The organism is Paracoccus alkanivorans (genome assembly GCF_003697785.1).
Taxonomy (GTDB): Bacteria; Pseudomonadota; Alphaproteobacteria; order Rhodobacterales; family Rhodobacteraceae; genus Paracoccus; species Paracoccus alkanivorans.
Genome location: NZ_QOKZ01000001.1, coordinates 452,165 through 506,408, shown reverse-complemented (window position 1 = coordinate 506,408; position 54,244 = coordinate 452,165). Strand labels below are relative to the sequence as shown.

At 63.1% G+C, this 54,244-nt stretch carries 59 protein-coding genes, 1 tRNA gene and 1 riboswitch (2 of these 61 cut by a window edge); of the genes, 39 read left to right on the top strand and 21 right to left on the bottom strand.

Annotation, left to right across the window (positions count from 1 at the left end):
- From lpxA to lpxB, 3 genes are all read left to right on the top strand, one after another.
- Nucleotides 1-684 carry the 3' portion of an acyl-ACP--UDP-N-acetylglucosamine O-acyltransferase gene (lpxA, locus tag C9E81_RS02555; protein ID WP_122110733.1) on the top strand. The gene continues 102 nt to the left of window position 1, outside the view, so 684 of the gene's 786 nt are visible here — the last part of the coding sequence; the start codon falls outside the window, past its left edge; its stop codon occupies nucleotides 682-684.
- Nucleotides 681-1,481 (top strand): LpxI family protein, encoded by an 801-nt coding sequence (locus C9E81_RS02550; RefSeq protein WP_122110732.1) that lies wholly within the window; start codon nucleotides 681-683, stop codon nucleotides 1,479-1,481. Before lpxA ends, C9E81_RS02550 begins: the two co-directional genes overlap by 4 nt.
- Before the next feature lie 81 nt (nucleotides 1,482-1,562).
- Nucleotides 1,563-2,723 (top strand): lipid-A-disaccharide synthase, encoded by a 1,161-nt coding sequence (gene lpxB, locus C9E81_RS02545; protein WP_122110731.1) that lies wholly within the window; start codon nucleotides 1,563-1,565, stop codon nucleotides 2,721-2,723.
- Here the strand turns inward: lpxB and C9E81_RS02540 are convergent.
- Both C9E81_RS02540 and C9E81_RS02535 read right to left on the bottom strand, forming a co-directional pair.
- Nucleotides 2,701-3,048, bottom strand: a complete 348-nt coding sequence (locus C9E81_RS02540; protein ID WP_122110730.1) for a RidA family protein — start codon at nucleotides 3,046-3,048, stop codon at nucleotides 2,701-2,703. The genes lpxB and C9E81_RS02540 overlap by 23 nt on opposite strands.
- Nucleotides 3,049-3,050: 2 nt before the next feature.
- Complete coding sequence (locus C9E81_RS02535) at nucleotides 3,051-3,806, bottom strand: sulfite exporter TauE/SafE family protein (protein WP_122110729.1); 756 nt, start codon at nucleotides 3,804-3,806, stop codon at nucleotides 3,051-3,053.
- A gap of 229 nt (nucleotides 3,807-4,035) precedes the next feature.
- On the opposite strand from C9E81_RS02535, the gene tig reads away from it, so the two are divergent.
- From tig to rfbA, 7 genes are all read left to right on the top strand, one after another.
- Nucleotides 4,036-5,370 carry a trigger factor gene (gene tig, locus C9E81_RS02530; protein ID WP_122111131.1) on the top strand — a complete coding sequence of 445 codons (1,335 nt, stop codon included), beginning with the start codon at nucleotides 4,036-4,038 and terminating at the stop codon, nucleotides 5,368-5,370.
- Between the two features lie 118 nt (nucleotides 5,371-5,488).
- Nucleotides 5,489-5,911, top strand: a complete 423-nt coding sequence (locus tag C9E81_RS02525; protein WP_122110728.1) for a DUF1489 family protein — start codon at nucleotides 5,489-5,491, stop codon at nucleotides 5,909-5,911.
- 46 nt (nucleotides 5,912-5,957) lie between these two features.
- A tRNA-Gly gene (locus tag C9E81_RS02520) sits at nucleotides 5,958-6,031 on the top strand.
- Nucleotides 6,032-6,285: 254 nt separating this feature from the next.
- The gene (gene rfbC / locus C9E81_RS02515) at nucleotides 6,286-6,849 is read left to right on the top strand and encodes a dTDP-4-dehydrorhamnose 3,5-epimerase (protein WP_122110727.1); all 564 of its coding nucleotides are present in this window, start codon (nucleotides 6,286-6,288) and stop codon (nucleotides 6,847-6,849) included.
- Nucleotides 6,846-7,886 (top strand): dTDP-glucose 4,6-dehydratase, encoded by a 1,041-nt coding sequence (gene rfbB, locus C9E81_RS02510; protein ID WP_122110726.1) that lies wholly within the window; start codon nucleotides 6,846-6,848, stop codon nucleotides 7,884-7,886. The genes rfbC and rfbB overlap by 4 nt, the downstream gene beginning before the upstream one ends.
- The gene (rfbD, locus tag C9E81_RS02505; protein ID WP_122110725.1) at nucleotides 7,883-8,740 is read left to right on the top strand and encodes a dTDP-4-dehydrorhamnose reductase; all 858 of its coding nucleotides are present in this window, start codon (nucleotides 7,883-7,885) and stop codon (nucleotides 8,738-8,740) included. The genes rfbB and rfbD overlap by 4 nt, the downstream gene beginning before the upstream one ends.
- The gene (gene rfbA, locus C9E81_RS02500; RefSeq protein WP_122110724.1) at nucleotides 8,737-9,609 is read left to right on the top strand and encodes a glucose-1-phosphate thymidylyltransferase RfbA; all 873 of its coding nucleotides are present in this window, start codon (nucleotides 8,737-8,739) and stop codon (nucleotides 9,607-9,609) included. Before rfbD ends, rfbA begins: the two co-directional genes overlap by 4 nt.
- A gap of 29 nt (nucleotides 9,610-9,638) precedes the next feature.
- On the opposite strand, the gene C9E81_RS02495 is transcribed toward rfbA, so the two are convergent.
- Nucleotides 9,639-10,751 carry an ROK family transcriptional regulator gene (locus C9E81_RS02495; RefSeq protein WP_122110723.1) on the bottom strand — a complete coding sequence of 371 codons (1,113 nt, stop codon included), beginning with the start codon at nucleotides 10,749-10,751 and terminating at the stop codon, nucleotides 9,639-9,641.
- 121 nt (nucleotides 10,752-10,872) lie between these two features.
- On the opposite strand from C9E81_RS02495, the gene C9E81_RS02490 reads away from it, so the two are divergent.
- The 3 genes from C9E81_RS02490 (at nucleotide 10,873) to C9E81_RS02480 (ending at nucleotide 13,851) form a co-directional block, all read left to right on the top strand.
- Entirely contained in the window at nucleotides 10,873-11,901 is a 1,029-nt protein-coding gene (locus C9E81_RS02490) for a sugar ABC transporter substrate-binding protein (protein ID WP_122110722.1), read from the top strand.
- 112 nt (nucleotides 11,902-12,013) lie between these two features.
- Complete coding sequence (locus C9E81_RS02485) at nucleotides 12,014-13,081, top strand: ABC transporter permease (protein ID WP_122110721.1); 1,068 nt, start codon at nucleotides 12,014-12,016, stop codon at nucleotides 13,079-13,081.
- Nucleotides 13,081-13,851, top strand: coding sequence for an ATP-binding cassette domain-containing protein (locus tag C9E81_RS02480; protein WP_122110720.1), 771 nt, complete (start codon nucleotides 13,081-13,083; stop codon nucleotides 13,849-13,851). Before C9E81_RS02485 ends, C9E81_RS02480 begins: the two co-directional genes overlap by 1 nt.
- A 118-nt stretch (nucleotides 13,852-13,969) precedes the next feature.
- Here C9E81_RS02480 and C9E81_RS02475 read toward each other — a convergent pair whose 3' ends face one another.
- The 6 genes from C9E81_RS02475 to C9E81_RS02450 form a co-directional block, all read right to left on the bottom strand.
- Complete coding sequence (locus C9E81_RS02475) at nucleotides 13,970-14,698, bottom strand: molecular chaperone DjiA (protein WP_122110719.1); 729 nt, start codon at nucleotides 14,696-14,698, stop codon at nucleotides 13,970-13,972.
- Between the two features lie 182 nt (nucleotides 14,699-14,880).
- Nucleotides 14,881-15,381, bottom strand: coding sequence for a GNAT family N-acetyltransferase (locus C9E81_RS02470; protein ID WP_122110718.1), 501 nt, complete (start codon nucleotides 15,379-15,381; stop codon nucleotides 14,881-14,883).
- A complete protein-coding gene (locus C9E81_RS02465; protein ID WP_122110717.1) occupies nucleotides 15,378-15,953 on the bottom strand; it encodes a VOC family protein in 576 nt (191 codons plus the stop codon). Before C9E81_RS02465 ends, C9E81_RS02470 begins: the two co-directional genes overlap by 4 nt.
- 6 nt (nucleotides 15,954-15,959) lie before the next feature.
- Complete coding sequence (gene trpA, locus C9E81_RS02460) at nucleotides 15,960-16,757, bottom strand: tryptophan synthase subunit alpha (RefSeq protein WP_122110716.1); 798 nt, start codon at nucleotides 16,755-16,757, stop codon at nucleotides 15,960-15,962.
- A 194-nt stretch (nucleotides 16,758-16,951) separates the two neighbouring features.
- Nucleotides 16,952-17,152: a hypothetical protein gene (locus tag C9E81_RS02455; RefSeq protein WP_122110715.1), complete on the bottom strand. Its 201-nt coding sequence runs from the start codon at nucleotides 17,150-17,152 to the stop codon at nucleotides 16,952-16,954.
- 149 nt (nucleotides 17,153-17,301) lie between these two features.
- The gene (locus C9E81_RS02450; RefSeq protein WP_122110714.1) at nucleotides 17,302-17,739 is read right to left on the bottom strand and encodes a VOC family protein; all 438 of its coding nucleotides are present in this window, start codon (nucleotides 17,737-17,739) and stop codon (nucleotides 17,302-17,304) included.
- 82 nt (nucleotides 17,740-17,821) lie between these two features.
- Between C9E81_RS02450 and ychF the strand changes: the two genes are divergently transcribed.
- From ychF to C9E81_RS02405, 9 genes are all read left to right on the top strand, one after another.
- Nucleotides 17,822-18,919 carry a redox-regulated ATPase YchF gene (ychF, locus tag C9E81_RS02445; protein ID WP_122110713.1) on the top strand — a complete coding sequence of 366 codons (1,098 nt, stop codon included), beginning with the start codon at nucleotides 17,822-17,824 and terminating at the stop codon, nucleotides 18,917-18,919.
- A gap of 17 nt (nucleotides 18,920-18,936) precedes the next feature.
- Entirely contained in the window at nucleotides 18,937-19,305 is a 369-nt protein-coding gene (locus C9E81_RS02440) for an SH3 domain-containing protein (RefSeq protein WP_122110712.1), read from the top strand.
- 74 nt (nucleotides 19,306-19,379) lie between these two features.
- Nucleotides 19,380-20,183 carry a GNAT family N-acetyltransferase gene (locus C9E81_RS02435; RefSeq protein WP_122110711.1) on the top strand — a complete coding sequence of 268 codons (804 nt, stop codon included), beginning with the start codon at nucleotides 19,380-19,382 and terminating at the stop codon, nucleotides 20,181-20,183.
- A 221-nt stretch (nucleotides 20,184-20,404) separates the two neighbouring features.
- Complete coding sequence (gene ihfB, locus C9E81_RS02430) at nucleotides 20,405-20,701, top strand: integration host factor subunit beta (protein WP_279432700.1); 297 nt, start codon at nucleotides 20,405-20,407, stop codon at nucleotides 20,699-20,701.
- Between the two features lie 61 nt (nucleotides 20,702-20,762).
- Nucleotides 20,763-21,182, top strand: a complete 420-nt coding sequence (locus tag C9E81_RS02425; RefSeq protein WP_122110709.1) for a LapA family protein — start codon at nucleotides 20,763-20,765, stop codon at nucleotides 21,180-21,182.
- 5 nt (nucleotides 21,183-21,187) lie between these two features.
- Nucleotides 21,188-21,829 carry a phosphoribosylanthranilate isomerase gene (locus C9E81_RS02420; protein ID WP_122110708.1) on the top strand — a complete coding sequence of 214 codons (642 nt, stop codon included), beginning with the start codon at nucleotides 21,188-21,190 and terminating at the stop codon, nucleotides 21,827-21,829.
- Complete coding sequence (locus tag C9E81_RS02415) at nucleotides 21,826-22,269, top strand: GNAT family N-acetyltransferase (RefSeq protein WP_122110707.1); 444 nt, start codon at nucleotides 21,826-21,828, stop codon at nucleotides 22,267-22,269. Before C9E81_RS02420 ends, C9E81_RS02415 begins: the two co-directional genes overlap by 4 nt.
- A 46-nt stretch (nucleotides 22,270-22,315) precedes the next feature.
- The gene (trpB, locus tag C9E81_RS02410; RefSeq protein ID WP_122110706.1) at nucleotides 22,316-23,542 is read left to right on the top strand and encodes a tryptophan synthase subunit beta; all 1,227 of its coding nucleotides are present in this window, start codon (nucleotides 22,316-22,318) and stop codon (nucleotides 23,540-23,542) included.
- 126 nt (nucleotides 23,543-23,668) lie between these two features.
- A complete protein-coding gene (locus C9E81_RS02405; protein ID WP_122110705.1) occupies nucleotides 23,669-24,472 on the top strand; it encodes a hypothetical protein in 804 nt (267 codons plus the stop codon).
- 61 nt (nucleotides 24,473-24,533) lie between these two features.
- On the opposite strand, the gene C9E81_RS02400 is transcribed toward C9E81_RS02405, so the two are convergent.
- From C9E81_RS02400 to pth, 4 genes are all read right to left on the bottom strand, one after another.
- A complete protein-coding gene (locus C9E81_RS02400) occupies nucleotides 24,534-25,058 on the bottom strand; it encodes a DUF4893 domain-containing protein (RefSeq protein ID WP_166461794.1) in 525 nt (174 codons plus the stop codon).
- Nucleotides 25,059-25,131: 73 nt separating this feature from the next.
- Nucleotides 25,132-25,506, bottom strand: a complete 375-nt coding sequence (locus tag C9E81_RS02395) for a DUF2237 family protein (RefSeq protein ID WP_122110703.1) — start codon at nucleotides 25,504-25,506, stop codon at nucleotides 25,132-25,134.
- Nucleotides 25,507-25,565: 59 nt separating this feature from the next.
- Nucleotides 25,566-26,645 (bottom strand): DUF2332 domain-containing protein, encoded by a 1,080-nt coding sequence (locus tag C9E81_RS02390; protein ID WP_122110702.1) that lies wholly within the window; start codon nucleotides 26,643-26,645, stop codon nucleotides 25,566-25,568.
- The gene (pth, locus tag C9E81_RS02385; RefSeq protein ID WP_122110701.1) at nucleotides 26,642-27,373 is read right to left on the bottom strand and encodes an aminoacyl-tRNA hydrolase; all 732 of its coding nucleotides are present in this window, start codon (nucleotides 27,371-27,373) and stop codon (nucleotides 26,642-26,644) included. The genes C9E81_RS02390 and pth overlap by 4 nt, the downstream gene beginning before the upstream one ends.
- Before the next feature lie 164 nt (nucleotides 27,374-27,537).
- On the opposite strand from pth, the gene C9E81_RS02380 reads away from it, so the two are divergent.
- Together C9E81_RS02380 and clpX are read left to right on the top strand one after the other, a co-directional pair.
- Nucleotides 27,538-28,170, top strand: coding sequence for an ATP-dependent Clp protease proteolytic subunit (locus tag C9E81_RS02380; protein WP_122110700.1), 633 nt, complete (start codon nucleotides 27,538-27,540; stop codon nucleotides 28,168-28,170).
- 167 nt (nucleotides 28,171-28,337) lie between these two features.
- Nucleotides 28,338-29,603, top strand: a complete 1,266-nt coding sequence (clpX, locus tag C9E81_RS02375) for an ATP-dependent Clp protease ATP-binding subunit ClpX (protein ID WP_122110699.1) — start codon at nucleotides 28,338-28,340, stop codon at nucleotides 29,601-29,603.
- Nucleotides 29,604-29,713: 110 nt separating this feature from the next.
- Here clpX and C9E81_RS02370 read toward each other — a convergent pair whose 3' ends face one another.
- Entirely contained in the window at nucleotides 29,714-30,781 is a 1,068-nt protein-coding gene (locus tag C9E81_RS02370) for an alkene reductase (RefSeq protein ID WP_122110698.1), read from the bottom strand.
- Nucleotides 30,782-30,923: 142 nt separating this feature from the next.
- Nucleotides 30,924-31,065, top strand: a riboswitch (TPP riboswitch).
- A 97-nt stretch (nucleotides 31,066-31,162) separates the two neighbouring features.
- Here C9E81_RS02370 and thiC point away from each other — a divergent pair.
- The 6 genes from thiC to C9E81_RS02340 are packed head-to-tail and all read left to right on the top strand — an operon-like array spanning nucleotide 31,163 to nucleotide 36,492.
- On the top strand, nucleotides 31,163-32,986 hold the full coding sequence (gene thiC, locus C9E81_RS02365; RefSeq protein WP_122110697.1) for a phosphomethylpyrimidine synthase ThiC: 1,824 nt from the start codon (nucleotides 31,163-31,165) through the stop codon (nucleotides 32,984-32,986).
- Between the two features lie 52 nt (nucleotides 32,987-33,038).
- A complete protein-coding gene (locus C9E81_RS02360) occupies nucleotides 33,039-33,968 on the top strand; it encodes an FAD-dependent oxidoreductase (RefSeq protein ID WP_122110696.1) in 930 nt (309 codons plus the stop codon).
- Nucleotides 33,958-34,155, top strand: coding sequence for a sulfur carrier protein ThiS (gene thiS, locus C9E81_RS02355; protein ID WP_122110695.1), 198 nt, complete (start codon nucleotides 33,958-33,960; stop codon nucleotides 34,153-34,155). The genes C9E81_RS02360 and thiS overlap by 11 nt, the downstream gene beginning before the upstream one ends.
- Before the next feature lie 3 nt (nucleotides 34,156-34,158).
- Entirely contained in the window at nucleotides 34,159-34,917 is a 759-nt protein-coding gene (locus tag C9E81_RS02350) for a thiazole synthase (RefSeq protein WP_122110694.1), read from the top strand.
- 2 nt (nucleotides 34,918-34,919) lie between these two features.
- The gene (locus C9E81_RS02345; protein WP_122111130.1) at nucleotides 34,920-35,531 is read left to right on the top strand and encodes a thiamine phosphate synthase; all 612 of its coding nucleotides are present in this window, start codon (nucleotides 34,920-34,922) and stop codon (nucleotides 35,529-35,531) included.
- Nucleotides 35,518-36,492, top strand: a complete 975-nt coding sequence (locus C9E81_RS02340) for a HesA/MoeB/ThiF family protein (protein ID WP_122110693.1) — start codon at nucleotides 35,518-35,520, stop codon at nucleotides 36,490-36,492. Before C9E81_RS02345 ends, C9E81_RS02340 begins: the two co-directional genes overlap by 14 nt.
- A 63-nt stretch (nucleotides 36,493-36,555) precedes the next feature.
- On the opposite strand, the gene C9E81_RS02335 is transcribed toward C9E81_RS02340, so the two are convergent.
- From C9E81_RS02335 to C9E81_RS02320, 4 genes are read right to left on the bottom strand one after another with little or no spacing between them, the layout of a single operon-like run.
- On the bottom strand, nucleotides 36,556-37,323 hold the full coding sequence (locus C9E81_RS02335) for an SDR family NAD(P)-dependent oxidoreductase (protein WP_122110692.1): 768 nt from the start codon (nucleotides 37,321-37,323) through the stop codon (nucleotides 36,556-36,558).
- A gap of 31 nt (nucleotides 37,324-37,354) precedes the next feature.
- Nucleotides 37,355-38,134: an enoyl-CoA hydratase-related protein gene (locus C9E81_RS02330; protein WP_122110691.1), complete on the bottom strand. Its 780-nt coding sequence runs from the start codon at nucleotides 38,132-38,134 to the stop codon at nucleotides 37,355-37,357.
- A complete protein-coding gene (locus tag C9E81_RS02325) occupies nucleotides 38,131-39,441 on the bottom strand; it encodes a 3-hydroxyacyl-CoA dehydrogenase (protein WP_243698463.1) in 1,311 nt (436 codons plus the stop codon). Before C9E81_RS02325 ends, C9E81_RS02330 begins: the two co-directional genes overlap by 4 nt.
- A gap of 35 nt (nucleotides 39,442-39,476) precedes the next feature.
- Nucleotides 39,477-41,213 (bottom strand): class I adenylate-forming enzyme family protein, encoded by a 1,737-nt coding sequence (locus C9E81_RS02320; protein WP_243698462.1) that lies wholly within the window; start codon nucleotides 41,211-41,213, stop codon nucleotides 39,477-39,479.
- Between the two features lie 401 nt (nucleotides 41,214-41,614).
- Between C9E81_RS02320 and C9E81_RS02315 the strand changes: the two genes are divergently transcribed.
- Entirely contained in the window at nucleotides 41,615-42,409 is a 795-nt protein-coding gene (locus tag C9E81_RS02315) for an enoyl-CoA hydratase (protein WP_122110690.1), read from the top strand.
- A gap of 24 nt (nucleotides 42,410-42,433) precedes the next feature.
- On the opposite strand, the gene C9E81_RS02310 is transcribed toward C9E81_RS02315, so the two are convergent.
- Nucleotides 42,434-42,904 (bottom strand): MaoC family dehydratase, encoded by a 471-nt coding sequence (locus C9E81_RS02310; RefSeq protein ID WP_122110689.1) that lies wholly within the window; start codon nucleotides 42,902-42,904, stop codon nucleotides 42,434-42,436.
- Nucleotides 42,905-42,915: 11 nt separating this feature from the next.
- The gene (locus C9E81_RS02305; protein WP_122110688.1) at nucleotides 42,916-43,923 is read right to left on the bottom strand and encodes an NADP-dependent oxidoreductase; all 1,008 of its coding nucleotides are present in this window, start codon (nucleotides 43,921-43,923) and stop codon (nucleotides 42,916-42,918) included.
- A gap of 47 nt (nucleotides 43,924-43,970) precedes the next feature.
- On the opposite strand from C9E81_RS02305, the gene C9E81_RS02300 reads away from it, so the two are divergent.
- On the top strand, nucleotides 43,971-44,627 hold the full coding sequence (locus C9E81_RS02300; protein ID WP_122110687.1) for a histidine phosphatase family protein: 657 nt from the start codon (nucleotides 43,971-43,973) through the stop codon (nucleotides 44,625-44,627).
- Here C9E81_RS02300 and C9E81_RS02295 read toward each other — a convergent pair whose 3' ends face one another.
- The gene (locus tag C9E81_RS02295) at nucleotides 44,628-45,623 is read right to left on the bottom strand and encodes an NADPH:quinone oxidoreductase family protein (protein ID WP_122110686.1); all 996 of its coding nucleotides are present in this window, start codon (nucleotides 45,621-45,623) and stop codon (nucleotides 44,628-44,630) included.
- 120 nt (nucleotides 45,624-45,743) lie between these two features.
- Here C9E81_RS02295 and C9E81_RS02290 point away from each other — a divergent pair, with 120 nt between their 5' ends.
- From C9E81_RS02290 to dctP, 7 genes are all read left to right on the top strand, one after another.
- Entirely contained in the window at nucleotides 45,744-46,922 is a 1,179-nt protein-coding gene (locus C9E81_RS02290) for an acyl-CoA dehydrogenase family protein (protein WP_122110685.1), read from the top strand.
- Between the two features lie 34 nt (nucleotides 46,923-46,956).
- Nucleotides 46,957-48,039 (top strand): acyl-CoA dehydrogenase family protein, encoded by a 1,083-nt coding sequence (locus C9E81_RS02285; RefSeq protein ID WP_122111127.1) that lies wholly within the window; start codon nucleotides 46,957-46,959, stop codon nucleotides 48,037-48,039.
- Between the two features lie 47 nt (nucleotides 48,040-48,086).
- Nucleotides 48,087-49,289, top strand: a complete 1,203-nt coding sequence (locus tag C9E81_RS02280) for an acetyl-CoA C-acyltransferase (RefSeq protein ID WP_122110684.1) — start codon at nucleotides 48,087-48,089, stop codon at nucleotides 49,287-49,289.
- A 48-nt stretch (nucleotides 49,290-49,337) separates the two neighbouring features.
- Nucleotides 49,338-49,994: a histidine phosphatase family protein gene (locus C9E81_RS02275; protein WP_122110683.1), complete on the top strand. Its 657-nt coding sequence runs from the start codon at nucleotides 49,338-49,340 to the stop codon at nucleotides 49,992-49,994.
- A gap of 166 nt (nucleotides 49,995-50,160) precedes the next feature.
- Nucleotides 50,161-51,354 carry a TAXI family TRAP transporter solute-binding subunit gene (locus C9E81_RS02270; protein ID WP_243698461.1) on the top strand — a complete coding sequence of 398 codons (1,194 nt, stop codon included), beginning with the start codon at nucleotides 50,161-50,163 and terminating at the stop codon, nucleotides 51,352-51,354.
- A gap of 69 nt (nucleotides 51,355-51,423) precedes the next feature.
- Nucleotides 51,424-53,421 (top strand): TRAP transporter permease, encoded by a 1,998-nt coding sequence (locus tag C9E81_RS02265; protein ID WP_122110681.1) that lies wholly within the window; start codon nucleotides 51,424-51,426, stop codon nucleotides 53,419-53,421.
- Between the two features lie 115 nt (nucleotides 53,422-53,536).
- A protein-coding gene (gene dctP / locus C9E81_RS02260) for a TRAP transporter substrate-binding protein DctP (RefSeq protein ID WP_243698460.1) crosses the window boundary here: on the top strand, nucleotides 53,537-54,244 show its 5' portion. Its footprint extends 357 nt past the window's final position; only the first 708 of its 1,065 coding nucleotides appear in the window; it begins with the start codon at nucleotides 53,537-53,539; the stop codon falls past the right edge of the window.

Below are 54,244 nucleotides of genomic sequence, written 5' to 3'. Positions count from 1 at the left end.
CGGCTGGCAGATGGGGTGGTGTTGAAATCCCATGTGGTGGTGACGGGCGAGACCTCGATCGGCTCGGAAACGGTGGTCTTCCCCTTTGCCTCTGTCGGGGAGATCCCGCAGGATCTGAAGTTCCGGGGCGAGCGGGCGCGGCTGGAAATCGGCGCGCGCAACCGCATCCGTGAATATGTCACCATGAATCCGGGAACCGAAGGCGGTGGCGGCGTGACCACCGTGGGCGATGACGGGCTGTTCATGGCCGGCGCGCATGTCGCCCATGATTGCCGTATCGGCGACCGGGTCATCCTGGTCAACAATGCCTCGGTGGCGGGGCATTGCGTGCTCGAGGATGACGTGATCGTCGGCGGGCTTTCGGGTGTGCACCAATTCGTCCGGATCGGCCGCGGGGCGATGATCGGCGCGGTGACGATGGTCACGGCGGATGTCATTCCCTATGGTCTGGTCCAGGGTCCGCGTGGACATCTGGATGGGCTGAACCTTGTCGGCCTGAAACGCCGGGGCGCGAGCCGCGCCGATATCGCGGCGCTGCGAGATTTGCTGGAGGCTCTGGGGCAGGGGTCGTTCCGCGACACCGCCCGCACCCGTGCCGGAACGGAGGCCACATCGATGGAGCGCGACGTGCTGGACTTTATCCTCGGACCTTCCGACCGTTCATTCCTGACGATGAAATCATGACCCGCACCGCCGTTATCGCCGGGCAGGGCGCGCTTGCCCCTGCCGTCATCGCCGCGCTTGAGGAGCCGCTGGTCTTCGCGCTCGAGGGCTTTGCGCCCGATATGCCGGTCACGCCTTTCCGGCTGGAGCGGCTGGTTCCCTTTCTTGACGAGTTGATCGGGCAGGGGGTGCAAAGAGTGGTTTTCGCAGGCGCGATTCGCCGCCCGCGCCTTGATCCGGAGGCTTTCGATCCGCGGACCGCCCAACTGGTGCCCCGTATTCTGACCGCGATGCAGTCCGGAGACGATGCGGCGCTGCGCGAGGTGCTGGACGTGTTCGAGGAGCATGGACTGGAAATCTGCGGTATCGAGGAGATCATCCCCGACCTGCTTCCGTCCGAAGGCCTGCTGACCGGCAATCCTTCCGAGGCCGACCGCCGCGACGCAGCTCGGGCGGCGGACATCCTTGCCGGGCTCGGACCTTTCGACGTCGGACAGGGCGCTGTGGTGGCGCAGGGCCTGTGCCTTGCCATCGAGACTCTGCCCGGCACGAGGGCGATGCTGGATTTCGCTGCCGCTCATGCCGGGTTACGGCCCAGTTTGAATGGGCCCCGGGGCGTGTTCTACAAGGCGCCGAAACCCGGTCAGGACCGTCGCGTGGACCTGCCGACGCTCGGCCCCGACAGCGTGACGCAGGCAGCCGCGGCGGGGCTGGCCGGAATCGCATGGCAGGCAGGCGGCGTGATCCTGCTTGACCGTGAGGAATCCATTCGTCGCGCGAATGCAGCCGGCATGTTTCTATGGGCACGGGAGGAATAGGTATTTGAGCAAGGAAGAAGGGCTGGTTTCTTCTTCCTTGCTCAAATACCTGTAACGCAGTGCAGCAAGTGAAAGGACGACATGAGGTTCTTTCTGATCGCGGGCGAGCCTTCGGGTGACCAGCTTGGCGCGGCGTTGATGGCCGGGTTGAAAGAGCTTGTGCCCGATGTGGAATTCGTCGGCATCGGCGGCGCGGGGATGGAGGCCGAGGGGCTGACCAGCCGGTTTCCGATGGACGAGTTGAGTCTGATGGGCATCTGGGAGGTGCTGCCGCAATACCGCAATCTCAAGCGCCGGATCGCCGAGACCGTGGCGGCCGTGGCCGAGACGGCGCCGGATGCGCTGATCACCATCGACAGCCCCGATTTCTGCCTGCGGGTTGCCCGGGCGGCGCGCGGTATCGCCCCCGATCTGCGTACGATCCATTATGTCGCGCCCTCGGTCTGGGCCTGGCGGCCGGGGCGGGCGAAGAAGATGGCGCAGGTCATCGATCATGTGCTGGCCCTGCTGCCCTTTGAGCCGCCCTACATGCGGGAGGCGGGGATGGGGTGCGATTTCGTCGGGCATCCAGTGGTCGGGATGAAAGTTGCCAGCCCCGAGGAGGCCGCCCGGTTCCGCGAAACTCATGATATTGCCTCTGACGCGCCGGTTGTGCTGTGCCTGCCCGGGTCGCGTAAATCCGAGGTCGGAAGGTTGGCGGGGCGATTCGACGAGGCGCTGATCCGCCTGCGCGATCGGGTGCCCGAGATCAGGGTGGTTCTGCCCACGGTTCCCGGGGTGGCAGGCATGGTCCGCGACATGACGCGGCGCTGGCCGACCGTGCCGGTCGTGGTCGAGGATGCCGGGGAAAAGCGCGCGGCATTCGCGGCGGCCGATCTGGCGCTGGCCGCCTCGGGCACGGTCAGTCTTGAGCTTGCGGCGAACCGGATCCCGATGGTGATCGGCTATGACATGGCCTTGCTTAGCCGGATGGTTGTCGGAATGCTGCTGCGCACCGATACCGTGACGCTGGTCAACCTGGTCAGCGAGACCCGCGCCGTGCCCGAATTCCTGGGAGGGGATTGCCAACCGGGGCCCATTGCCGAGGCGCTGCAGGTCGCGCTGGAAGACATGACCGCGCGCAAGGCGCAACTGGATGCGATGGACCTGACCATGGAACGCCTTGGCAGGGGAAAGGAGGCGCCGGGCCTGCGCGCGGCGCGCTCCGTTCTGTCAGCGCTCAGAGCACCGCGGTCACGATGATCTCGACCTTGTAATCCGGAGTTGCCAGCTTCGATTCGCCTGTGGCCCGGCTCGGCGCGTGGCCCTGCGGCACCCATGCGTCCCAGACTGCGTTCATCTCTTTGAAATCGGCCATGTCGGCCAGCCAGATCTGGGCTGCGACGATGCGCGTCTTGTCGGTGCCTGCCTTCTTCAGCAGCGTTTCGATCTGCGCCAGAATGGCCTGGGTCTGCTCGGTCACGGATTTGCCCGGCTCGGCCACCTGACCGGCCAGCCAGACGGTGCCATTCGCCACCACGGCCTGGCTCATCCGCTGGCCGCATTCGATACGCTTGATATCGGTCATCTTTATACTCCTTTGATAAGACGCCAGAAAAATATTGCAGCCATGCCAAAGCCAACTGCGGCAATCGACAGGCGCAATATCTGCAGGGGAATGCGCCGCGAAACCGCAGGGCCGACATAGCCGCCCATGATCGTGCCGACGGACATGATCGCCGCCGGCCCCCAGACTATTTTGCCCGCAACGGCGAAAATTGCCAGTGACATCACCGACAGGGCAAAGCTGAGCCAGCTTTTCAGCCCGTTCATCTGGTGCAGGTCCTGCATGCCCCACATGGTGAACAGGGCCAGCAGGATGATGCCCAGCCCGCCGTTGAAATAGCCGCCATAGATCGCCACGGGCAGCAGGGTGCCCAGCCCGAAAGGGGTCACCACCGAACGCCAGCGCGAGGCGAAGGCGCGAACCGGCCCGGACCAGTAGAAAACGACCGTGGCAAGCAGCAGCAGGAAGGGAACCAGCAATGCGAATGCCTCGTTCGAACTGACCAGCAGCAGCGCCGATCCCATCGCTCCGCCGATCACCGTCCAGAGCGACAGTTTGACCAGAGGCGCATCCTTCAGCGCCCTGATATCGCCGCGAAAGCCGATGGCCGAGGCGAGATAGCCGGGCAGGGCGGCGACCGTAGAGGTCGCGTTGGCGGCCACCGGCGGCACGCCGGTCAGGACCAGCGCCGGAAAGGAGACGAAGGTACCGCCGCCTGCAACGGCATTCATGATCCCGGCAATGATTCCGGCAAAAAGCAGCAAGGCGAAATCCAGCATTCGCGGCATCCTGTGTTCGATGGGTGCGGTACGTCCCGGTTTGCATTTCCGGTGTGGTGCCGTCACGGTCGTTCAGCCGCTCTTGCGCGGAACGGCAGGCGGATGCAATCGCGAAACGCGGTGTGAGGCTGGCCGCAATCTGCTTGCAGAGCATTGCCGCGACGACTAGAAGGGCGGAAATTTTCAGGCCGCCGCCTTACCGGTGGCCCTTCTTGCTATGAGGACGATGATGCAAGTCAAGGAAACCCAGAACGAAGGTCTCAAGCGCGGCTATCAGTTTACGCTGCCCGCGGCGGAGCTGGCTGCCACGGTCGATGCCAAGCTGAAAGAGGCGCAGCCCGAGATCGAGATGAAGGGCTTCCGCAAGGGCAAGGTGCCTCTGCCCATGCTGAAAAAGCAATTCGGCCCGCGCGTCATGGGCGACGCAATGCAAGAGGCGATCGATAATGCGCTGCGTTCGCATCTGGAGGAATCGGGCGATCGTCCCGCCGCCCAGCCCAAGGTCGAGATGGAAAACGGCGAGGGCTGGAAAGAGGGCGATGACGTTATCGTCAACGTGTCTTACGAGGCTTTGCCCGAAATTCCCGAGGTCGATCTGAGCAAGCTGTCGCTGGAGCGCCTGTCGGTTCCCGCCGAAGAGGCCGCCATCAATGAGGCGCTGGAAAACCTGGCGAAATCGGCCCAGAACTTCGATGATCGCCGCAAGGGCAGCAAGGCCAAGGATGGCGATCAGGTGGTGATCGACTTCAAGGGCTTTGTCGATGGCGAGGCGTTCGAGGGCGGCTCGGCCGAAGATTACCCGCTGGTCCTGGGTTCGAACAGTTTCATTCCCGGCTTCGAGGAGCAACTCGTCGGTGTTAAGGCCGATGAGGACGTGAAGGTCGAGGTGAAATTCCCCGAGGAATACGGCGCCCCGCATCTTGCCGGCAAGGATGCGGTCTTCGAATGCAAGATCAAGGCCGTGAAGGCTCCGAAACCTGCCGAGATCGATGATGAGCTGGCCAAGAAATTCGGTTCGGACGATCTGGATGCCCTGAAAAAGCAGATCGCGGAACGGCTCGAACAGGAATATGCCGGTGCCGCGCGTGCGATCATGAAGCGCGGGCTGCTGGATCAACTGGATGAACAGGTGAAATTCGAACTGCCCGAATCGCTGGTCGAGGCAGAGGCGAACCAGATCGCTCACCAGTTGTGGCATGAGGAGCATCCTGAGGAGCACGGCCACGATCACGGCGAGATAGAACCCACCGAAGAGCACAAGAAACTGGCCGAGCGTCGGGTGCGTCTTGGCCTGTTGCTGGCCGAGATCGGCCAGAAGGCCGAGGTGACGGTGAGCGATCAGGAAATGACTCAGGCCGTGATGCAGGCCGCGCGGCAGTATCCGGGTCAGGAACGCGCCTTCTTCGAGTTCATTCAGCAAAATCAGGCTGCGCAGCAGCAACTCCGCGCGCCGATCTTCGAGGACAAGGTCGTCGATCACATCGCGGAAAATGCCAAGGTGGAAGAAAAGCAGGTCACCAAGGAAGAACTGGAAAAAGCTGTCGAGGCGCTGGACGAATTGTAAGCGCGACACCAGTCATTCAATTATCCAAAGCCGCGATCGTTCAGATCGCGGCTTTTTTGTGCCCGGTTCGGCTTGCCGCTTCTTGCTGCCCGGGCCCGCTGCTCTTATCCTTGAGTGCATGACCGCGACTCTCCATCTCATGAAACTCTGCGTCGGTTCCGAAGGGCCGGACGAGCTGATCCGCTGGCAGCAGTCGCGATATGGCGATGAGCCCGCTATCCATGTCACCCGCATGTGGCCCAAGCGCGAGAAGGAACTGCTTGATGGCGGCTCTCTCTACTGGGTGTTCAAGGGGGTGATGCTGGCCCGGCAGCGCTTGTTGCGGATGGAGGAACGGATCGGCGAAGACGGTATCCGTCGCTGTGCCCTCGTGCTGGATCGCGATCTGGTCCGTGTCGGTGCCGTGCCGCGCCGCCCGTTCCAGGGGTGGCGCTATCTGAAGGCCGAGGACGCACCTGCCGATCTGCCTGCCGGACGCCGCTCGGAGGAAGCGCTGCCGCCTGCCGTAGCCGCCGCACTGGCCGAAATGGGGCTGGTCTGACACAGTGGCTTGACGCCATGCCGGGCTGCGGATAAGCGAAAGGCATGCGGGTGTAGCTCAATGGTAGAGCAGAAGCTTCCCAAGCTTACGACGAGGGTTCGATTCCCTTCACCCGCTCCACTCCTTCAATTCGTGATGCTTCGATATCTGGGTTTTTCGGATGAAACCCGTTTCACGCTTCTTTTTCCGGCAAGGCCCGGGATTGGCAGGATACGAGGCCCTTTCGCCTGTGGCCGGTGGCGATCTGCCGGGAAAGCCTTGCGGACATTCGACTCGTCCTGGATCGTGAGGCTGTGACAGCGACCGGGTTACGGCTTACAATATGCTGACATATGAAATAACGAGCGGCAGCCCATGTCCCGAAAGACCAAGCGATGATAAAGATTGACAGGACCGCATTGCCCGGAGTGCTGGTCATCACCCCGGCCCGCCATGGTGACGACCGAGGCTTCTTTTCGGAAAGCTGGAACCGGAAAAGCCTTGAGGATGCCGGTGTCAAGCTTCCCGATTTCGTTCAGGACAATCATTCCCTGTCACATCGGCCGGGCACATTGCGGGGGCTGCATTATCAGGCGCCGCCCCATGCGCAGGGCAAGCTGGTGCGTTGTGGGCGGGGGCGGCTGTTCGATGTTACGGTCGATGCTCGCAGGGGCAGCCCGACTTACGGGCAATGGGTCGGCGAGGAACTGTCCTTCGAGAATGGCCGTCAATTATGGATACCCGCAGGTTTCCTGCACGGTTTCGTGACCCGTGTGCCTGATACTGAAATCGCCTATAAGTGCACCGCCCATTATGACCGTGCCAGCGACGGGGCCGTGCTCTGGGACAGTCTGAATATCGATTGGGAGGTTGAACAGCCGGTCCTGTCCGAAAAAGACCGCACTGCCCCCGCATTCGCCGACTGGATATCGCCCTTTATTTTCGAGGGCCACGAATGAAGATCCTTGTTACCGGCGGCGCGGGTTTCATCGGTTCGGCCGTGGTGCGGCTCGCGGTGCGGCGCGGGCATCGGGTCGTCAATCTGGACGCGCTGACCTATGCGGGCAATCCCGCCAATGTCGCACCGGTGTCTGACAGCGATCTGTATTGTTTCGAGCGGGTGGATATACGCGATCGCGAAGCGGTCGAGCGGGTGCTCCAGACCCACCGCCCCGATGCGGTGATGCATCTGGCCGCCGAAAGCCATGTCGACCGCTCTATCGATGGTCCGGGGGAGTTCATCCAGACCAATATCATCGGCAGTTTCAACATGCTGGAGGCAGCCCGCGCTCATTGGCAGCGCGAAGGCCGCCCCGAAGACTTTCGCTTTCACCATATTTCGACTGATGAAGTCTTTGGCAGTCTGGGCGAGAGCGGCCGGTTTCACGAAGAAACGGCCTATGATCCGCGCAGCCCCTATTCCGCCAGCAAGGCCGGCTCCGACCACCTGGTGCGGGCCTGGCATGCAACCTATGGTCTGCCGGTGGTGCTCAGCAATTGCTCGAACAATTACGGCCCTTATCACTTTCCCGAAAAACTGGTGCCGGTGGCAATCCTTCGGGCACTGGCAGGCGAGCCGATCCCGGTTTATGGCGACGGCAACCATATCCGCGACTGGCTTTATGTCGAGGATCACGCTGACGCGTTGCTGCTGGTGCTGGAAAAGGGCCGGATCGGGCGGAGCTACAATATCGGCGGCGGGAACGAGGTGAGAAATATCGATCTGGTCCGCATGATCTGCGCCCATATGGACGACCTTCATCCCGAAGGCGCGCCACATGAGAGGCTGATCGAATTCGTATCCGACCGGCCGGGACATGACCGCCGCTATGCCATCGACCCGGGCCGGATCGGCGATGAGTTGGGCTGGCGGCCTTCCGTCGGCATCGAGGAAGGGTTGCGTCGGACCGTGGAATGGTATCTCGCCAATCGTGACTGGTGGCGGCCGCTTTTGTCGCGCGACGGGGTCGGAAGGCGTTTGGGAATGGGTGGATGAGGGGACTTCTGGTCTTCGGCCGCACCGGGCAGGTTGCGCGGGAACTGGAGCAGCTTGCTCCCGAAGCGCGTTTCCTGGACCGCGCGGCCGCCGATCTGACCGACCCTCTGGCCTGCGCTTCCGCGATCCAGAACACCGGTTGCCGGGCGGTTATCAATGCCGCCGCTTATACGGCGGTTGATCGTGCGGAAAGCGATGCTGACACAGCCCGTCTGGTCAACGCGGATGCGCCCGCCGCAATGGCTCGGGCGGCAGCGGAAAAGCAGGTGCCCTTCCTGCATATATCGAGTGATTATGTCTTTGACGGGGCAGGGGACCGGCCATGGCGCGAGAACGACCCCACCGGCCCGCTCGGTGTCTATGGTGCAACCAAGCTGGCAGGAGAGCGGGCGATAGCAGCTGCTGGCGGGCAGTGGGTGGTGCTGCGGACCTCATGGGTATTTTCGGCGCATGGATCGAATTTCGTAAAGACCATGCTGCGCTTGGCGAGCGAACGGGAGGCGTTGAGTATCGTTGCCGACCAGATCGGAAGCCCGACGCCTGCCGCCGATATCGCCGCCGCGTTGCTCGTCATGGTGCGCGCCATGCAGGCGGACACTGCCAAGAGTGGAATCTATCATTTCGCGGGCACCCCCGATATCAGTTGGGCGGGGTTCGCGCGTGAAGTTTTTGCGCAGGGGGGGCATCGCTGCCGGGTGCAGGAGATCGCAACAGCGGATTATCCCACCCCGGCGCGGCGACCGGCAAACTCGCGGTTGAACTGTGGACGTATTGCGGCAGATTTCGGTATTGCCCGGCCTGATTGGCGCGTCGGGCTGGCGGAGGTCCTGGAAACATTGAGGGGCAGTGCATGACGCAACGCAAGGGTATCATTCTCGCCGGCGGATCTGGTTCGCGCCTCTACCCGATCACCATGGGTGTGTCCAAGCAGTTGCTGCCGCTTTACGACAAGCCGATGATCTATTACCCGATCACCGTGCTCATGCTGACCGGCATCCGCGAGATCGCCATTATCACCACGCCCGAGGATCAGGCGCAGTTCCAGCGCCTTCTGGGGGACGGCAGCCAATGGGGGTTGCGCTTCGAATGGATCGTGCAGCCTTCGCCTGACGGGCTCGCGCAAGCCTATTTGCTGGCCGAGGATTTTCTGGCGGGTGGCCCGTCGGCCATGATCCTGGGAGATAACATCTTTTTTGGGCATGGCTTGCCGGACTTGCTGAAAGCCGCGGATATGCGGCGTGATGGCGGAACCGTATTCGGCTATCGCGTCTCGGATCCCGGGCGTTACGGGGTTATCGGCTTTGACGAGCAGGAGCGGGTCAGCCAGATCGTGGAAAAGCCCGCGCAGCCGCCTTCGCATTACGCGGTGACCGGGCTTTATTTCCTTGATGGTTCCGCGCCGGACCGGGCCGCGCGGGTGACTCCGTCCGAACGGGGTGAATTGGAAATCACCACGCTGCTGGAGAGTTACCTTATGGAAGGCACGCTGACCGTCGAAAAGATGGGGCGCGGGTTTGCATGGCTGGACACCGGAACCCATGCCAGCCTGCTGGATGCGGGGAATTTCGTGCGCACGCTGGAAAATCGTCAGGGATTGCAGACTGGATGCCCCGAGGAGATCGCCTATATGAACGGCTGGATTTCTGCCGAGGATATCCGGGTCACGGCAGAGAAATTCGCCAAGAACCGATATGGGCTTTATCTCCTGGAACTGATCGGCTGAGGGTTGTCCGCCATTTTGTGCCTGCATCCTTAGCGCGGCTGGCCGTTCGGCTGGAAGAAATGCGAAAGCGGGAGCGCTGCCGCGCCAAGCACGCGGGCGCTGCGCCCCAAACTTCCTTCGATGATCCGGGGACGGTCGATGCCTTCGGCGGGAAGGGCCTCCAGCGCCTTGCGCGTGGCCTCCGTCAGCCGTGTCCGGGTCGTGGGGGGAACCGCGCCGTCGATAATCACCAGGGGCAGATCGGCGACCGAGGCGGCGGTCAAAGCGGCAAATGCCAGTCCTTCCCCTGCCTCCCGCGCCCACTCGGCCTCGATTTCCTTGGGCGGGTTCCAGCCTGAATCGTCCGGAGGCAGCGACCTGCCCAAGCGGCGCTCCAGTTCAGCGACCGAGGCACGATCCAGCAGCTGCCCGCCACCGGGCAGCGGGATCGAGCCGAGGGCCGCGGCATTGCGTTGTGGCCCGAAACGCAAGCTGCCGTCCAGAACGATGCCGCCTCCGGGGAAATGCGCCATGTAGATATGCAGGAAATCCGCAGGCAGGTCGTGATGCCCAAAGATCAGTTCGGCTCCGCAGGCGGTGGTCGCGTCATTCTCCAGAAAGACCGGAAAGGGTATCTTGTCCGCCAACTCGCCGCGAAGATCGAAACCGCGCCAACCGGCCATCTCCTTCCCCCAATCCCAAAGCCGGAATGGCGTGGCGATTCCCAGTCCCGCGATTCGTTCCTGCGCCTTTGGCGGCAACGAAGCGCGGAATGTGGCGATTCCGTGATGGGCAAAGCTGAGAACCCGTTCCGGCTCCAGATGCGGCAATACCTCCTGTCGGTGGAGTTTTATCTGGCCGGTAAAGTCCACCAAGGCCAGCTCGACAAGCTTGCGTCCCAGTTTCAGACCGAGGAACAAGGCACCGTCAGGTGCAAGGGAAAGCGGTGTCGAGGGTTGTCCCACCTTGCCCCGGACAACCTCCTGCTCTGACAATAATCCGTTTTTTATCAGTTTTCTGGTCAGATTCGTCATGGCTTGGGCCGACACCCCCGTCGCTTGCGCCAGGGCGGCCCTGGGCATCGGTCCGTGGCGACGGACAAGCGCAAGAATCAGTCGCTCGTTTCTGCTGAGTTCACCGCTGTGGTTCCGGTCAGTTATCATGACAAGATTCTCCCTCGCAGATATTAATAAACTTAATTGAATTATTGACAAGTGGTGTCGTTCGGTGCTTATTTCCGGCAGATCGGGCAACCGGCCCGCTTGTGATGGAGGAGATCACGTCATGCATAAATCAACCATTATCCGCCTGTCTCTGGCCGCATCCGTGCTTGCCGCAAGCGCCGGTCTGGCCCAGGCACAGGATTCCGCGAAGGCTTGCCTGATTACCAAGACGGACACCAACCCGTTTTTCGTGAAGATGCGCGAGGGTGCGACCGCAAAGGCCAAGGAACTCGGCATCGAGCTGGACACTTTCGCAGGCAAGGTCGATGGCGACAATGAAACCCAGGTTGCCGCGATCGAGACCTGTATCGCCAACGGGGCAAAGGGGATCCTGATCACGCCCTCGAACAGCTCTGCCATCGTGGGATCGGTTCAGCAGGCGCGAGATGCCGGGCTCTTGGTCATCGCGCTGGATACGCCGCTGGATCCGATCGACGCGGCCGACATGACCTTCGCCACCGACAACTTCCTGGCCGGTGAACTGATCGGGAAATGGGCAAAGGCGACGATGGGGGATGCAGCTGCCGATGCCAAGATCGCCCTGCTCAATATCGACATTGCGCAGCCAAGCGTGGGCGTGCTGCGCAACCAGGGATTTCTGGCCGGTTTCGGCATCGAGCTGGGCGACGAGAACAAATGGGGCGACGAGGACGATCCGCGCATCGTCGGCCATGACGTGACGCAGGGCAATGAAGAAGGCGGGCGCAAGGCGATGGAGAACCTGCTGGCGCAGGAGCCTTTCGTCAATCTGGTTTATACCGTCAACGAGCCTGCCGCTGCAGGTGCTTATGAGGCACTGAAAGCGGTCGGCCGGGAAGGCGACGTGACCATCGTGTCGGTGGATGGCGGTTGTCCGGGCGTGGCGAATGTCGAGGCCGGAGTGATCGGCGCGACCTCGCAGCAATATCCCCTGCTGATGGCATCCAAGGGGATCGAGGCCATTGCCGCCTTCGCTAAGGACGGCACCAAGCCGCAGGCGACGGAAGGCAAGGGCTTCTTCGACACCGGGGTGAAACTGGTCACCGACAAACCCGCCGAGGGGATCGAGTCGATCCCGGTCGCGGAAGGCAAGGAACTGTGCTGGGGCTAACCCCTGCGATCCGGTGTGATCACGATAGAAATTGCATTGGGGCGGATCATTGACCGCCCCTCTCGATCAACCGTTCCGTCGTGGCTGGGCCACGGAAATCAGGGGGGAACCCATGTCAGACAGCGACAATTATGAGGCGGTTGTCCAATCGGCTTCGTCCGAGGTCGCCAGCTTCGAAGAACACAAGAAGGGCCTGATCGGCCATTTTCACCATGCGCTGCACGCGACACCCTCGCTGGTCCCGCTGATCGTGCTGGTCGCGTCGATCATCGTCTTTGGAATCGCGGTGGGCAGTAATTTCTTTTCCGCCTATGCGCTGACCCTGATCCTGCAGCAGGTGCAGATTGTCGGCGTGCTGGCGGCGGCACAGTCGCTGGTGGTGCTGACTGCCGGGATCGACCTGTCGGTCGGCGCCATCGCGGTGTTTACCTCGGTCATCATGGGACAGTTCACCTTTCGTTATGGCATCCCGGCCCCGATCTCGGTGGTCTGCGGGTTGGCCATCGGCACGGGGATCGGTGCGATCAGCGGCTGGCTGGTCAGCCGCGTAAAGCTGCCGCCCTTCATCGTGACATTGGGCATGTGGCAGATCGTCCTTGCCGCCAACTACCTGTATTCCGCCAATGAAACCATACGTTCGCAGGATATCGCGACCGAGGCCTCGTTCCTGCAGTTCCTTGGCCGGACCTTCGAACTTGGCGGGGCGAAACTCAACCTGGGCGTGGTGCTGATGCTGATCCTGGTGGTGGTGTTGGCCTATTGCCTGCGATCCACCGCATGGGGCCGGCATGTCTATGCGGTCGGAGACGATCCCGAGGCGGCAAAGCTTGCCGGCGTCAAGGTCAATCAGACGCTGATGTCGGTCTATATGCTGGTGGGCTTCATCTGCGCGCTGGCCGGGTGGGTGATGATAGGGCGCTTTGGTTCCATCTCGCCTTCGGCGACCACCGGCACATTCGGCAATATCCAGTCGATCACGGCGGTGGTGATCGGGGGTATCTCGCTTTTCGGCGGGCGTGGCTCGATCCTCGGCGCCTTCTTCGGAGCGCTGATCGTGGGCGTGTTCGAACTGGGCCTGCGGATGGCCGGGGCCGATGCCCAATGGACCTATCTCCTCATCGGTGCGCTGATCATCGGCGCGGTAACCGTGGACCAATGGATCAGAAAGGTAACAGCGTGATGGAACCCATTCTCAAGGCGCGCGGGCTGGTCAAGCGTTACGGCAAGGTCACCGCGATCAATCGCAGCGATTTCGACCTGATGCCGGGAGAGATCCTTGCCGTGATCGGCGATAACGGGGCAGGCAAGTCCAGCATCGTCAAGGCGTTGTGCGGCGCGGTGATTCCCGATGAGGGCGAGATCTGGCTGGAGGGGAAGAAGGTCAGTTTTTCCTCTCCCATCGATGCCCGCAACGTCGGGATCGAGACGGTCTACCAGACCCTCGCCATGTCGCCGGCTTTGTCGATTGCCGATAACATGTTCATGGGGCGGGAATTGCGCAAACCCGGCTTCATGGGCAAATGGCTGCGCAAGCTGGACCGCCCGGCGATGGAGAAATTCGCCCGGCAGAAGCTGTCGGAACTGGGGCTGACGACCATTCAGAGTATCAATCAGGCGGTGGAATCCCTGTCGGGCGGTCAGCGCCAGGGCGTGGCCGTGGCGCGGGCCGCGGCCTTCGGCTCGAAGGTCATCATCCTGGACGAACCCACCGCGGCGCTCGGCGTCAAGGAAAGCCGCAAGGTTCTGGAACTGATCCAGGACGTGCGTTCGCGCGGGATACCGATCATCCTGATCAGCCACAACATGCCGCATGTGTTCGAGGTCGCGGACCGGATCCATATCCACCGCCTTGGCCGCAGGCTTGCCGTCATCGACCCCAGGGAGCATTCGATGTCGGATGCGGTGGCCTACATGACCGGGGCCCAGGTTCCCGAAGGAATCGCCGCCTGAGCCATTTCCGGTGGAAGTTGCCGCAGGCAATGCGCCGAGACCGCAGGCCGCAACCTGTCAGGCCCCCGATTCGTCCTTTCCGGAGAGGAAGGAAACGGATCGGGGGCTTCGTGTCACGTCAGCCTTGTATCGAGGCCGGAGGGCTGTGCATGGCGCGAAACTTCTCCCACGCCTCGTTGAGGCGCCGGGTTCGGGCTTCGGCAAGACGGATCGCCTCGGGCGGCAGGCCGCGGGCTATGGCGCGGTCGGGATGGGCCTCGCGTATCAGCTTGCGCCAGTGCTTGCGGGCTTCGGGCAGCGGTGTTTCGATGGGGATGCCCAGGACCTCGCAGGGCGGGCAACCCGCCTTCGGATCGTGGCGGACGCGAATCGCACTGACCTGGGCTTGCGTCAGTCCGAAGATGCGACGAACCTCGTCGATGAACTCGATTTCGGCCTCGTGCAAATCGCCATCGGCGAGGGCGATGATGAACAGACCCTCGATCACATCGGAGAGAACCGGGTCACCGGCAGGAAACATGGTAGCAATCCGGCGGGCCCAGGCATTGAATCCCGCCACGTCCTGCCGGGCCAGATCGAACACTTTTGCGGCGTTTTTTTCCTCGGCCCGCGGGATGATGAAAACGCGGCGGAAGGCCGTGACTTCGGAACGGGCGATTGCGCCGTCAGCCTTGGCCAGCTTGGCGCCGAGTGCGATCACGGCGATGGTGAAGGCGACCGAGCGCTCGGGCGGGATCGCCGCACGCTGCCGCCCGAGCATCGCCGCCAGGCGGTCGGCGATACGCTGCCAGAAGCTGCGGGGCTTCGGCAGGTTCGGGCAGACGGGTTGGCGCGGGCTCGTATCCATGCCCCCAGACTAACGGCTATGGAGGCGCTAGGGTAGGGGCAGAATTGCGCAGAATGTCACACCGGTCCGCCCCTGCGTTCCATGGCGGAGTCCATGAAAAATTCAGACGCAATATCTGTATCGCCCTGCCTGTTTTCTGTGCATTCGCGGCGGGCGAGCAGCGGCGGGGCCACCCATCGGCGTCAGGCGGTCAGATCCTTGCCCATCAGCACCAGATCATGAAAGCGCCCGAATTTCCAACCTGCTGCCGGAATGCGCCCCCACTCGGCATAGCCCAACCGGGCGTGGAAGCGGATCGAGATCTCGTTGCTGGCGGTAATCCCGCCGATCATCAGGCGGTGGCCCGCGACGCGTGCATGATCCTCGAGAGCGGTAAGCAGCAGTGCCGCAGCCCCCGTCCCGCGCGCCTCCGGGGCAAGGTTGATCGTGTGCTCCATGCTCTTCGCGTAACCGCCGCCCGCGCGGAACTGGCTGTAAGAGCCAAAGCCGGTTACTTTGCCCGCTTCGTCCTGCGACAGCAGGAAGGGATGGCCCGACGCCTGGCGGTCCCGGATTATGGTGGCGATTTCGGACTCGCTTCGCTCGTTCGGCCAGAAAGTGATGGCGGTGTGGTGGATGATCGGGTTCCAGATCTCGGCGACAGCACGGGCATCCTCGGGATGGGCGGCGCGGATGAGGGTCACAGCAGAACCTCGCCGGTCGGAGTGGTAATGCGGACCTTGAACCCTGCCGGACCAGTCGTCAGCGAGATGCGAGGATCGTCGAGCGGCAGGGATTGGGCCACGGGCGCGGATATGGTCAGCCGGGTCAGGCGCAGCCCGTGATCGGGAAGCCTGTCCGAGGGATGCGGCCCGTTGCCCCAGTCTATGCGCATCGGCGTGGTGCCTTCGCCCGGCATCTGGCCGGTATCGGGCAGCGTGATCCGCCATCGCAGATCGGCGCGGCTGACCTCGGCGATATGGGTGCCTTCGGGCGCTTCCAGCGGGGATTGCCGCAGCACCCAACCGGCGATCCGGGGCGGGCCGGTGAAATCCCGCAGCCCGAACCAGCCGGGGCTGTCGGTGCGGGGGGCGTCCGGATCGATGGCGATGAGTTCGATATATTCGCGGGGCCCGAGCGAAAGCAGCATGTTATGCGTGCCAAGAGCGGGATGCTTGCCGCCCGGCTGCAATTCGACCCCGAGCCGGTCCCGCAGCCACGCTGCCCCTTCCTCGAGGCTGCTGGCGGCGATGGCGAAATGGTCGAGTTCGAGCATATGGGATCAGCCGCGATGCGCTCCGGCAGCCAGGTCGCGGACGAAGGTGAGGATCTCGGGCACCGGGCGGCCCTCGCCGATCAGCTTGACGATGGCGCTGCCGACGACGCAGCCATCGGCGACCGACGCGACTTTCTCGGCGGCCTCGGGGGTTGATATGCCGAAGCCTACCACGACCGGCAGATTGGCGGCCTTGCGGATGCGTGCGACCTCGGGGGCGACTTCGGCGGCATTGGCGGCGGGGCCGCCGGTGATGCCGGTGACGCTGACATAATAGACGAAGCCGCTGGTATTCCGGACCACGGCGGGCAGGCGGCGGTCATCGGTCGTGGGCGTCGCGAGGCGGATGAAGTTCAGCCCGGCGCGGGCGGCGGGAACGCAGAGCTCGTCATCCTCCTCGGGGGGCAGGTCGACGACGATCAGCCCGTCGACCCCGGCCTCTTTCGCGTCGCGCAGGAACTGCTCCACTCCGCCGGGGCGGGCATAGATCGGGTTGTAATAGCCCATCAGCACGACCGGGGTGCTGTCGTCTTGCTTGCGGAATTCGCGCAGCATGTCCAGCGTCCGGGTGACGCTGCCGCCGGCGGCCAATGCCCGCTGTCCCGCTGCCTGGATGGTCGGGCCGTCGGCCATCGGATCGGTGAAGGGCATGCCCAGCTCGATGATGTCTACTCCGGCAGAGGGCAGGCCGCGCATGATCTCCAGCGCGGTGGCGTCATCGGGGTCCGAGGCCATCATATAGGCGACGAAGGCCTTTTTGCCCTGTGCCCGAAGCTGCGCGAATCTGTCGTCTATCCTGGTCATGGCCCGCCCCTGCAATCCGTCCCGGCAGGATTAGCCTGCATATGCGGGCGGTGCAATGCGGGGCGAGGTCGAGATGCCGGGGCAATGCCAAGAAGCCGAGGTTTCGTTGCCCGCCCGCGCAAGTTCCGGATGCGGGGGAGCGGAAATCGAAACGCAGGAAGCTTCCACAAGCGGGGCAGGGAAGGGGCAGGAACCTAGGGCTTTTCTTCCAGTGCCGTGATACGGTCGTCATGCGAATGCATATTCGCCGCAAGCAGCGTCAATATATGTGTCACCCCGTCAATACGGGCATCCACCCCGTCGAAACGTTCGCTTACCCTATCGAAGCGTTCGTTCATTTCCTTCCGCATTTCCTGCAGCAGGCGAATGGTATGGTTTTCGGCGCTCTTGCTCATCTTCAACCTTCGAACTCGCAACGACGATATGGGCATTCTTCCCGCTCACCGCCAGGAGGATGCGCATTCTGCACACCCGGCCCGGCACAGTGTAGCACGCCATCGGTCAATTCAAAGTTTCTTCTGGCTGCCATGAAAACGGCGAAGCGTTATTGCCCTGCGGCAGCCCCATCGGCCTCGACCACCAGCATCCAGCTTGCGCCGAACCGGTCGGTCAGCATGGCGAAGGATTTGGCGAAGAAGGTCGGGCCGGGCTCCATCCTGACATGTCCGCCCTCGGCCAGCCCGTCGAAGATCCGCCGGATCTCGGCTTCCGATGGCAGTGTAACGGCGATGGAGGATCCGGTCATGCGTTCGCCGCCGAATTGCGGGGGATTGTCGCAGCCCAAGAGCCTGCCGCCATCGGGCAGGGTCAGTTGCGCATGCATGACCCAACCTGCCTGGTCGGGTTCAAGCGGCGGCATGCCGGTCGCCTCGGGCAACTCGTCAAAGCGGCTGAGCTGGACCTTGCCGCCGAACAGGCTTGCATAGGTGCTGAAGGCTTCGGCGCATTCGCCCTGGAATGACAGGTAAGGGATGAAAGTCATGGCTCCTCCTGTTGGGCCGCGGGGTGGACTTGTGCCGGGCCTCAGCCTAAGTAACCGCCGAGATCAGGAAAGGTTGCTTGAAATGGGTTTTCGGATGGGGATCGTGGGGTTGCCGAATGTCGGCAAATCCACGCTGTTCAACGCGCTGACGAGAACGGCCGCCGCGCAGGCCGCGAATTTCCCCTTCTGCACGATCGAGCCGAATGTCGGCGAGGTTGCCGTGCCCGATCCGCGCCTGGACAGGCTGGCCGGGATCGCGGGCAGCAAGCAGATCATCCCGACGCGGATCACCTTCGTCGATATCGCCGGGCTGGTGAAGGGCGCCAGCAAGGGCGAGGGCTTGGGTAACCAGTTCCTGGCCAATATCCGCGAGGTGGACGCCATCGCCCATGTGCTGCGCTGTTTCGAGGATGGCGATGTGACCCATGTCGAGGGCCGCGTTGACCCTATCGCCGATGCCGAGGTGATCGAGACCGAGCTGATGATCGCCGACATGGAATCCATTGAACGGCGGCTGACCGGCCTGACCCGCAAGCTGAAGGGCGGCGACAAGGAGGCGGTGGCGCAGGAACGGCTGCTGAAACTCGCGCTTGCCGCGCTGGAGGACGGCAAGCCCGCCCGCAGCGTCGAGATCACTGACGAGGACCGCAAGGCATGGAACATGCTACAGCTTCTGACCTCCAAGCCGGTTCTCTATGTCTGCAACGTCGCCGAGGACGAGGCGGCGACCGGCAATGACTGGTCCGCCAGGGTGGCGGAGATGGCGGCGTCGCAGGGGGCCGGGCATGTGGTGATCTCGGCCCGGATCGAGGAGGAGATCAGCCAGCTCGACGCCGACGAGGCGCAGATGTTCCTGTCCGAGATGGGGCTGGACGAGGCCGGCCTCGACCGGCTGATCCGCGCGGGCTACGATCTTCTGGGCCTGCAGACCTATTTCACCGTCGGCCCGAAAGAGGCGCGCGCCTGGACCATCCGCAAGGGCACGCTGGCGCCGCAGGCGGCGGGCGAGATCCATGGCGATTTCGAGAAAGGCTTCATCCGCGCCGAGACCATCGCCTATGACGACTATATTGCCGGCAATGGCGAGGTAGGCGCGCGCGAAGCCGGCAAGCTTCGGGTCGAGGGCAAGACCTACGAGGTCAAGGACGGCGACGTGCTACATTTCCTCTTCAATGCCTGACGGCATGGCGGGGACTCATGCGCTATCGGGTTATCAGCGACTGGTCCGCATCCTATGATCAGCCGATCGAGCTTGCCGCCGGTGAAGGGCTGGAACTGAGCGGGCGCAAGGATTGCTGGGACGGCCATTTGTGGCTCTGGGCGCGTTCTTTTGCAACGGGCCGGGAAGGCTGGATTCCGGATAGCTTACCGCTATGCCGTGCCGGAAAACTGGTGTCCGGTTGTGATTACTCGGCCAGGGAACTTACCTGCAGGACAGGACAAATCCTTGCCAGCCTTGGGGAAACCCATGGTTGGGTCCTGTGTGAAGCCGAGGTCGGCGATATCGGTTGGGTGCCCCGGGCATGTCTTGCGCCAATACCAGATGCCGGGCGCGAAGACGGATAAGCACGGGTTGCGTCCCCGGCGTTCTGCTGCTTCTGTCGGGAAAGATTTTTCGACCGAGCGAAAGGATCACCGCCATGAGCTGCGCCTGCGGACATCACCATCCCCGTCACGATCAGGGCGGCGAGGGCGCGCCGATCGCCCTGGCCCGCCCTATGATCGCGCTGTCGGGGCGGCTGATCTGCTCGGATACCGCGCAGATGATGACCGCCCTGTCGCATTTGCCCGAACATGTCGGGCTCAGCCGTGCCGAGCCCGGCTGCCTGCGCTTCGATATCTGGCAGGACGACGATCCGATGATCTGGCATCTGTCCGAACTGTTCACCGATGCCGATGCCTTCGCGGCGCATCAGGCACGGACGGGTGCCAGCGAATGGGGCAGGCAAAGCATTGATATCGGGCGTGATTTCGATAAGCACGAAATCCGGCCAGTCATCCGTCCCGAACAGCCATCCGATGCGGATGCCATAGATGCAATGCTGCGTGTCGCATTCGATGGCGATGATGAGGCGCGGCTGGTCGCGGAGCTTCGCCGCCAGGGCGATCTGAGCCTGTCGCTGGTCGCCGAGGCGGCGGGCGCCATCATCGGTCATCTGGGCCTGTCGCCGCTGGCGGGCGATGCCGAGGCGCTTGCATTGGCGCCGCTCGCCGTTGCGCCCGGGGCGCGGGGGCTGGGGATCGGCGGCGCGCTGGTCCATGAATCCCTGAATCGGGCGGGGGAGGTTCCGGTGGTCGTGCTGGGCGATCCCGCCTATTACAGCCGCTTCGGCTTTGTCCCCGCCGAGCTGGATTCGCCCTATGCGGGACCCCATCTGCAGGTGCACGGCAATATCGCCTCGGGCAGCACAATACGCTACGCAGAGGCATTTTCCACATTGTGATTCGGCGTTGGACGTGCCGGGTCGACATATCGGCCGGACGGCGAGGACTCGCCAGATATGCGGGGATGGAGTGCCAAATGCCGCGGATCCGGGTAATATCCGGCTTGCGTGTTGGCCATAAAGCTGGCATCGCTTAGGAAACCCTTACCTTGTTTCTTGCGTTGCCAAAGTGTTAGGTAGAAAGCTGCCAGCTCCGCGGCTCCACCGTCACCACCGCTGTCCTGGGAGGTAAAATGATCCGGTCCGAGCTTATTCAGAAGATTTCAGAAGATAACCCGCATCTTTTCCGGCGCGATGTCGAAAAGATCGTCAGCACCGTTTTTGACGAGATCATCGATGCCATGGCACGGGGGGACCGGGTCGAGCTGCGCGGTTTCGGTGCCTTTTCAGTCAAAAAACGCGATGCCCGCATCGGCCGCAACCCGCGCACCGGCGAATCCGTCGAGGTCGAGGAAAAGCATGTGCCGTTCTTCAAGACCGGCAAACTGCTGCGTGACAGGTTGAACGGCGAGGCCTGATCGTCCTAAGTAAAGACCCAAAGGAAGGCGCGACATCCTCGCGCCAGTAAAGGGGATCCAGATGCGCTTTCTTCGCCTGTTGTTCATCGTATTGCTGGCCATCGTCCTGGTGGCGGTGGCTCTCGCCAATCGCGAGATGGTGACGCTCAACGCGTTTCCGGTGAATCTGGACGCCTATCTCGGCGGCAAATGGTCGGTCGAACTGCCATTGTTCATGGTTATTTTCCTTGCCGTGGCTTTCGGTATGCTCGCGGGGCTGATCTGGGAATATCTGCGCGAGGCCCATGTCCGGCGCGAGGCCCGCAATCGCAGTGCCGAGGTGGCGCGACTGGAGCGGGAGGTCGGCAGCCTGCGCGAACGCCATGCCAATCCCCGCGACGAGGTGCTGGCGATCATCGACAGGCCCAAAGGGACGGGCACGGATCGGCCCGTGACCACGGCGAATCCCGCCTCCGGCACGACGCTGCCCGCAGCGCGCTGATCCCGATGGCACAGGTCAAGATCTGTGGCCTGCGTGAGCCGGAACATGTCACCGCCGCGCTCGATGCCGGGGCGCGGTATCTGGGCTTTGTCTTCTTTCCTAAATCCCCCCGGGCCTTGAGTGTCGCGCAGGCGGCGGAACTGGCGGGTATGGTGCCCGCCGGAATCGCCCGCGTCGGCCTTTTCGTGAACCCCGGGGATGCGCTGCTCGAAACGGTGCTGGCTGAGGTGCCGCTGGACCTGATCCAGCTTCACGGAGGAGAAAGCCCGCAGCGCGTGACCGAGATCAAGTCGCGTTTCGGCCTTCCGGTGATGAAAGCCGTGGGAATCGCCACCCAGGAGGATTTGCCGCAGCTGATTGATTACGGGACGGTGGCGGACATGCTGCTGGTCGATGCCAAGCCACCGAAGGACGCGGTTCTTCCGGGCGGCAACGGGCTGGCCTTTGACTGGCGCCTGCTGGTCGGTCGCCGCTGGCTGAAGCCCTGGCTGCTGGCCGGAGGGCTGACTCCCGCGAATGTGGCCGAGGCGATCCGCCTGACCAAGGCACCCGGCGTCGATGTATCCTCCGGCGTCGAAACCGCGCCGGGACAAAAGGATTCCGGCCTCATCCGCGATTTCATCGCCGCCGCAAAGGAGGCGCCATGACCGAATTCCGTCTCGCCCGCAGGGAGGACGTGCCGACCGTCATCGCGTTGTTGGCCGATGACGTGCTTGGGCGCGATCGCGAAACCGCCATCTCCGAGCATTACCTTGCCGCCTTCGATGCCATGCAGGCGGAGGGCAACAACCACCTGATCGTCGGCGAGGCCGAAGGGCAGGTCGTGGCCTGCTACCAGATCACCTTCATCTCCGGCCTTTCGCTTTCCGCCGCGCGACGCGCCCAGATCGAGGGCGTCCGCGTCGCCGCCTCCCATCGCGGCCAGAAGATCGGCGAGGCGCTGATCGGGGATGCCGAGAACCGCGCCCGCGCTGCCGGTTGCAGCCTGATGCAGTTCACGACGAACAAGAGCCGTGACGATGCGCATCGCTTCTATGACCGCATGGGCTTCACGCCCAGCCATATCGGTTATAAGAAACCACTCTAGACTTCTTCTTTGCCCAAATACCTCTTCAACCGCGAAGGCGCACCCAATGCCCGATGATCTGGTGAACAGCTTCAGGAACGGACCCGACGAACAGGGCCGCTTCGGCATCTATGGCGGCCGCTTCGTCAGCGAAACGCTGATGCCGTTGATCCTCGATCTCGAGGCCGAATACGAGCGGGCCAAGACCGACGCGGCATTCTGGGCCGAGATGGACGATCTCTGGACCCATTACGTGGGCAGGCCCTCGCCGCTTTATCACGCCGAACGGCTGACCGAACGCTTGGGCGGGGCAAAGATCTATCTCAAGCGCGACGAGTTGAACCATACCGGCGCACACAAGATCAACAATGTGCTGGGCCAGATCCTGCTGGCGCGGCGCATGGGCAAGACCCGCATCATCGCCGAGACCGGGGCGGGCCAGCATGGTGTGGCGACGGCGACGGTCTGCGCGCGGTTCGGGCTGAAATGCGTGGTCTATATGGGTGCCCATGATGTCGAACGCCAGGCCCCGAACGTCTTCCGCATGCGGCTTCTGGGGGCAGAGGTCGTGCCGGTCACCTCGGGCCGTGGCACGCTGAAGGACGCGATGAACGATGCGCTTCGCGATTGGGTCACCAATGTCCGCGACACCTTCTATTGCATCGGCACGGTGGCCGGGCCGCATCCCTATCCGGCGATGGTCCGCGATTTCCAGTCGATCATCGGCAAGGAGGCGCGCGAGCAGATCATGTCCCGCGAGGGACGCTTGCCCGATACGATCATCGCCGCGATCGGCGGCGGCTCGAACGCGATGGGGCTGTTCTTTCCCTTCCTCGATGACAAGAGCGTCCACATCATAGGCGTTGAGGCCGGCGGCAAGGGAGTCGATGACCGGATGGAGCATTGCGCCTCGCTGTCCGGGGGGCGCGCAGGCGTGCTGCATGGCAACCGCACCTATCTGCTGCAGGACGAGGATGGCCAGATCCTCGAAGGCTATTCGATCAGCGCCGGGCTCGACTATCCCGGCATCGGTCCCGAGCATGCCTGGCTGAAGGATGTGGGCCGCGCCGAATATGTCAGCATCACCGATGACGAGGCGCTGGCAGCCTTCCGCATGTGCTGCGAGACCGAGGGCATCATCCCGGCACTGGAGCCCTGTCACGCGCTGGCCCATGTGATGAAGATCGCACCCGAACTGCCCAAGGACCACCTGATCGTGATGAACATGTGCGGACGCGGCGACAAGGACATCTTCACAGTTGCCAAGCATCTTGGTGTCGACATCAAAATCTGACCGTAATCAGCAGATTATGCGTTGCGTCGGCGGGGTTCCGCTGTCTGATATGACGGCTGCGTGAAGGCCCGGACCTGTGCCTTGGGCAATGCGTTTTGTTGCCATGACCGATCAAGGAGGCAACAAATGCTGACCGATAAGATCAAATTCGCCATACTGGGCGGCAAGGTCGCCGCGCTGAGCGTTCTGCTGGGGACCAGCGCCCTGGCGCATGAAGCGACGGTGGTGGATACGCCCGAGGGCAATACCGTCGCCATTCCCGATGCCGCACAGAGCACGGAATCGCCTGTGGGCGCGATCCGCGAGACCGACTACCCGATCCTGGAGCAGTGGCAGAATGACGAAGCTGTCGCCGTGACGCTGATCGAGCAGGGCTATACCGATGTCCATATCCTGCGGCAGGGCGCGTTGATGACCGTGACCGCACAGCGCGACGGACAGCCGACCGAACTGATCTACAGCATCGCCAATGGCAGTCTCGTTTCCGTCGACGGGGTCGAACTGCGCCGGGGTGAGGAAGCTTCCTCGGCGGAGCTCGCCCCTGCCGTAGAGGAGATAGCGGACGATGTGCCCCCCGACGAGGATGTGACGGATGACGGCGTGACGGATGACGGCACCGATGACGCTGCGGATGATGGCGTGTCGGACGGAACCGACACCGGCTCGACCGATGATGGCGCAACCGGCGACGGTGTAACCGACGACGGCTCTGACGAGGGCACCTCGGATGATGGCGCCGATGGCGGGATGGGCGGTGACGACGGCTCCACCGGCGATGATTCCGGCACGGACGGTACCGACAGCGATTCCGATGCGGACGGCGCCGACGGCGATTCCAGCGATACCGGATCGGATTCCGGTGAAGGCTCCGATTCGGATGGCGGATCGGATTCCGATGGCGGGTCGGAAGGCGGCGAGAGCAGCATCTGACAGGCCGAATATGAATGACGCGGCAAGCCGGCAGGGATAACTTGCCGGCTTTTCCGATGCTTTAACGTTGCAGCGCCAACAGGTTCATGCGTGATTCCAGGTAGGGGTCAGGAAACAGGATGCGCCCGCGATCCGGACCGGTGATCTCGACCACACCGACTTCGGGCACGCGTTGCGGCATGTCCTGCGGGCTGATTTCGTCCGGCAGCTCGGCATAGAGTGGCGGCGTGTCACCCGCGATGAAACCGGTTCCCAGATAGACCAGCCGGCCATCATCCCGGTGCAGATGCCCCTTGCTGCGTTGCGATCCGGTGAGCTTCTCGAAGCCGCCATCTTCGGTCACCACGCAGGAAAAGCTTTGATAGACGACCAGCGGAACCCCGTTTCCCAGTTTCATCATCCGGCATGACCATTCGCCGGGAAGCCTTTCCAGTGCCTGCTCAGGGGGCAGCGCTACCCCTGCCAGCGCCTCGGCCAGCAGGGCCAGATCCGGGGATGCGCCAGAGGCGAAAGCCTCGCGCAGCGCGCTGCCCGCACTGGCATCCAGTTCCTCGAGGCGGCGCTGATCGTCGGGCCGGATCGTCATTCCATCTGCCAGCTTCGCCTGAGCCGCACCCATCGCCGGGACCAGTGCAAGCAGCAGTGCGAGGAATGCGGGGCTAACTCTGCGTATCGACGGCATGGGCGCGCAGCAATTCGAGGGGGACGATATCGGCGGCACGGGCATGGGTCGCCTCCAGCACCACTTGCGGGGCGGCGAATTCCTGCGCGGCCTGCAAAAAGCGAGCGGCACACAGGCACCAGCGATCGCCGGGTTTCAGGCCGGGAAAGTGGAATTCCGGGCGTGGCGTGCTCAGGTCATTGCCCAGATATTTCGACAGTGCCAGGAATTCGGCATTGACGATCACGCAGACCGTGTGGCTGCCGCGATCCTCCGGGCCGGTATTGCAGCAGCCATCCCGAAAGAAACCGGTCAGCGGTTTGTTGGAACAGGGCTGTAACGGCCCGCCCAGCACGTTCAGAGATGGCTCCATCTGTGCCTCCTTTCTTGCAGGCTAGCCCGAGCCGCGCGCTGCGCCAAGCCCCTGAGATTTCACAGCGCCGTGGGCTGCCACCTGATCCATCGGCCGTGGAAGTCAACGCGTCCCAATTTCCACGCGCGCAGCCTGCCATTCCATAACCGCAGGGTCAGCGCGGCGCCGTCGCCGCCTATGCCACCATCCCCCTCCATCGAGAAATGCGCCAGCGGAGCCTTGCACGTCGCTTGCGCTCCCGCCGTCTGCAGGGCCGCTTCGCAGACAGCCCGGGTCGCGGGCGGAAAATACTGCCAGGCGATGGTGTGATAGACCAGTGTCATCCGCTCCGGCGCAGGCTGTGCCAGCCGGGTTTCCAGCCATCCCGCCGCATCGCCCTCGGTGACCCGTGGCGGATACCGCCGCGCGATCGCCAAAGCTGCCCGCAACCGGGCCATCCGCTCGGGCTGACCCGCCCAGCAATAGGCCAATAGCCGCAATTCGTCGCCCACCGGATCGACGGGTCGCAGATCCACTCCCTCGGCCTCGGTAACTTTGATGTCCCCCCGGGGCATCTCGCCCGTCCAGTCGGGACGCAACACGACCCGGGGAAGCCCTTCTTCTTCAAGAAATATCCCGGGGGAATCCGGGCCGGACGGGGGCAGCACCCCCTTCGGATTCAGGTCGTAGCGATGAAAATTCAGGTTGAGCCCGGCCGATGCGCCCAGTTCCAGCGCTCTGATCGGAAGCGGGCATTGGCCGGTCGCGAAACGCGCCGCTGCGATGATCGCTGCCGCCCGCCCAACCTCGTTTGTCTGGGGCGGACCCTGCAGCCAGCCCAGCAGGTGATCCTCATGCCTGGCGATTGCCTGCAGCAGGATCCCGGCGGTCGGACGGGCATCGGCATAGGCCGCCGCCAATGTCTTGTCCGCCCCGGTCAGCACCAGCGCATGCAGCCCTCCGCAAAGCCGCAGCGGCACCGCGTCGGCACGTGGAGAGGAATCGCCTGGCCAGTTCAGGATGCGGTGCGCGACCTCTCCCTGGTCCTCTTGCAAGGTCTCGGCAAGGATTTCGCAGATCTCGGCAGTCAGCGGGGAGCCGAGCGCACGGCAGGCGATTGCCTGCTTGCGAAAGGATTCGCGGTGACCGGCGGCGGTCACTTGAAACGCTCGGTCAGGGCACGCAGGCGGTCGGCGAAGCTGGGAGGCTCCTGCTGCGGTTTCTGTGACGCCTCCGCTTCCTGCTTGTCGGCAGAAGGTTTCTTGGAGGCGGGCGGCTTGCGCTTCGGTGGCGCCTCGGGGGCGGTGCCGCTGTTACGGGCCGGCGCCACGCGATTGGCCACCGCGTTCTGGAAGCGCCCGTTATCGCCCGCCGCCAGCGCCGCCACTCCGTCCGAGATCCCGCGTAGCAGATCGTCCAGCCATTCCTGATCCGCCTTGGCGAAATCCGACAGCACATAGCCCGCCACCCGGTCCTTGTGCCCCGGATGCCCGATCCCGAGCCGCACCCGGTCGTAATCCGCCCCGATATGCTGATGGATCGAGCGCAGCCCGTTATGCCCGGCATGCCCGCCGCCGCGCTTGACCCTGCATTTGCCGGGAGCGAGATCCAGTTCGTCATGCAGAACGGTAACATCGGCGGGCGTCAGCTTCAGGTAGCGCATCGCCTCGCCAACGGATTGACCCGACAGGTTCATGAATGTCTGCGGCTTCAACAGCATGACCCGGCTTTCGCCAAGGCGTCCCTCGGCCACCTGGCCCTGGAAGCGGGCTTTCCACGGCCCCAGCCCATGATCCGCAGCGATCATGTCAACGGCCATGAAGCCGATATTATGGCGGTTGTTCGCGTATTTAGCGCCCGGATTGCCAAGGCCAACGATCAGTTTCATACCTGCCTCCTGCCGTGCCGCCCTCGCGGTGTCAGGTGAATTTCGTTCCATCCCTTGCGGCGGACCTTGCCGGTTACTAAGACTCTGTCAAGCTTTCGCGTCTAGGACAGGGCCTATTGCCCGGACGAATCGCGGGAACAGGGACAATCAGGCAAGGAACAGTGATGAGCGATCCGGCAGAATTCTACATGAACACCCTCGTTCCCATGGTGGTGGAACAGACCTCGCGCGGGGAGCGATCCTACGATATCTTCTCGCGGCTTCTGAAGGAGCGTATCATTTTCGTCTCGGGGCCGGTGCATGACGGGATGTCCACGCTGATCTGCGCGCAGCTCCTGTTTCTTGAGGCGGAGAATCCGTCCAAGGATATCAGCATGTATATCAACAGCCCCGGCGGCGTGGTGACCTCGGGCCTGTCGATCTACGACACGATGCAGTATATCCGGCCCCGCATCTCGACGCTGGTGGTCGGGCAGGCGGCGTCGATGGGCTCGCTGCTGCTCGCGGCGGGGGAACCGGGACTGCGCTATTCGCTGCCCAACAGCCGGGTGATGGTGCATCAGCCCTCGGGCGGATACCAGGGGCAGGCGACCGATATCCTGATCCATGCGCGGGAAACCGAGAAGCTCAAGCGCCGGCTGAATGAAATCTATGTGAAACACACTGGTAAAAAGCTGGAAGACGTGGAAGAGGCGCTGGAGCGTGACCGCTTCATGTCACCTGAGGAGGCGAAGGACTGGGGTCTTATCGACGAGGTGCTGGAACCGCGTGGCAAGGCCGAGCCAGAGAAGAAATAGGGCGAGGGGGGATTGTGACGGAAGCGCGTCATCCCTAACATGGAGCCCAAGGCAATACGCTGCCGGCAAGCATGCCGGGGTGAATGAGTTGAATGGCGATATCCGGACGGGTTCCGGGATCGCCCGCCGCGCCGGGAAGCGCGGGGCGGTAGTGAAGGAAGTGGACGATGGCAAACCAGTCCGGCTCAGACAGCAAGAACACGCTTTATTGCAGCTTTTGCGGCAAGAGCCAGCATGAGGTTCGCAAACTGATCGCGGGGCCGACGGTATTCATCTGCGACGAATGCGTTGAACTCTGCATGGATATCATCCGCGAGGAAACCAAGTCGACCGGGCTGAAATCCGGCGAGGGGGTGCCCACGCCGAAAGAGATTTGCCAGGTTCTGGATGATTACGTGATCGGCCAGGAGCACGCCAAGCGCGTGCTCTCGGTTGCCGTGCATAACCATTACAAGCGGCTGAATCACGGCACGAAATCGGATATCGAGCTGGCCAAGTCGAATATCCTGCTGATCGGTCCCACCGGCTGCGGCAAGACTCTGCTGGCGCAGACGCTTGCGCGGATCCTGGACGTGCCCTTCACCATGGCCGATGCGACCACCCTGACCGAGGCGGGCTATGTCGGCGAGGATGTCGAAAATATCATCCTCAAGCTGTTGCAGGCCAGCGAATACAATGTCGAGCGGGCGCAGCGCGGCATCGTCTATATCGACGAGGTCGACAAGATCACCCGCAAGTCCGACAACCCCTCGATCACCCGCGATGTATCGGGCGAGGGGGTGCAGCAGGCGCTGCTCAAGATCATGGAGGGCACGGTCGCCTCGGTGCCGCCGCAGGGCGGGCGCAAGCATCCGCAGCAGGAATTCCTGCAGGTGGATACGACGAATATCCTGTTCGTCTGCGGCGGTGCCTTTGCCGGGCTGGACCGGATCATCTCGCAGCGCAACAAGGGCACGGCAATGGGCTTTGGCGCCTCGGTCAAGGAGAACGACGATCGCGGTGTGGGCGAGGTATTCAAGGATCTGGAACCCGAGGATCTGCTGAAATTCGGCCTGATCCCGGAATTCGTCGGCCGCCTGCCGGTGATCGCCACGCTGACCGATCTGGACGAGGACGCGCTGATCATCATCCTGACCAAGCCCAAGAACGCCCTGGTCAAGCAATATCAACGGCTTTTCGACCTGGAAGGCGTGCAGCTGACCTTCACCGACGATGCGTTGACCGCAATCGCCAAGCGCGCGATCAAGCGCAAGACGGGCGCGCGCGGGCTGCGTTCGATCATGGAAGATATCCTGCTGGATACCATGTTCGACCTGCCCGGCCTGGAGAGCGTCGAAGAGGTGGTGGTGAACGAGGATGCGGTCGAGAATGCCTCGGTCAAGCCGCTGCTGATCCATGCCGATACCAAGAAGGAAAGCGCCTCGGCCGGGTGATATTCCGGCGAGGCGGCATGCTATCCGCTTCGCATGACCGGACTTTCTGCGAGGGGACGATATTCGGGTGATGCTGCGCCGACCAGATTTGGCGGCGCAGCATATGTGGATTACTCGGCTGCGACGGATTCCGCCGTCGGATAATCGGTATATCCCTCAGCCCCGCCGCTATAGAAGGTCGCCGGATTCACCTCGTTCAGCGGTTTTCCCTTGCGGAAACGTTCCGGCAGGTCGGGGGTCGCGATGAAATCGCGCCCGAAAGCGGCGGCGTCGGCATGCCCTTCCGACAGCAATTGCGTCGCGCTCTGATAGGTCAGCCCCTCATTGGCGACGACGATCCCGCCGAAGGCCTGCTTGATTGCGGGCAGAAGGCTGTCATCGCCGATATGCTCGCGCAGGGCGAGGAAGGCCACGCCTCGCGCCGCCATGTCGTGGGCGACCCGTGTGAACAGGGCGGCGGGATCGCTGTCGCCCAGGTCGTGGCTGTCACCGCGAGGCGCAAGATGCACGCCCACACGATCCGCGCCCCAGATTTCGATCACCGCATCGGTGATTTCGTTCAGCAACCGCACCCGGTTCTCGATCGAACCGCCATACCGGTCGGTCCGCCGATTGCTGCGATCCTGCAGGAACTGGTCGATCAGATAGCCATTGGCGGCATGGATCTCGACGCCGTCGAAACCGGCGAGCCTGGCGTTCTCGGCCCCCTGGCGATAGGCCGCGATGATGCCGGGAATCTCGTCGGTTTCAAGCGCACGCGGCGTGACATAGGCGGTTTTCGGACGCACAAGGCTGACATGACCGGCGGGCTGGATGGCGCTTGGCGCGACCGGAAGCTCTCCGCCAAGAAAGATCGGATGCGAGATGCGTCCGACATGCCATAGCTGCAGGAAAATCACTCCACCGGCCTCGTGCACGGCGTTGGTGACAGCCTTCCAGCCCTCGACCTGTTCCTCGTTCCAGATCCCGGGTGTGTCGGCATAACCGACGCCCATCGGGGTAACGCTGGTTGCTTCGGACAGGATCAGCCCGGCGCCTGCGCGTTGGCGATAATATTCGGCCATCAGCGCATTCGGGACACGCTCTGTCCCGGCCCGGCTACGGGTCAACGGGGCCATGAAGACGCGGTTTTTCAGGCTGAGCGGTCCCAGTTGCAACGGATCGAAAAGGGATGTCATCGAATGTCCTTTCTTCGTGACGAATGCTTTTGCCGGTAAGAACTGTGCCCCCCGACAGAGCCTTTCAATACGCCTCCGCGCATAGCCGCATCCCGCGCTGCGCAAACGGGTGCTTGACAAGTCCCACCGCGTTTGTGACCTTAGCAGATGTCAGGGGAGTCCCGCCCAAGGGACTGAGAGGCTGATTGGTGCCATGTGTCATGCGAATGACCTGTGTCACGGTGCAGCGACCCTTTGAACCTGACCCAGTTGATACTGGCGTAGGAAGACCGAAGGGCAGCCGCTCTTTGGGCCGTGGCGGCCCCGCAAGGACCGCAGACCGGTCGCTTTCTGCCTCAAACGTCATTCTGGGTCTTTTCGAGTGATGCTTGAGGAGACGCCATGAATAAGCACAGCCAACCCGCCGCACCTGAAATCACCACCGGCCCCTTGCCCGCCTCGCGCAAGGCCTGGCACCCGGGGGAGATGCATCGCGATATCCGCGTGCCGATGCGTGAGATCGAGTTGCACCCCTCGGCCATGGAGCCGCCGGTGACGGTCTATGACAGCTCCGGCCCCTATACCGATCCGCAGGCGGTGATCGATATCGCCAGGGGGTTGCCGCGTTTGCGCGAGAATTGGGTCATCGGGCGCGGGGATGTCGAGCGCTACGATGGCCGGGTGGTCAAGCCCGAGGATAACGGCTTTGCCACCGGCGAGCGGCTGGTCCCGGGTTTCCCGCTACGGCATGAGCCGCTCAGGGCGAAAGGCGGGGCGGTGACGCAGATGGCCTATGCCCGAGCCGGTATCATCACGCCCGAGATGGAATTCGTCGCCATCCGCGAGAATCTGGGACGGAAGGCGGCAAAGGAAAAGCTGATCCGCGACGGCAATGACTGGGGCGCGGCCATTCCCGATCACGTCACGCCGGAATTCGTGCGGCAGGAAATCGCCTCGGGACGCGCGATCATCCCCGCCAATATCAACCATCCCGAGATCGAGCCGATGGCTATCGGCCGTAACTTCCTGGTCAAGATCAACGCCAATATCGGCAATTCCGCGGTCACTTCCTCGATGGAGGAAGAGGTCGAGAAGATGGTCTGGGCGATCCGTTGGGGCGCGGATACGGTCATGGACCTGTCTACTGGACGCAATATCCACAATATCCGCGACTGGATCATCCGCAACAGCCCCGTGCCCATCGGCACCGTGCCGATCTATCAGGCGCTGGAGAAGGTGAACGGGGTGGCCGAGGACCTGTCATGGGAGGTGTTCCGCGACACGCTGATCGAACAGGCCGAGCAGGGGGTGGACTATTTCACCATCCATGCAGGCGTGCGGCTGCCCTTCATTCACCTGACCGCCGAGCGGGTGACGGGAATCGTCAGCCGTGGCGGCTCGATCATGGCGAAATGGTGCCTGCATCACCACCGCGAGTCGTTCCTGTATGAGCATTTCGACGAGATCTGCGACATCATGCGCGCCTATGATGTCAGCTTCAGCCTCGGCGACGGGTTGCGCCCCGGCTCTATCGCCGATGCCAATGACGCGGCACAATTCGCCGAGTTGGAAACCCTCGGCGAGTTGACGCAGATCGCGTGGGAAAAGGACTGCCAGGTCATGATCGAGGGCCCCGGCCATGTGCCGATGCACAAGATCAAGGAAAACATGGACAAGCAGCTGACCCATTGCGGCGAGGCGCCTTTTTACACGCTCGGGCCGCTGACGACGGACATTGCGCCGGGATACGACCATATCACCAGCGCCATCGGCGCGGCGATGATCGGCTGGTTCGGGACGGCGATGCTGTGCTATGTCACGCCCAAGGAGCATCTGGGTCTACCCGACCGCGACGATGTGAAGACCGGCGTGATCACCTACAAGATCGCCGCCCATGCTGCCGATCTGGCCAAGGGGCACCCGGCGTCGAAATTGCGTGACGACGCGCTGTCCCGCGCCCGGTTCGAGTTCCGGTGGGAGGATCAGTTCAACCTCTCGCTCGATCCCGACACGGCGCGCGAGTTCCACGACCAGACTCTTCCGAAAGAGGCGCATAAGGTGGCGCATTTCTGTTCTATGTGCGGGCCGAAATTCTGTTCGATGAAGATCAGCCATGACATACGGGCCGAGGCGCGCGCCAAGGGCATGGAGGAAATGGCAGGGAAATACCGCGAGGGCGGCGATCTGTATATGCCGGTCGAGGACATCGAGAAGGTGGAGGGATGAGTTTTCCACTCCACACGGCCACGCGGCGCCTGTTTGCGCGGGGGGCGGGCTGATGTTTTCCGTCATCGGCAACGGAGTCACCGGCCTTTGCGTTGCAAGCGCACTGACTGAGCGGGGCCTGCCCGTTGAACTGCTTGCTGACAGCTCCACCCCCGCCTCGCATTGGGCCGGGGGCATGCTGGCTCCGGGATGCGAAGGGGAATCCGCACCATCCGATGTCGTCAGTGCCGGGGCGGGTGCCGCCGATTGGTGGGCGGCTCGGGTGCCGGGAGTGGTCCGGCGCGGTACGCTGGTCGTGGTCCCGCCTCGCGACAGTGCGGAACTGGACCGTTTCGCGCGGATGACCCGGGGGCATGACGCCGCTGATCCCGGCATATTGGAGCCGGAGCTTGCGGGGCGCTTTGCCCGTGGGCTTTACTTCCCCGAAGAGGCGCATCTGGACCCGCGCGCCGCCATGACCGCCCTGCGGGACCGATTGACCGCCAAGGGCGTGCCGATCCGGCGGGGCGAGCCGCGCGGGCGGGTGATCGATTGCCGGGGGATGGCCGCGCGCGACATGCTGCCCGATCTGCGCGGGGTCAGGGGCGAGATGCTGATCGTCGAGGCCCCGGAACTGGAACTGACCCGGACGGTCCGGCTGCTGCATCCGCGCTTTCCCTGCTATGTCGTGCCGCGCGGGCAGGGGCGCTACATGATCGGCGCGACGATGGTCGAGACCGACGATCCCGGCCCGATTACCGCCCGTGCCATCATGGAACTTCTGTCCGCCGCCTATGCCCTACATCCCGGCTTTGCCGAGGCGCGGCTGGTCGAGGCAGGCGCGGGGCTGCGCCCTGCATTCCCCGACAATATTCCCGCGATCCGTGAAGAAAGGGGGCGTATCCATGTCAACGGCATGTATCGTCACGGCTTCCTAATGGCTCCGGCACTGGCCGAGGCCTTGGCGGATCGCCTGCAGATGGAGATGCGAGATGCGAGTTGAACTGAATGGCGAGCAGGTCGAGACCGCCGCCGCCACATTGTCCGAACTGATCGAGGAGCAGGGGCTTGCCGCGCCCTCGGTCGCCACCGCGGTGAATGGTGAGTTCGTGCCGCGCGGTATGCGGGATGGAACCGCATTGACCGAGGGCGCGCGGATCGAGGTGTTGTCGCCGATGCAAGGGGGCTGAGCGATGTTCTACGGGTTCACGCCGAAATCGAGGTTGATGCTGGGAACGGCGCAATATCCTTCACCCAGGGTGTTGAGCGACGCGATTGCAGCCTCGGAGGCAGAGATCATCACCGTCAGCCTGCGCCGGGAAGGGGCAGGAGGCGCGGGGTTCCGCGATCTGATCAAGGCCAGCGGTTGCCGGCTTTTGCCCAATACGGCGGGCTGCCACAGTGCCCGCGAGGCGGTCACCACGGCGCAGATGGCGCGCGAGCTGTTCGGGACCAGCTGGATCAAGCTGGAGGTGATCGGCCACGCCGACACGCTGCAACCCGATCCATTCGCGCTGGTCGAGGCGGCGCGGATCCTTTGCTCGGATGGCTTCGAGGTGTTTCCCTATACGACCGAGGACCTGATCCTGGGCGAGAAGCTGATCGAGGCCGGGTGCCGGGTGCTGATGCCATGGGGTGCGCCGATCGGCTCGGGGCAGGGGCTGCGGCACGAGGACGCGCTGCACACGATGCGGGCACATTTCCCGGATATCCCGCTGGTTATCGACGCGGGGATCGGCGCGCCGTCGCAGGCGGCGAAGGCGATGGAAATGGGCTTTGACGCGGTGCTGCTGAACACCGCTGTCGCCCGCGCGGGTGATCCCGTGACGATGGCGCGGGCCTTTGCCGGGGCGGTTCAGGCCGGGCGGCTGGCGCATGAGGCGGGGTTGATGGGGCGGCGCGACATGGCGATGGCCTCGACCCCGATATTCGGCATGGCGGCGCTGTCATGAGGCTGGATCGTTTCTATCTCATCACCGGGACTGCCGATCTGTTGGAGCGGCTGGTGCCCCTGGGCGTGCGGCTGGTGCAGTTGCGGGTCAAGGACGTCGAGGGCGCTGCCCTGCGCGATCAGGTGGCACGGGCGCGCGATTGCTGCGCGGCGCATGGGGCGCAACTGGTGTTGAACGATTACTGGCAACTGGCGCTGGAGATGGGCGTGGATTTCGTCCATCTGGGGCAGGAGGATATGGACAGCGCCGATTTCGATGCGCTGCGCCGGGGCGGGGTGCGCTTTGGCCTGTCCACGCATGACGAGGCGGAACTGGACCGCGCCCTGTCTTTCGGCCCGGAATATGTGGCCCTCGGGCCGGTTTACCCGACGCTGCTGAAAAAGATGAAATGGGGTCCGCAGGGACTGGATCGCGTTCGCGACTGGAAGCGGCGGGTGGGCGATGTGCCGCTGGTCGCTATCGGCGGGCTGACACCCGAACGCCTGCCCGGTGTTTTTGCGGCGGGCGCGGATAGCGCGGCGGTGGTCACCGACATCCAGACTGCCCCCGATCCCGAGGCGCGCTGCAAGGAATGGATCTTGGCCACGCGAGAGGGTGCGCATGTCCCGCTATGACCGGCAGATGATCCTGCCCGAGATCGGTGCCGAGGGGCAGGCGCGGCTGGCCGCTGCCCGGGTGCTGATCATCGGTGCGGGAGGGCTGGGCGCGACGGTGATCCCGGCTCTGGCCGGTGCGGGCGTGGGGTATCTGCGGATCGTCGATGGCGATTGCGTCGATGAAAGCAACCTGCATCGCCAGACGTTGTTCCGTCATGCCGATATCGGCAAGCCCAAGGCCGATTGCGCCGCGCGCGAGGCGATGGCGCTGAACCCCGGGATCATGGCCGAGGCGGTCCGCGGCTGGCTGGATCCGGTAACGGTAGGTGCGATGCTGGAGGACACCGATCTGGTGATCGACGCGGCGGACAGTTTCGCCGTAAGTTATATTCTCTCGGATGCCTGCATGCGCCGCCGCCTGCCGCTGATCGCTGCCTCGGTGCTGGGACGGCAGGGATATGTGGGCGGGTTCTGCGGCGCCGGGCCAAGCCTGCGGGCGCTGTTTCCCGATCTGCCGCGACGAGCTCAAAGCTGCGCGACGGCGGGAGTGATGGGACCCGCCGTCGCGGTGATGGGAGCCTTGCAGGCGCAGATGGCGCTTTCAGCCCTCCTGGGATTGCAACCCTCGCCCATCGGGCAGGCGATGACGGTCGATCTGGCCGGATGGCGTTTCGGAAGTTTCCGCTTCGACAGCGCTCCCGAACCCGATGGACCGGCGCTATCCTTCGTGGCAAAGGCCGATCTGCGCGACGCCGATTGCGTGGTCGAGCTGCGCCCCGAGAGCGAGGCCCCATGCAAGGTTACGTCCGGCGCCTTGCGGATTGCCCCCGAGGCGATGGCCGCGTGGCGGCCCCCGGCAGGTCGGCGCGTGGTGCTGTGCTGCCGCAGCGGGTTGCGGGCATGGCGCGCGGCGGTGGAACTGGCCGGGCGCGGGCATCGCGACCTGGCGCTGCTGGCGGCGGGGCAGGAGGACGGGTGAAGAAACGGGCCCTTTGCTGCAAGAAGGCGGGCGGTCACGCCCGCCATGCCCGTCCGGGCCCTGTCAGGTCCACATGTTCGAGCCGCCGCAAACGGTCAGGGCCTGCCCGGTCATGTAACGGCTGGCATCCGAGGCGAGGAAAACGGCGAGACCCGCGAAATCCTCCGGCTCGCCAAGGCGGCGCAGGGGGATGTCGTTCTGGATCCGCTTTTCGACATCCGGATTGTCCCACAGCTCGCGGGCGAATTCGGTGCGGACAAGGCCGGGGCAGATGGCGTTGAAGCGCACACCCTTCGGGCCGAACTCCGCCGCGAGGTTCCGCACGAGCCCGATCAGAGCCAGTTTCGACATGCCATATGTGCCCAGCATCACCGAGGGTTTGAAGGCCCCGATCGAGGAGGTGAAGGCCATCGATCCCGAGCCTTTCTCGATCATGTCGGGAACCACCATCCCGGCCAGCCAGAGATTCGACTGCACATTGGCCCTCATGGTCTTTTCATAGGCTTCGTCGGGAATCTCGGATGTCGGCCCGTAATAGGGGTTCACCCCGGCATTCCCGATGACCACGTCGATCTTGCCCGCGACCGAGCGGGTCTTGTCGACCAGCGCCTGCAACTGGTCCTTGTAGCCGATATTGCATGCGATCCCGTGGGCCTTACCCTTGCCCATGGCGTTGATCTCGGCGGCAGCCGTGTCCAACTGGTCCTGTTTGCGGGCGGAAATAACCACTGTCGCGCCATGCTCCGCCAGTGCCTTGGCCATGGCAAATCCCATGCCCCTCGAGGCTCCGGTGAGAAGGGCGGTTTTTCCTGTCAGGTCGAACATCATCATCAAGATTCCTTTTCCATAAACACGGGTTGTTTCACCGGTTCACCCAGTTGGGCTTGCGCTTTTCGACGAATGCCCTGACGCCTTCCGAGAAGTCCTCGGTCCGGGCCAGGTCCCGCTGCACCTCGCGTGAGTATTCAAGGTTCTGTGGCAGGGATTCGGTCACGGCCATCCTGTTCAGGACCCGCTTGGTCGCCTTCACAGAAGAGGGAGAGACCTCGCAGATCTGTTCCGCCAATTCCAATGCGCGGGGCAGGACCCGTTCATGCGGGACGACCTCGTTGCAGCAGCCAAGCCGCAGCGCCTCATGGGCCTCGATGGTGCGGCCGGTGAACATCAGTTCCTGCGCAGCGAGCCGCCCGATATAGCGCGACAGCCGCTGGACCCCCGAGGCGGCGGCGAAAAAGCCGACCTTCACCTCTGGCAGGGCGAATTTGGCATGTTCGGAGGCGATGATGATGTCGCAGGACAGCGCCGTTTCGAAGCCGCCGCCCATCGCGAAACCGTTGACCGCCGCGATGATCGGCTTTTCCAGGTCAAAGCGGGAACTCAGCCCGGAGAATCCGGTCGGCGGCATTCCCCTGCTGTTCCCGCCGCTGGCCGTCGCCTTCAGGTCGTTGCCGGCACAGAATGCCTTGTCGCCCGCACCTGTCAGGACGGCGACCCACAGTTCCGGATCGGCGGCGAAGGCGTCCCAGCAACCGCTCATCTCGTGATGCATGTCGGAATGCACCGCGTTGTAGACCTCGGGCCGGTTCATGGTGACGATCAGGATGTTGCCCCGCCGTTCGGTCGTGATGAATTCATGGCTCATGTCTTAAGTCCTCCGCAGTCGATCGCGGTGAAGCTGCCGCCGCTCTCCGCAAGCCGGCGCAAACACGCGGCAGGGGTGAATTCGGGATCATCGGCGCCAAGCCGTTCCATCCGCGCCAATACGGGCTTTGCCCCGATCATGTCGCCATAAAACATCGGACCGCCCTTTTCGGCGGGCCAGCCGTAACCGTTCAGCCAGACCACATCGATATCCGAGGGGCGTTGCGCCTTGTTTTCCTCGAGGATCTTCACTGCCTCGTTGATCATCGGGAAGATGCAGGTTTCGATGATTTCGTCCCGGGACATCGCGATTGGTTCGGCGCCGGTGATGTCGCGGATGATTCCGGCGGTGATATCCGAGGGGACCGGCCTGCGCGCGTCGTCGTAATCGTAATATCCCGCGCCGGTCTTTTGGCCGCGCCGGTCGATTTCACACAGCGCGTCGCGGATTGGATTCTGGGTCGTGGCTCCTTTCGACCAGCCGATATCCAGCCCGGCAAGATCGCTCATCTGGAAAGGGCCCATCCTGAAACCGAACGCGTTGATGGCGGAATCGATATCCCAGGGCATGAGCCCCTTGCGGATCAGCCTGAGGGCCTGCTTTTGCCGTGCGAAGAGGATGCGGTTGCCGACGAAACCCGGGCAGACTCCGACCAGAACGGCGACCTTGCCGATCGTGCGGGCCAAATCCATGCAGGTGGCGACGACATCCGGTGCGGTCTGCCCGGCGCGAACGATTTCGAGCAGTTTCATCACATTGGCCGGGGAAAAGAAATGCAGTCCGATGACATCGGCAGGACGGCTTGTCGCGCTGGCGATCTCGTCGATATCCAGCGCCGAGGTATTGGTCGCCAGGATCGCGCCCGGTTTCATGACCTTGTCCAGTTCGGCAAAGATCCTGCGCTTGAGATCCATGTTCTCGAAGACGGCCTCGATCACCAGGTCACAATTGCCCAGTTCCGCGATATCGAGCCGCCCGTCCAGCCGGGCCATCCGCGCCTCGACCTCGTGCCGGGGAAAGCGCCCCTTGTCGGCGCTGCGCTGGTAATTGCCGCGCACGACCCGCAATCCGCGATCAAGCGCATCCTGCGTCGTATCGACGATCCTGACGGGGATGCCGGCGGTCGCGAAATTCATCGCGATACCGCCGCCCATGGTTCCCGCGCCAATGATCCCGACCGTGCCGATACGGCGACGCGGCGTGGATGGATCGATCCCCGGGACTTCCCAGGCAGCTTTTCCGGCGGCGGCGATATAAGCCTCCACATCTCCGGTCGCGGAGGGGTTCATGATGGTTTCCTGAGCCATGAAAGCTCCTTTGCTGGTTTCCGGTGAGATCTGGATTATCGCCCAAGGCAGGCGGCGCGGACGGCACGGCGATCCGTCTTGTCGGTGGCACCGCGCAGCAGCGGCATATGCTGACACCACAGCTTTTCGGGGATCTTGAACTTCGCGAGATGATCGCAAAGGAAATCTGCCATTTCGGTCTGGCTCATGGATATGCCGTCGCGTAGCTGCACGGCGATACCCACGATCTCGCCCAGGCGTTCGTCGGGCACGGGGAATGCGCATGCCTCGATGACGTCCGGATGCCGATGCAAGGCGCCTTCGACTTCGAGGCAGGAAATATTCTCGCCTCCCCGGATGATGATATGCTTCTTGCGATCCAGGATCGTGACGAAACCCTCTTCGTCGATCATGCCCAGATCGCCGGTGCTCAGCCAGCCATCCTTCAGGACTACTGCGGTTTCCTCCGGCTTGTTCAGGTAGCATCGCATATTGGCAAGGCTCTTGACCGTGATTTCGCCCAGGGTGTTTGGCGGAAGCTGATTACCTGCGTCGTCCAGGATCCTGAGTTCCTGCACCGGCGGGTAAAGTCGCCCGGCGGCGTTCGGGCGATCTTTGTAGACATCGCCCATCATGCCGATCCCCAGGGCGTTGGTTTCAGTCATGCCCCAGCCCGTTCCCACTGCGGCACTCGGGAAGGTTTCCGCGAGCTGGGCGACCTGTGCAGGCGGGCGCTTGGCCCCTCCGGCACCCATATATCTGAGCGAGGGCAGCGTCTCTCCGGTCTCGCGCACGGCGGCCATCAGTTCGGCCGATTGCGTGGGCACGCCCAGAAAGCGGGTGACGTTTTCTGCCTTGATCACCCGGATAGCGTCAATGGGATCCCATTTATGCAGCAGGCTGATCTTGGCCGGTGCCGCCAGGCTGTAGAGGAACTGCGTATGCGAGGCGGTGACATGAAAGAGCGGTGTAACCACCAGGACGGAGGTGGGAAGGGCGGGCGGCGTATGCGGCCCGGGCGGATTCACCAGCGGCGCGATCGCGACCTGCATGAGCCATGAATATACCGCGGTCATCGCGCCGCGATGGGTTTGCACCACGCCCTTCGGATGGCCGGTCGTGCCCGAGGAGTAGATGATCGCGAAATCCTCGTCGGGATCGATATCCGTCTCGATCATCGCGCCGGATTCGATACTGCCGCGCAGTTCCGCATAACCGTGCATCGCGTGACCTTCCCCATCCCTGACGCCTATGGTGGTCAGGCCCAGAGGAGCAGTGAGAGGCCGCAATCTTTCAAGCCGGGGGCCATCGGCGACGACCAGCCGGGCCTCGCTGTCCTGCAACGCGTATTCCAACTCTTCCGTGGTCCACCAGGCATTGAGAAGCACGACAACGCCGCCGATCGAGGATATCGCCAGCATCATGATCAGGTATTCAGGATAATTGCGCATCGCGATGGCGACGCGGCTGTCTTTCGACAGGCCGAACCTGTCGCGCAGGACTCGCGCCATCCTGTCGACGTCATCGCAGAACTCGTCATAGGTCCAGCGTTCGTTGGCATAGACCAGGTAATCCGCAGCCCCGTTGCCATGCTTTTCGCGGTTCGAGCGCATCATCTCGGGCAGGTTCCGCGGGCTGTTTCTGAAAGCCTTGTAGGTGATTCCGCGAACCGTCACCGTCGTCGTCTGGAACATCGGGTCGTGTTTTTCGACATGGCGCACCGCCTGCTCGAATGTCATCGGGCGGCATTGGGCAGCACCGGTATCGGCCACCGCTTGCGTTGATCTGGACATATGGTTTCCTCCCGTAGCGAGCCGGTTCGCAGGCTTTCCTCCGCAACGCGCGCGACTCGTCTCGCGGAGGTTAGTCTCAATCTTTCAGCCTGCCAATACCGCATGACGAAACTCAATTCCGCAAAACTACGATAACGGCAAGTATCCGTTTTTGCCGCGCGGTAAAGCTGCGGCGCATGGATATGGCGGGTGATCATTGCCTTTTCGCCGCCTGCGATCTTGACCTCTGACAGCACCAGCTCTAACCTGACAATTGTCAGTGCGCTACAAAAAAGTGCTATGCTGCCGGAATTCGGAAGGGCTGATTGCGGTCGAGATGCTGACGGGCTGCAAGGCCATCCGGCCATCCGGTTATCCGGTGAACGGAACTCCACCAATGATGAACGAAGGACAAATCATCTATGTCAGAGATGCTGCTGCAGGAATTGAAAGACGGCCTGCTGATCCTAACGATGAACCGCCCCGAGCGGCGTAACGCACTCAATCCCGAGATGACGGAGGCCCTGCGGGACGCGACTGCCCGCGCAGCGCTGGATCCGGATATCCGGGCGGTTTTGCTGACCGGTGCGGATGGGCATTTTTGCGTCGGAGGCGATGTCAAGGCCATGAACGAGGGGCAGGGCGCCGATCTCTCGCCGGGAGAGCGCAAGCATCGCCTGCGCGAGCGCATGAGCATTTCGCAATATCTGCATGACATGCCCAAACCGACGATTGCCGCCATCGAGGGATCGGCGGCCGGTGCCGGGCTTTCCATGGCGCTGGCCTGCGACCTGCGGATCTGTGCCGAGGACGCAAAGATCACCACGGCATTCGCCAAGGTCGGGCTGTCCGGTGATTTCGGCGGCACCTATTTCATTACCCAGATGCTCGGGGCCGCCAAGGCGCGGGAACTGTATCTGACCTCGCCCCTGCTGTCCGGCAAGGAGGCGGCGGCGATCGGCCTGATGACCCGGACGGTTGCGCCGGGACGGGCGCTTGAAGAAGCGGCGGCGCTTGCCATGGAACTGGCCCGGGGTCCGACGCTTACATTCGGTCGTATCAAGCAGAATATCGCCTTGGCCCAGTCCGGCGCCGATCTGAGCGCTTGCTTCGATCAGGAGGCGCAGAACCATGTCCTGTCGATGATGACCGCCGACCACAAGGAAGCCGCCGCCGCCTTCGTCGAAAAGCGCAAGCCGGTATTCAGGGGGGCCTGAGGACCGGCCCGGGGATCTCAGATCTCAGTCCCTGAAGACCGAGATCCCCAGCCACTCGGCCACCAGCGCCGGTTTTTCCGCCCCTTCGATCTCGACCGTCAGCAAGGTCTCGCGCAGCAATTCGGTATCGCTGCGGACGGAGATGCCCTGTAGCGCGAATTTTCCGCGCACCCGTGCTCCAACCCTGACCGGTGTGATGAAGCGGACCTTGTTCAGTCCGTAATTGATACCCATGACCTGCCCGGGCCTGGGCTGGAAACATTCGCTGGCGAAGCTGCTGGCGAGTGACAAGGTCAGGAACCCATGCGCGATGGTGCCACCGAAGGGAGTCTCGGCCGTGGCGCGTCCGGGATCGGTATGTATCCATTGGGCGTCGCCGGTGCATTGGGCGAACCTGTCCACCATCGGCTGGTCTATCGTAACCCAGCTTGATGTCCCGACTTCGCTGCCGACAAGGGCCTGATAATACTCCAAAGCATTCTGCAAGGATGACATGGTGATTTTCCTCAAGTTGCGGGATCGGGGGACACGCGGACGATGCGCTTGCCAGTGTTGCCGCCGGCCAGCAGGTCGATCAAAGCTTCAGGGGCCCGTTCAAGGCCGTCGAAAATGTCCTCGACCACCTTGATCTGTCCTGTCTCGACCCAATGGCGAAGGGCTTTCAGGGCCTTGGCGTCATCTTGTGCGAAATCGCTGACGATGAAGCCTTCCATACGCAGCCGTTTCGTAACCACCAGCCCCGGCAGGTTGCGGGGCCCCGAAGGTGTCGCGGTGTCATACTGACTGACGGCGCCGCAACAGACGATCCGACCTTTCAGGTTCATGTTGAACAGGGCGGCTTCCAGCACCTTGCCGCCGACATTGTCGAAATAGACATCGACGCCCTCGGCACAGGCCGCGCGCAACGCGTTGTTGAAGTCACGATCCCGGTAATCGAGGCAGGTGTCGAAACCCAGTTCCGAGATGACCCAGCTGCATTTGTCCGCTCCTCCGGCGATGCCGATGACATGGCAGCCAAGGGCCTTGGCGATCTGGCCGACGAATCCGCCAACCGAACCGGCGGCTGCCGATACCAGCACCGTTTCCCCGGCAACGGCCCGGCCGACGGAAATCAGGCCGTGATAGGCGGTCTTTCCCGCCACGCCGTAAACCGACAGCAGGTGGGACAATGGCCGGATGTCGGGCATTTTCCGAACCGTGCCCGCCGGCACCGTCACATGATCCGACCAGGTCGCGGGTGCGGCAACGATATCGCCCGGTGCAAGGTCGGGGCTGGCCGACCGGGTAACCTCGCAAATGGCATGGGTCGGCATCGGGTCTCCGGCATGGACGGCGGCACGATAGGTGGCCCCCTTCAGCCAGGACCGGTTGGCCGCGTCGATGGACATCAGGATGACCCGCAATTGCACCTCGCCGTCATCCGGTTCCTTCAGCGGCGCTGTTGTCAGCTTGTAATGGGCGAGCGTCAAGGCATCCGTGGGCAGTTCGGCGACGACGATCTGTCGGTTTGTCATACGGTGTTCCTTGTGGTTATGTCCGGCTGGATCGGGAAAGGATCATCATGAGCAACGAAGTGCGCCAAAGCAGATTTACCCCGCCGCCCGGGGCAGCGGATCTTCTGTTGATCCGTCACGGCGAATCCATGCCCGCGATCAGGGGCGAGAGCTTTCCGTTGAAGGATGGACATGGTGACCCGGCCTTGCATCCCGAAGGGGAGGCGCAGGCACGGGCAGTTTGCGCGCGGCTGCAGGCCGACGATATCGCGGATATCTATGTCACGACCTTGCGGCGGACCCGGCAGACGGCGGCTCCGCTCGCGGCTGCCCTCGGGATCGATCCCAAGGTCGAGCCCGATCTGCGCGAAGTTCATCTGGGCGATTGGGACGGCGGTCTTTACCGGTTCCGCGCGGCCGAGCGGCATCCTGCCTTCGAACGCGCCAGGGAGCGGCATGAATGGGGCGAAATTCCCGGCGCCGAGACAACCGCCGCGCTGCATCGGCGTGTGGGTGCGGCACTGCTGCGGATCGCCGGGGCGCATCCCGATGCCCGGGTGGCGGTTTTCGTGCATGGCGGTGTGATCGGGGCGGCCATGTCGATTGCCACCGGCGCGCGGCCATTTGCCTTCAACGGCGCCGCGAACGGCTCGATGACCCAGCTTGTCATCCGGGGCGAGACGATGATCGTCGGGCGGTTCAACGACACTGCGCATCTGGAATAATCAGTCCACGGTCAGCACGACTTTCCCCTGAACCTTCCGATCCTGCAGGAGGGCCAGCGCTTCCGCAGCCTTTTCCAGCGGGTATCTTGCGAAGATGCGCGGCTTGATCCGCCCTTCGGCGTAAAGCGCGAACAGATCGGCGATATTCTCGGCATGACCCCCGGGATCGCGGCGAACGGCGGCGCCCCAGAAAACACCCACGATCTGGCAGCCCTTGAGCAGGGTGAGATTGAGCGGGATCTTCGGGATGCCAGCAGGGAAACCCACCACGAGAAACCTTCCCTTCCAGGCCAGCGCTCTCAACGCCGGTTCGGCATAGTCCCCGCCAACCGCATCATAGACGATATCGACGCCGTCGCCGCCCGACAGTGACTTTATTCTGTCGGAGAAATCCTTCTGTGCGGCCCGGTCCATCTCTCGCGGGTAGATGATGGTTTCGTCGGCGCCAAGTTCCCGGCAGAACGCAGCTTTTCCCTCGGACGAGACCGCCGCGATCACCCGCGCTCCCGCCGCTTTTCCCAGTTCGATCGCAGCCGCGCCGACACCTCCCGCCGCACCGAGGATCAGCAATGTTTCGCCGGGTTTGATCCCCGCGCGATCCTTCAGCGCGTGGTGCGAGGTGGCATAGGTGAACACGAAACCCGCCGCCTCGTCGAAGGGCATCTGGTTGGGGATTTTATGGACCCGGCCAACCTCGGCAATGGCATGCGTGGAAAAGCCGCCATATCCTGTCAGCGCCAGCACCCGGTCGCCCGGCGCGAATCCGCTGACCCCTTCACCGACCGCCACGATTTCGCCCGCGACCTCGCCACCGGGAGCGAAAGGGCGGGGCGGTTTGACCTGATACAGATCCCGGATGATCAGCGTATCGGGGAAGTTCAGCCCGGCCGCGCGCACCCTGACAAGCACCTCGCCCGCCTTTGGCCTCGGGTCGTCAAGCTCGGTCAGAGCCAGGGTTTCGGGACCGCCCGGCTCATGGCTCAGCATTGATTTCATGTCCTGCTCCTCCTCGTGATCGCGGCCCTTAATAGGCCAGCGACGAAAGTATCTTGTCAATCATTTTTCGAAATGCAATTTTGCATAGCGGAATGTAAGCGGATCAGAGGGGAGGCTGATATGCATGCGGAAGGCAGCCTGACAGAGTTCCGTGCCGAAATACGGAGCTGGCTGGAACAGAACTGTCCGCAAGAAATGCGCGACGGCAGAATCACCGATGATGCCATCTGCTGGGGTGGCAAGAACTGGGTATTTTCCAGCGATGCGCAGCGGTTGTGGCTGGAACGTGCGGCGGCGCGGGGGCTGACGGTGCCTCGCTGGCCCTCTGAATATGGTGGCGCCGGGTTGAGCCGGGCCGAGGAGAAAATCTTCCTTGAGGAGATGGAGCGGATCAATGCCCGTCCACCGCTGAAAAGCTTTGGAATCTCGATGCTGGGGCCGGCGCTGCTGCATTTTGGCACCCCCGAGCAGAAAGGCCATTACCTGCCGCAGATCGCGCGCGGAGAGATACGCTGGTGCCAGGGATATTCCGAGCCGGGCGCGGGATCGGACCTCGCCAGCGTGCAGACGAGGGGCGAGGATAAGGGCGATCATTGGCTTGTGAACGGGCAGAAGATCTGGACCTCCTATGCCGACAAGGCTGATTGGATCTTTGCGCTGGTCAGAACGGATCGTGATGCCCCGAAGCACAAGGGGATCTCGTTCCTGCTGATCGATATGGAGGATCCCGGCGTCACCACGCGCCCGATCCGGCTGATCTCGGGGGCGTCACCCTTTTGCGAGACGTTTTTCGATAACGTGCAGGTCCCCAAGGACCGTATCGTGGGCGAGGAAAATCGCGGTTGGGACGTGGCGAAATATTTGCTCACGCATGAACGCGAGATGATCAGCAGTGGCGGCACCGGGCTGTCCGGTGGCCGTGCGCTCGGGGCGGTCATGGCGCAGATGGCGGGCGAGCCGTCATTGCAGGATCCGACATTGCGGGCCGCCGCGATCCGCTGCGAACTGGATGCGCTGGCCACCGGGCTGACCATAGAGCGTTACAAGGACATGGCCGAGGCTGGCAATGGCGTCGGGGATGCGTCGGCGATGCTGAAATACGTGGGAACAGAGCTGAACAAGCGGCGCCATGAACTGATCATGTCCGCCTGTGGCAGCGATGCGCTGGAATGGGACGGACCCGCGGGCAGCCGCGCCGCGGATTGGCTGCGGACCAAGGCCAACTCTATCGAGGGCGGCACCAGCGAGGTGATGCTGACGATCGTGGCGCGCAGGATTCTGGGGCTGCCGGGGGCGTGACATGGAAAAACTGGTGAAAAGCCAAGACGAGACGATGCTGGCCGACAGCGCCCGCGGATTTCTGGATGACGCGGCTCCGGTAAGCGCGCTTCGGCATCTGCGTGACGCTGGCAGGACACACGATCCCGATCTCTGGCAACGGATATGCGGGATGGGCTGGGCCGGGGTGCTGATCCCCGAGGATGCGGGCGGCTCTGATATGGGACATGCGGCGGCCGGTATGCTCGCGCATGAGATGGGCCGGACGCTGGTGAACAGCCCGTTCCTGTCCAGCGCGGTCATTGCCGCGACGGCCTTGCGGCAGGTCGCGGATGCAAGGGCAATGGACGCGATGGCGGCGATCGCCGCAGGCAGGACGACCTATGCGCTGGCCATCGACGAGACGCATAAATTCGCCCCCGAAGCCACGGCGATGACTGCCGGGCGAAGCGGTAACGGGTTTCGCCTGTCGGGAACCAAGCGCTTCGTGATCGATGGTGGATTCGCCGACCGTATCCTTGTGCTCGCGCGTGCGGCGGAAGGCCTGACGCTGTTCGATCTCCCGGCGGATCGGGCAGGGATGGACCGGACCGCGCTGAACCTGATCGACGGGCGTGACGCGGCGCGGATCACCTTTGGGAATGTCGAGGCGACGGGTGATGACGTTCTGGGGCAGGTCGGCGATGCGATGGCGGTTTTGAAACCGGCGCTGGAGGCCGGGCAGGCGGCGTTGGCCGCCGAGATGTCGGGACTCGCGGCCGGGGCGTTCGACATGACGGTAGGCTATCTGAAAGAGCGCAAGCAATTCGGCCGCCCCATCGGCAGCTTCCAGGCGTTGCAGCATCGCGCCGCGCATCTGTGGTGCGAGATCGAGGTGACGGCTTCGGCGGTCCTCAATGCTGGTCGGGTTCTGGACGGAAACCCGGGCGAAGCGGCGCTTGCGGTATCGCTGGCCAAGGCGCGCGCGACGTCCACGGCGCAACTGGCCGTGATGGAGGGCGTGCAGATGCATGGCGGGATCGGCATGACCGATGAATACGACATGGGGTTCTACATGAAGCGCGCCCGTGTCGGCGCGGAATGGCTTGGCGATTACGGCTATCACGCCGAGCAGGTCGCGGCCCTTCGGGGCATCTGAACGCGGATTTCCGGAACGCGAAACGAAACGAGAGAGGAAACAGCCTAATGCGTGACGCAGTCATTGTCTCCACCGCCCGCACCCCGATCGGCAAGGCCTTTCGTGGCGCGTTCAACGACACCCAGGCTCAGGCATTGATCGCCCATGCGGTCCAACATGCGGTGAAACGCTCCGGGGTCGATCCCGCGGAAATACAGGATTGCGTGATCGGCTGCGCCATTCAGCAGGGGAGTACCGGCGGAAATATCGGCCGTCAGGCGGTGATTCGGGCGGGATTGCCCGACACCATCGCCGGAATGTCGATCGACCGGCAATGCGCCTCGGGCATGATGGCAATCGCGACTGCGGCCAAGCAGATCGTGCATGACGGCATGGAGGTGGTCATCGGCGGCGGTGTCGAAAGTATCAGCCTCGTGCAGAACCAGAATATGCGCCAGGATCGCCGCACCGATCCCTGGGTCGTCGAACATGTTCCCGCGCTCTACATGACCATGCTGGAAACCGCCGAGATCGTGGCGGACCGCTATGGCGTGACCCGCGAGGATCAGGACGCCTATGCGCTGCGGTCCCAGCAGCGGACGGCGGCGGCGCAGGAGGCGGGGCTGTTCGACGACGAGATCGTGCCGATGAAGACGATCAAGAAGGTGGTCGACAAGGAGACGAAAGAAGTCTCGGATGTCGAGGTGGAACTGGCGAAGGACGAAGGCAACCGCCCCGCCACCACGCTGAAGGATCTGCAGGGCCTGTCGCCGGTCTTCAAGGACGGACAGAAGGTCAGGGAAGGCCGGCACATCACGGCGGGCAATGCGTCGCAATTGTCGGATGGTGCCTCGGCCTCGGTTCTGATGGAGGCCAGGCTGGCCGAGAAGACGGGGCTCCAGCCGCTCGGCCGCTATGTCGGCGTGATGGCGGCGGGACTGGCCCCCGACGAGATGGGCATCGGCCCGATCCATGCCGTGCCAAGGCTGCTCGCGGCACATGGTCTGAAGATGGACGATATCGGCCTTTGGGAATTGAACGAGGCCTTTGCCTGTCAGGTTCTTCATTCGGCGCGTGTTCTGGGGATCCCGGATGAGCTGCTGAACGTGAATGGCGGCGCGATCTCTATCGGGCACCCTTACGGGATGTCGGGTGCCCGGATGGTCGGCCACGCCTTGATCGAGGGCAAGCGGCGCGGCGCGAAATACGTGGTCTGCACCATGTGCGTCGGCGGTGGCATGGGCGCGGCCGGACTGTTCGAGGTGCTGTGATGAAGGCGCGGCCCCGGCGTGAGGTGAGTGCGGAAAGCATGAGGCGATATGGCTGAGCTTCTGGTGATCCGGCACGGGCAGGCGTCATTCGGCGCCGAGAATTACGACCGGCTGTCCGATCTTGGGCATCGTCAGTCACGGGCGGCGGGCGAGATGTTGCGCGAGATCGGCTGGATACCGGACCGCCTGATTACCGGAACCCTGACGCGGCACAAGGAAACGCTGGCATCCATGGGCTTTGGGGCGTCGTCCGGGCCAGAGGAACATGACGGGCTGAACGAATACGATTTCGACGATCTGTTTCGCGCCCGGTTCGGCAAGGCGATCCCCTCGGAGGTGAAGGCCGATCGCAAGGCCCATTTCCGCAACCTGCGAGAGACGGTTCTCGCATGGCAGAAGGATGCATTCGGCGGGGTCAGGGAAACCTGGCGGGACTTTGCCGACCGTGTCGAGGCCGCGCGCCGCTTTGCCATCTCCACGGAAGCCAGGAGGGTGCTCGTCGTCAGTTCGGGTGGGGTTATCGGCCGTATGACCGCGGCGGCTCTTGCCGCGCCGGATGAGATGATGATGACGCTTAACCTGCAGATCAGGAACAGTTCGATGACCCGGTTCATCTTTTCCGGAGAGGCTTTCTATCTGCATGAGTTCAACGCTGTTCCGCATCTGGCATCGCGGGAGAGGCTGCCGATGCAGACCTATAGCTGACGGTTCGGAAATGGCGGCTTCCAGCGGCGGGAAATGATTGACTTGCGCAAGGGCAACCCGGTATCCTGACACTCGTCAGGAAATATCCGCCGGATCAGGAAGCCGGGGGCACCCACGGGGAGATGGGGGCCGGACAATGTGCAAGTAATGTGAGGGAGGAGAAATGATGAAACGGTCCGGATACAGATTTGCAGGCATACTCGGCCCGATTGCCGTGATGCTCGGTCTCTCGGGCGCGGCACTCGCGCAGGAGAAGTTCGATTGGCCCCGCCTGCTCGTTATCGGCACGCCCGGTACGTCCAGCGGCAGCTTTGCCTCGACCAATGGCTGGGTCCCGATCCTGCAGAAGGATACCGGCATGGCCGTCCGGGTTGTGCCCGAGGATAGCGAAACCATGCGCTACAGCCGCCTGACAGATCGCCGTGATCTGACCATGTCATCTGTCTCGGCTGCCGAAATGCGGTATCAGGCACAGGGTATCGGTGGATATGCCAGCCAGCAGCCGGTCCCGCAGCGGGTCGTCTGGCATCATAACGACACGCCCTGGGGCTTTGTCGTCGCGGGTAATTCGGATCTGCAGTCGCTCGAAGATCTGAAGAAAGGGGGATACAGCGTGGCCGCCGGTATCTTCTCTCCGCCGATGGTTGCGGCGGTCGAGATCGGGTTGCCGGCCTATCTGGGGCTGGACGCCGAAGAGGCCAAATCCCTTATCTCCTATGTGCCCGCCTCCAGCTATGCCGAGAATTGCCGGTCGGTCGTCGAGGGCAAGGCGGATGTTGCCTATTGCGCTTCGATCAGTTCGGTCCTGTCCGAAATGGAAGGTGCCCCCGGCGGCATTCGCTGGCTCTCCCTTGATCCGCAGAATAGCGAGGGCTGGTCGAGATATCTCGACTCGCGCCCGATGCTGGTTCCGACCGAGATCTCGATGGGTGTAGAGACGGCGCGCGGTGTGGGTGGGGCGACCTCGAATTTCGTCTATGCCGTGCCTGCGGATGCCGAAACGGAACTCGCCTACAATCTCGCGAAATGGATGCACACTGCCTATGACGGATACAAGGGCACGCATCCATTGGCTGCGCGAATGTCGCTTGAGGAGTTCCGCCGCTATCTCGACCGGTCGCCGTTGCCCGTGCATGAAGGGACGGTGAAATACCTGCGCGAGATCGGTGCGTGGACCGAGGAAGATGACGCGTGGAACAACGCCGCCATCGAAAAGATGGATGCCTGGATCGCCGCACGTCAGGCGGCGATGAAGGAGGCGGGTGAACAGGGGGTGGATATCCATTTCGAGAACCCCGAATTCCTTGCCATCCTGAGCAAGCATACCGAGGCGCTCGAAGGTTTCCGCTCCAGGCTCTGATCCTAGTTCCCGCCCGCCGGTTCGCAAGGGCCGGCGATACAGCTTCCATGCCATGACCGGGCTGAAATCATGCCGCATTCAGAAATCGAAACCTCGCCGACATATTCGCAGACAGGCCACGCTCCGGCCAAAGCCTCCGACGCCGATTCCGATCTCAGTCGCCTCGGCGGGTATTTCTCGTTGCCAAGCATCCTGTTCGTCGGGCTATCTGTGGCCGGCCTGGCCATGGGGCTGGCCTATACCTTCGGTGTGCCGATCATGGGGCAGCGGCTGCTGGAGGGGCAATATTACTGGATCTTCATCGGCCTGTTCACCGCGATGGCGTTCATCGCGCTGCCTGCCATGAGGGGCCAGAAACGCATACCGGTTTTCGACATGATCGCTGCCGCGCTGGCACTGGCGATCAGCCTGTGGTTTTCGGCCCATGCCTGGGACATGGTGCAGGCGGGCTGGACCAACCTGCCCATGGGGGTCGCCATCTGGCTGCTGATGCTGGAGGTGGCGCGGCGTTCGGGAGGGATTCCGTTCCTGCTGGTCGTTCTGTTGCTCGGGCTTTATCCGTTGGTTGCCGACAGGTTTCCGGGCCTGCTGATGGGCATTCCCTATGGCTTCGAGCAGATGATCGAGGCACATGTCTTTCGGGCCGAGGGCATGCTGGGCATCACCACCAAGATCGTGGCCGAGATCGTGCTGGGTTTTCTGGTGTTCGCGGGGGTGCTGATCGCCACCGGCGCGGGCGAATTCTTTATCGATCTCGCGAATGCCGGGTTCGGACGTTACCGTGGCGGTCCCGCGAAGGTCTCGATCATCGCCTCGGCATTCTTCGGATCGCTCTCCGGCTCGATTTTCTCGAATATCGCGGGCACGGGATCGATCACTATCCCGACTATGAAGAAGGTAGGCTATCCTGCCCATTACGCCGCTGCCATCGAGGCCTGTGCCTCGACCGGGGGAGTTGTCATGCCACCGGTGATGGGGGCGATCGCCTTTGTCATGGCGATCACCATCGGGGTGGATTACGCCACCGTCATGATAGCGGCCATCCTGCCGTCGCTGCTGTTCTATTTCGGGCTCATGCTTCAGGTGGACGCCTATGCCGCCCGCAAGGGCCTGACCGGGATGGAAACGGCGGAGATTCCGAAAGCAGGCGAGGTTCTGCTGCGCGGATGGCCGTTCCTTCTGGTGCTGGTCTTTCTGGTCTGGGGGCTGCTGTACATGCGGTGGGAATATTACGCGCCCTGGTATGCCAGCGCGCTGATGATCCTGCTCAGCTTCCTGAGAGCCGATACCCGCATGACGCCGCGGCGCCTGTTCGAGACCGCGAGACAGATCGGCCTGCTCGTCACCCAGACTGCCGCCATCATCCTGCCCATCGCCTTCGTCGTCAGCGCCCTGACCATTACCGGCGTCACGGGTTCGGTGACTTCCGGGCTGGTGGCGCTCGGCGGAGGAAATATCTACCTGATCATCCTGTTCGGGGTGCTGGCCTGTTTCATCATGGGGATGGCCGGGCTTGCGATCGTGGCCTATATCTTTCTGGCGGTGACGCTCGCCCCCGCGATCATCGATGTCGGTGGGCTGAACACCGTCGCGGTGCATTTCTTCATCGTCTATTACGCAATGCTGTCGGTGATCACACCGCCCGTGGGTGCCGCGGCCTTTCTTGCGGCGACGATTGCCGGGGCGCGGCCGATGCGAACCTCGTTCACGGCGATGCGGCTTGGTGTGGTGATCTATTTCGTGCCGCTGTTCTTCCTGTTCCAGCCCGCGCTGGTCCTGCAGGGCGATCTGACGCCGCTTATCTATGTCCTGCCATCCATCGTCCTCGGGATCATACTGTTGTCGGGCGGGCTCGAGGGTTATCTGCTCGGGGTCGGTTCGGTGCGATCATGGCTCCGCCTGCCTCTGGCGGCGGCGGGTTTTGCATTCAGCTTTCCCGGATTGTGGACGACATTGATCGGCGGGATCGTGTCCGCCTTGCTTGTCCTGATGGTCTGGAACGATGCGAAGAAGCGACCGGGGGACGCGCCAGCGCAATACACGCCCCCCGCGAAAGAAATCAGTTGAGAATGTGCCAGACGTTTGTCAGGGTCGTAACCGGCCAATGCTGGCAGGGTATGAAGATATCGACATGGCCAAAGCCCGGAAGGACCGGGAACCGGTCGCAAACAGGGAGGAAAGCATGAATCGATCCAATCGGAATGACGTTGTGGCGGGTAGGGGAATGAACCGGCGTGCCCTGCTTCGCGGCGGCGCGGTCGCGGCGGTTGCGTCCCCGGCGCTCGTCGGAAAGGCGCTCGCCGCCGGAGAGGTGACCTGGCGTATCCAGTCGCATTGGCCGAAAGCCTCTGCATCCTTCAACGACAGCCTTGGCAAGATGGCCAGCACCCTGGAAGAGCGGACCGGCGGGGCCTTCAAGATGGAGCTGCTCGGCGCCGGGGAGTTTGCCAAGGGGCCGGATATCTTCAATATCGTCAGCAAGGGCGTGGTTCCGATGGGCACGCTTGCCGCCTCGTATTTCGAGGACCAGTCCACCGTCGCGAATTTCGTCTACGGCTTACCCGGCACCTTCCGCGAGGCCTGGGAGTTCGAGCATGCCCTGAAGAATCTGGGCCTGGAGAATTTGCTGAACGAGGATCTGGCGCCCAAGGGTGTCATGCTGCTGTCGGAAAAGGTTTTGCCGGTCGAGATGACCGCCTCCAAGAAGATCGAATCCGCGGCCGATTTCAGCGGCCTCAAGATCCGGTCCTCGGGCGCGATGCTGGATTACCTCGCTGCGGCCGGTGCGGCGCCGCAATACATTCCCGGCTCGGAACTGTATCAGGCATTGAGTTCGGGTGTCGTTGACGGGGCGCATTGGGGGGCGGCGATCGGCGCGCAATCGATGTCG

Excerpts from the sequence above, each read along its gene's own strand:
- C9E81_RS02350 (WP_122110694.1), top strand. The coding sequence starts at position 34,159 with ATGTTCTACGGGTTCACGCCGAAATCGAGGTTGATGCTGGGAACGGCG.
- C9E81_RS02540 (WP_122110730.1), bottom strand. The coding sequence starts at position 3,048 with ATGACCGATATCAAGCGTATCGAATGCGGCCAGCGGATGAGCCAGGCC.
- rfbC (WP_122110727.1), top strand. The coding sequence starts at position 6,286 with ATGATAAAGATTGACAGGACCGCATTGCCCGGAGTGCTGGTCATCACC.
- C9E81_RS02285 (WP_122111127.1), top strand. The coding sequence starts at position 46,957 with ATGCTGGCCGACAGCGCCCGCGGATTTCTGGATGACGCGGCTCCGGTA.
- C9E81_RS02295 (WP_122110686.1), bottom strand. The coding sequence starts at position 45,623 with ATGAAATCAATGCTGAGCCATGAGCCGGGCGGTCCCGAAACCCTGGCT.
- C9E81_RS02435 (WP_122110711.1), top strand. The coding sequence starts at position 19,380 with ATGAGCTGCGCCTGCGGACATCACCATCCCCGTCACGATCAGGGCGGC.
- C9E81_RS02305 (WP_122110688.1), bottom strand. The coding sequence starts at position 43,923 with ATGACAAACCGACAGATCGTCGTCGCCGAACTGCCCACGGATGCCTTG.
- rfbA (WP_122110724.1), top strand. The coding sequence starts at position 8,737 with ATGACGCAACGCAAGGGTATCATTCTCGCCGGCGGATCTGGTTCGCGC.
- C9E81_RS02525 (WP_122110728.1), top strand. The coding sequence starts at position 5,489 with ATGACCGCGACTCTCCATCTCATGAAACTCTGCGTCGGTTCCGAAGGG.
- thiS (WP_122110695.1), top strand. The coding sequence starts at position 33,958 with ATGCGAGTTGAACTGAATGGCGAGCAGGTCGAGACCGCCGCCGCCACA.
- C9E81_RS02300 (WP_122110687.1), top strand. The coding sequence starts at position 43,971 with ATGAGCAACGAAGTGCGCCAAAGCAGATTTACCCCGCCGCCCGGGGCA.
- C9E81_RS02320 (WP_243698462.1), bottom strand. The coding sequence starts at position 41,213 with ATGTCCAGATCAACGCAAGCGGTGGCCGATACCGGTGCTGCCCAATGC.
- trpB (WP_122110706.1), top strand. The coding sequence starts at position 22,316 with ATGCCCGATGATCTGGTGAACAGCTTCAGGAACGGACCCGACGAACAG.
- ychF (WP_122110713.1), top strand. The coding sequence starts at position 17,822 with ATGGGTTTTCGGATGGGGATCGTGGGGTTGCCGAATGTCGGCAAATCC.
- pth (WP_122110701.1), bottom strand. The coding sequence starts at position 27,373 with ATGAAACTGATCGTTGGCCTTGGCAATCCGGGCGCTAAATACGCGAAC.
- C9E81_RS02485 (WP_122110721.1), top strand. The coding sequence starts at position 12,014 with ATGTCAGACAGCGACAATTATGAGGCGGTTGTCCAATCGGCTTCGTCC.
- C9E81_RS02290 (WP_122110685.1), top strand. The coding sequence starts at position 45,744 with ATGCATGCGGAAGGCAGCCTGACAGAGTTCCGTGCCGAAATACGGAGC.
- C9E81_RS02370 (WP_122110698.1), bottom strand. The coding sequence starts at position 30,781 with ATGACATCCCTTTTCGATCCGTTGCAACTGGGACCGCTCAGCCTGAAA.
- C9E81_RS02380 (WP_122110700.1), top strand. The coding sequence starts at position 27,538 with ATGAGCGATCCGGCAGAATTCTACATGAACACCCTCGTTCCCATGGTG.
- C9E81_RS02420 (WP_122110708.1), top strand. The coding sequence starts at position 21,188 with ATGGCACAGGTCAAGATCTGTGGCCTGCGTGAGCCGGAACATGTCACC.
- C9E81_RS02315 (WP_122110690.1), top strand. The coding sequence starts at position 41,615 with ATGTCAGAGATGCTGCTGCAGGAATTGAAAGACGGCCTGCTGATCCTA.
- C9E81_RS02400 (WP_166461794.1), bottom strand. The coding sequence starts at position 25,058 with ATGACGATCCGGCCCGACGATCAGCGCCGCCTCGAGGAACTGGATGCC.
- tig (WP_122111131.1), top strand. The coding sequence starts at position 4,036 with ATGCAAGTCAAGGAAACCCAGAACGAAGGTCTCAAGCGCGGCTATCAG.
- thiC (WP_122110697.1), top strand. The coding sequence starts at position 31,163 with ATGAATAAGCACAGCCAACCCGCCGCACCTGAAATCACCACCGGCCCC.
- C9E81_RS02335 (WP_122110692.1), bottom strand. The coding sequence starts at position 37,323 with ATGATGATGTTCGACCTGACAGGAAAAACCGCCCTTCTCACCGGAGCC.
- C9E81_RS02450 (WP_122110714.1), bottom strand. The coding sequence starts at position 17,739 with ATGACTTTCATCCCTTACCTGTCATTCCAGGGCGAATGCGCCGAAGCC.
- C9E81_RS02270 (WP_243698461.1), top strand. The coding sequence starts at position 50,161 with ATGAAACGGTCCGGATACAGATTTGCAGGCATACTCGGCCCGATTGCC.
- C9E81_RS02415 (WP_122110707.1), top strand. The coding sequence starts at position 21,826 with ATGACCGAATTCCGTCTCGCCCGCAGGGAGGACGTGCCGACCGTCATC.
- C9E81_RS02440 (WP_122110712.1), top strand. The coding sequence starts at position 18,937 with ATGCGCTATCGGGTTATCAGCGACTGGTCCGCATCCTATGATCAGCCG.
- C9E81_RS02455 (WP_122110715.1), bottom strand. The coding sequence starts at position 17,152 with ATGAGCAAGAGCGCCGAAAACCATACCATTCGCCTGCTGCAGGAAATG.
- C9E81_RS02280 (WP_122110684.1), top strand. The coding sequence starts at position 48,087 with ATGCGTGACGCAGTCATTGTCTCCACCGCCCGCACCCCGATCGGCAAG.
- lpxB (WP_122110731.1), top strand. The coding sequence starts at position 1,563 with ATGAGGTTCTTTCTGATCGCGGGCGAGCCTTCGGGTGACCAGCTTGGC.
- C9E81_RS02360 (WP_122110696.1), top strand. The coding sequence starts at position 33,039 with ATGTTTTCCGTCATCGGCAACGGAGTCACCGGCCTTTGCGTTGCAAGC.
- C9E81_RS02310 (WP_122110689.1), bottom strand. The coding sequence starts at position 42,904 with ATGTCATCCTTGCAGAATGCTTTGGAGTATTATCAGGCCCTTGTCGGC.
- C9E81_RS02325 (WP_243698463.1), bottom strand. The coding sequence starts at position 39,441 with ATGGCTCAGGAAACCATCATGAACCCCTCCGCGACCGGAGATGTGGAG.
- rfbB (WP_122110726.1), top strand. The coding sequence starts at position 6,846 with ATGAAGATCCTTGTTACCGGCGGCGCGGGTTTCATCGGTTCGGCCGTG.
- C9E81_RS02480 (WP_122110720.1), top strand. The coding sequence starts at position 13,081 with ATGGAACCCATTCTCAAGGCGCGCGGGCTGGTCAAGCGTTACGGCAAG.
- C9E81_RS02465 (WP_122110717.1), bottom strand. The coding sequence starts at position 15,953 with ATGCTCGAACTCGACCATTTCGCCATCGCCGCCAGCAGCCTCGAGGAA.
- C9E81_RS02395 (WP_122110703.1), bottom strand. The coding sequence starts at position 25,506 with ATGGAGCCATCTCTGAACGTGCTGGGCGGGCCGTTACAGCCCTGTTCC.
- C9E81_RS02475 (WP_122110719.1), bottom strand. The coding sequence starts at position 14,698 with ATGGATACGAGCCCGCGCCAACCCGTCTGCCCGAACCTGCCGAAGCCC.
- C9E81_RS02275 (WP_122110683.1), top strand. The coding sequence starts at position 49,338 with ATGGCTGAGCTTCTGGTGATCCGGCACGGGCAGGCGTCATTCGGCGCC.
- C9E81_RS02330 (WP_122110691.1), bottom strand. The coding sequence starts at position 38,134 with ATGAGCCATGAATTCATCACGACCGAACGGCGGGGCAACATCCTGATC.
- C9E81_RS02535 (WP_122110729.1), bottom strand. The coding sequence starts at position 3,806 with ATGCTGGATTTCGCCTTGCTGCTTTTTGCCGGAATCATTGCCGGGATC.
- C9E81_RS02550 (WP_122110732.1), top strand. The coding sequence starts at position 681 with ATGACCCGCACCGCCGTTATCGCCGGGCAGGGCGCGCTTGCCCCTGCC.
- C9E81_RS02405 (WP_122110705.1), top strand. The coding sequence starts at position 23,669 with ATGCTGACCGATAAGATCAAATTCGCCATACTGGGCGGCAAGGTCGCC.
- rfbD (WP_122110725.1), top strand. The coding sequence starts at position 7,883 with ATGAGGGGACTTCTGGTCTTCGGCCGCACCGGGCAGGTTGCGCGGGAA.
- C9E81_RS02490 (WP_122110722.1), top strand. The coding sequence starts at position 10,873 with ATGCATAAATCAACCATTATCCGCCTGTCTCTGGCCGCATCCGTGCTT.
- trpA (WP_122110716.1), bottom strand. The coding sequence starts at position 16,757 with ATGACCAGGATAGACGACAGATTCGCGCAGCTTCGGGCACAGGGCAAA.
- C9E81_RS02340 (WP_122110693.1), top strand. The coding sequence starts at position 35,518 with ATGTCCCGCTATGACCGGCAGATGATCCTGCCCGAGATCGGTGCCGAG.
- clpX (WP_122110699.1), top strand. The coding sequence starts at position 28,338 with ATGGCAAACCAGTCCGGCTCAGACAGCAAGAACACGCTTTATTGCAGC.
- C9E81_RS02495 (WP_122110723.1), bottom strand. The coding sequence starts at position 10,751 with ATGATAACTGACCGGAACCACAGCGGTGAACTCAGCAGAAACGAGCGA.
- C9E81_RS02265 (WP_122110681.1), top strand. The coding sequence starts at position 51,424 with ATGCCGCATTCAGAAATCGAAACCTCGCCGACATATTCGCAGACAGGC.
- C9E81_RS02425 (WP_122110709.1), top strand. The coding sequence starts at position 20,763 with ATGCGCTTTCTTCGCCTGTTGTTCATCGTATTGCTGGCCATCGTCCTG.